Source organism: Pseudomonas sp. 1 (assembly GCF_056626735.1).
In genome coordinates, this window is sequence record NZ_JBWXMQ010000004.1 from 286,387 (window position 1) to 342,611 (window position 56,225).

Sequence of the window (56,225 nt, forward strand, 5' to 3'; positions counted from 1 at the left end):
GCACCTGACATTGCTGAAGCACATTGCCCGGCTCCACATCCCCGTAGTAATGCATGTTCGAACTGATGAAGTGCAGGCAAAACGTGCGCAACACGTTCGGGCCGATGATCACCACGGCGGCGATATCGATCACCTGCATCACCGACAACGTGGTCGCTGACCATTCAATCGGTGAACCCATCAAGTCAGCAATTCCGTTGGCCGCATGAAACCCGAGAAACACATACCACGCGCCCCAATGCACCAGTGCCAACGGCGCGTAGACCTTCAGTGAGCGCTTGATGATGCTGAATTTATGCGCCCAGGTCTTGGCTCGCAGCATGCGGATGAACGCCGACATCACGTTGTCACCCACCATCAGCAACCGCGCAAAACCCCAAGGTTCGCCGTTGGTGATCGCGCGTTCTTCCATGTCGGTTTCAGTGCCGGACACCTTGTGGTGATTGAGGTGCAAATGGCGACGAATCCACGGGTTGATCGTGCTCGGCCGCGCCAGCCACACCAGGCCCATCATCAGGTTGTGCGGCACGCGCTGTTTGCGGAAATACATGCTGTGGATCAGGTCGTGCTCGAGTTCGTGGGTCAGCGAGGCGAAAAACGCGTTGAGCAACAGGCACGCCCACCATGCCATGTGCCCGGTGATGTAGAGCGCCGCCGAACCGATCATCCCGGCCAGGGCAAACGCCAGAATCCCCGCACCGAGGGCGTCCTGATGCTTGAGAATCGGGTAGCGCTCGCGCAGCTCGACGCCCTTGGCCAGCACCACTTCGCGAATATGCGCTGATCGCTGGGCAGCATTGTGTCGCCGGGGACTTGCAGAAGTAAGGTCCATGCTTCCATCCTCTGGTTATTGATGTTCGCATCCTGCCCCGCGCGGGTTCCGAACGCGGTAGCCGAGAACGCCAACCTGTTGACCGGAAGCGCCAATCAGCATGAAGGAACCGACTTCTCTCGCCAGCTGGACCCGTGCCCTGCGCAAGCAACTCGACGCGCTGGGGCTGGACAGCACTGCCCTGTGCCAGCAGGCCGGGCTCGATCCGCAACTGATGGACGACCCGAACGCCCGCTACCCGCTATCCGCGACGACACGCCTGTGGGAAATCGCGGTGCAGGTCAGCGGTGATCCGGCGATCGGTTTGCGGGTTTCGCGGTTCGTCAGCCCTACGACATTTCACGCACTGGGCTACGCGTTGGTGGCCAGCGGCAGCCTGCGGGAAGTGTTCGAGCGGATCGTGCGTTATCACCAGGTGGTCAGCGACGCGCTGGAACTGGAGCTGACCCGCACCGAAGACCGCTATCGGTTTCGCCTGAAAATCCCGGCGGACAACCCGGCGCCCGCCTTCGAGGCCATCGACGCCTTCGCCGCAATCTACGTGCGCACCTGCCGCAATCGCCTCGGCCGCGACTACGCGCCGCTGGCGGTGTACCTGCGCCGCCCGGAACCGATCGATGCGCATCAATGGCACAAGGTGTTCCGCGCACCCGTGCATTTTTCCGCCGAAGAAGACCGCATCGAATTCGCCCTCGCCGACTTCGACAGCCATCTCGACGATGCCAACCCGGAACTGGCCGAGCACAACGAAGCCGTGCTCAAACGCACCCTCGCCCAGCTCAAGCCGCTGACCTGGGAGCGCAAGGTGCGCGACGCCATCGAAGAACAACTGCCCGAAGGCGAACCCAGCGCCGAACGCATCGCCCAGGCCCTGCACCTGAGCCTGCGCAGCCTGCAAAGGCACCTGGCGGACGAGGGTTGTCGCTTCGATACGCTATTGAATGAAAGCCGCGAGAACCTCGCGCTGCTGCACCTGCGCGATCCGCAATGCTCGCTGAGCGAAGTCAGTTATCTATTGGGATTTGCCGACACCAGCAGCTTCAGCCGCGCGTTCAAGCGCTGGACCGGGATGACGCCGGGGCAGTTTCGGGATCAGTTGCGCTGAAGGGAATCGACCAGCCTCTTCGCGGGCAAGCCCGCTTCCACAAGGATTGGGGCGTACAAAAACCCTGTGTCACACCTCGACTACTGTGGGAGCGGGCTTGCCCGCGAAGAGGCCATTCAGATCGCTGCAAATCCAAGCTCAAAAACCGTACCCGTTGCACCACTGCTGACCCGCACCCGCCCTCCATGCAACTGCATGATCGACTGCACGATCGCCAGTCCCAAGCCGCCGGAATCTCCAGGCTGCGCGCGGGACGGGTCGACGCGGTAGAAGCGGTCGAACAGTTTGTCCAGATGCTCCTGCGCGATGACCGGGCCGAGGTTGTGGACTTGCAGCCAGCACATGCCGGGTTCGTCGCGCCGGCGCAGGCTGATGATCGAACCGGCGTCGGCATGGCGCACGGCGTTGGCCAACAGATTGCCCAAGGCGCGTTGCAGCAGTTGCTGATCGGCCAGCAATTCTCCGCTGAACGTGTTTTCGAGGCGGATTCCCCGGTCGTCGGCCAGGGCTTCGAAGTAGTCGCACAACTCATCGCCGATGTCGTGCAGTTCCAGCGTGCGCAGATCGAGCGCTCGCTCGGCTTGCTCGGCGCGGGCGAGAAACATCAGGTTTTCGGCCATGCGCTTGAGCCGCTCGAACTCCTCCATGTTCGACGCCAGCACTTCCTGATATTCGGCGCTGCTGCGCGGGTAATTGAGTGCCTGGCCGTTGCTCGCGAGCAAGGTGTGCAGGGGCGTGCGGATTTCATGGGCGAGGTCGGCGGAAAACTGTGAGAGGCGCTGGAAGCCATCGTCCAGCCGTACCAGCATGCCGTTCAGCGCGTGCACCGGTTCCAGCAATTCCGCTGGCGTGCCAGCGGTGGGAACGCGTTGATCGAGGCTGCGCAGGTCGATGCCGCGCAGCGCTTCACTCAGCTTGCGCAGAGGCCGCAAACCTCGGCGCAGCAGCACCAGGCCCAGCGTGAAGGCGAGCACGGCACCCAGCCCGACCGCCAGATACAAGCGCAGCCGATAGCTGCCGAGCATCTGCTCGCGCTCGCTCAAGACCTTGCCAGCAATCACGGTCAGCGCTTCACCGTTCGGACCTTGAGCCTGACCTGACAACAGCGCCAGCTCGACACCGTCCGCCGCTTGCCAGGTCAGCACATCGCGGCGTTGCGGCGGCTGCTCTCGCGCAATGGCCTGTATGGACGGCAGTTCGCGCTGACGAGGGTTGATCGTGATCACATTCGAGCCGTCCGCGCGTTGCACCAGCAGCAGACTGTCGAGGTTGCCCAGCATGTTCTGGTAAAGCCGTGGCCGCGCCTGCAATGCGTCGAGGCTGTCGCTGTCGGCGAGCAGCGCGCGCACCTGTTCCAGGCGACCGAGCAACGCCATGTCGTCGCGCCAGGCGATTTCCGAGGCCAGCGAGCGATACAGGAACACGCCGATCGCACTGAGTACCAGCGCGCAGACGGCAGCGAACGCCAGGGCCAGGCGCCAGGCGATGGATCTAGCGCGCATCGTCGGGCGCTTCGAGTTGATAGCCGACTCCGCGCACGGTGTGGATCAGTTTGGGCATGTACGGATCATCGACTTTCGAACGCAAGCGACGCACCGCGACTTCGACCATGTTGGTGTCGCTGTCGAAATTCAGGTTCCACACTTGCGAAGCGATCAGCGTGCGCGACAGCACTTCGCCCTGGCGGCTGGCGAGCAGATGCAGCAGGGCGAATTCCTTGTTGGTCAGGGCGATGCGCTGGCCGCCCCGACTGACGCGGCGGCGCAGCACGTCGATTTCCAGATCGGCGATGCTGTACGACTCGGCCTCACGCATTGGCCCGCGTCGTAACAACGTGCGCACCCGCGCCAGCAATTCGGCAAAGGCGAACGGTTTGAGCAAATAGTCATCGGCCCCCAGTTCGAGGCCGCGCACGCGGTCTTCGATCGCATCCTTCGCCGTCAGGAACAGCACCGGCGTGGCGCCGCGCTGACGGATCAGCTGGAGCAATTGCCAGCCGTTGAGGCCTGGCAGCATCACGTCGAGGATGATCAGGTCGTATTCCTGCTGCTCGATGAAGTAGCGCCCGTCGAGGCCATTGAGTGCCACGTCCACGGCGAAACCCGACTCGCCCAGCCCTTTGGCGAGGAAATTCGCGGTTTTGGCTTCATCTTCTACGACCAGCAAACGCATGGCACACCTCGATTGATCAGAGACACAGGCTAGGCTCCTTCGACCGTGTTGCCCATTACAAACTTGTAATCCGACTGACGAGGTTTCGACGGGGACCGGCGGATAAGGTGATGGCCTTCGCTTTTGGAACCTGCCCATGACCGCTAAATACCTGGTTGCCAGCCTGGCAATCGGCCTCGGCACTGCCGCATTCGCTACGCCGGAGCTGCCCCGTCACGCCGATCTCGATCTGAAAACCGCCCGGCTGCTGGCCGACGCGGCACTGGAAAACTGCACCGGCACGGTGTCGGTACTCGACCGTGGCGGCAACCTGTTGGTGACCTTGCGCGGCGACGGTATCGGCCCGCATAACACCGCCGCCAGCCAACGCAAGGCCTACACCGCGCTGTCGACGAAAACCCCGACTCGATTGTTCGCCGAGCGCGCCCGCAGCAATCCGGAAACCGCCAACCTCAACACCCTTGATGAGTTGCTGCTGCTCGGCGGCGGCATTCCGCTATTCGCCGAAAAAGAACTGGTCGGCGCCATGGGCGTGGCCGGTTCCGGGGGCGGCGAGCAGGACGAAACCTGCGCAATCAAGGCTGCCGACATCGTCGGCCTGTCCATCAACCGTAGTTGAACCCAGGAGCATCACCATGACCGCACTGCGCATGACTTTCGCCGCGCTCGGCCTGAGCGCTTTTTCGAGCCTGACACTGGCCGCCGGCAACCCGCTGAGCGTGCACGTGCTCAATCTGGAAAACGGCCTGCCGTCGCCGGGCATCAACGTGACGCTGGAGCGTCACGTCGGCCAGAACTGGCAGCCGCTGGCGCAGGGCACCACCAATGAACAGGGACGGATCGCCGAACTGTTCCCGGCGAACAAACCGTTCGAGGCGGGTGAATATCGGGTGGTGTTCAAGACCGGCGAGTACTTCGAGAAGGCGAAGCACGAGACGTTCTTTCCGGAGATTCCGGTGATTTTTCAAGTGAAGCAGACGGATCAGCACTATCACATCCCACTGCTGCTGAGCCCTTATGGCTTCTCGACCTATCGCGGCTCGTAAGCCACATACAATTCCCCTGTGGGAGCGGGCTTGCCCGCGATGGCGTCGTGTCAATCGACATAGAGGACAACTGACAGCCCCCAATCGCGGGCAAGCCCGCTCCCACAGGGATAGTAGTGAACACTAAAGTGTGGCAAGTGCCCGCAGGCGATCAGTGTCGAGGATTTCGATTTCGCCATAGCTCAAGCCGATAATCCCCTGCCCCTGCAACTCCTTGAGGATCTGGTTGGTGGTCTGGCGTGACAGCGACAGCATCGACGCCAACTGCTCCTGAGGCAGTTGCAGCACGCGGCGCGGCGGATCAAGTTCGCCATAGCCTTCAGCGATCATCAGTAAGCGATGAGCCAGACGCGCCGGGGCCGGCAGCAGGCTCAGCTGTTCGAGGTTGATGAAGGTCAGGCGCAGTTTGTGGCTCATCAACAAAGCGAGATGCCGCCAGTAGACAGGTTGCTCGTCGAGCAATTTCAGCAATGTGGCTTGCGGGATATTCAGCAACAGACACGGGCCGACCGCATAAGCATCATGGGTGCGGGGCTGGCCGTCGAACAGGCAGATTTCGCCGAACCAGTGCGGCGCTTCCACCAGGCTCAGCAACGCCTCCTTGCCCTGCTCGCTGACCGCGCCGATGCGTACCGCGCCATCGAGCACCGCGTACAGCCCGCACGGCGCATCACCGCGCTGGAACAGCCGCTGCCCCGCCGCCAGCCGCCGCTCCTTTGCCGCCGCCAGCAGACTATTCTGAAAGGACGAAGGCAGATGACTGAACCATTGCCCAGTCAACAGGCGCTCGCGCCAGACCTTATCCATGCGTTCTCCTAAAGATTGTCGCCTGCCTGACAGAGCGAGCCGTGAACCCGGGGCATGATTCGATCACCCAACAGGAGGAACAACAATGAAAAGCCTCGTCGATCATTTGAGTCAATACGCCGCTTACCACCGTGACCCGCGCAACATCGCCAGCCACTTTATCGGGATTCCGCTGATCGTAGTGGCGGTGGCCGTGCTGTTGTCGCGGCCGGAATGGTCGGTGGGCGAGTTGTGGATTTCGCCTGCCGTTATCGTGGCGCTGGCCTCAGCATGGTTTTACCTGCGACTGGAAGTGAAACTTGGTGTGTTGATGACCGCACTCATGGGGCTATCGGTCTGGGCCGGGCACGTTCTGGCGCAGCAGAGCACCCTGGTCTGGCTCAGCAGTGGTCTGGCGATGTTTGTGATTGGCTGGGCGATCCAGTTTGTCGGCCATCACTATGAAGGGCGCAAACCTGCGTTTGTGGATGATTTGAGCGGGTTGATTGTCGGGCCGCTGTTTGTGGTGGCTGAACTGGCGTTCATGCTCGGGATGCGGCATGAGCTGAAAGAACAGATCGAAGCGCGGGCGGGTGTGGTGCGGGTCAATCCGAATCGCGCGGCTGTCTGAACACAGGCTGATTCGCTCGTTCCCACGCTCTGCGTGGGAATGCATCCCGTGACGCTCCGCGTCACAGTGGACGCGGAGCGTCCATAGCGGCGTTCCCACGCGGAGAGCGTGGGAACGCGCGAGGTCAAACGTTGGCGACTTTCTGCCAGACCTTCGGCTTGAAGAACAACGTCTCACCTTTCGCCAACCCGGTCAGGCTGTCGTGATCCTTCACCACTTCCGCCTCGATCAGATCGGTTTGCCCCTCAACCTTCAGCGTCACCCGCGTGGTCGCGCCCAGCGGCCGGATATCGCGGACTTCAGCGGCGTGGTGATCCTCCAGCTCATGCCGCGACAGCGACACTTCGTGGGGGCGGAACAGCACGTGATGGTCATCGCCCAGATGCAGACGGTTCGAGTCGCCTAGGAAGTGGTAGACGAAATCGCTGGCCGGGTTTTCGTAGACGTCGCCCGGTGAGCCGATCTGCTCGATCACACCCTTGTTCATCACCACGATTCGGTCGGCCACTTCCATTGCCTCTTCCTGGTCGTGGGTCACGAATACCGAGGTCAGGTTGATGTCTTCGTGCAGGCGCGCCAGCCAGCGGCGCAGCTCTTTACGCACCTTGGCGTCGAGGGCGCCGAACGGCTCGTCGAGCAGCAGCACTTTCGGCTCTACCGCCAGGGCACGGGCCAGGGCGATACGTTGACGCTGACCGCCGGACAGTTGCTCCGGATAACGATCCGACAGCCAGTCCAGTTGCACCATGTTCAGCAGCTCGTGAACCTTGGTCGCAATCTGGCTTTCGCTCGGGCGCTGGTTTTTCGGCTTCATGCGCAGGCCGAACGCGACGTTGTCGAACACGGTCATGTGGCGGAACAGGGCGTAGTGCTGGAACACGAACCCGACGTTGCGATCACGCACGTCGTGGCCGGAAACGTCTTCACCGTGGAACACGATGTTGCCGTTATCCGGGGTTTCCAGACCGGCAATGATGCGCAGCAAGGTGGTCTTGCCGCAGCCGGACGGGCCGAGCAGCGCCACCAGTTCACCGCTTTGGATGTCCAGGCTGATGTTGTCCAGCGCCTTGAACGCATTGAAATTCTTGCTGACGTTACGCACTTCGATCGACATGAATTATTCCTCCGCGGCGCTGGCGCGCAGGCGGTTGATACGGTTTTCGCTCCACTGCTTGAGCAGCAGGATGAAGAGCGCCAGGATCAGCAACAGACTCGCCACGGCGAACGCGGCCACGTGGTTGTATTCGTTGTAGAGGATCTCGACATGCAGCGGCAAGGTGTTGGTCACCCCGCGAATGTGCCCGGAAACCACCGACACCGCGCCGAACTCACCCATGGCCCGCGCAGTACACAACACCACGCCGTAGATCAGGCCCCACTTGATGTTGGGGACGGTCACGTGCCAGAACATCTGCCAGCCGTTGGCGCCGAGCAGACGCGCGGCTTCCTCTTCCTGAGTGCCTTGTTCCTGCATCAGCGGGATCAGCTCGCGGGCCACGAACGGCACGGTGACGAAGATCGTCGCCAGTACGATGCCCGGCAGGGCGAAGACGATCTGGATGTCATGATCCTGCAGCCACGGCCCGAACAGGCCCTGGGCGCCGAACATCAACACGTAGACCAGACCGGCGATCACCGGCGACACCGAGAACGGCAGGTCGATCAGCGTCACCAGCATGCTCTTGCCACGGAACGAGTATTTGCTCACGCACCACGCGGCGCTGACACCGAACACCAGGTTCAACGGGACCGAAATCAGCACCGCGATCACGGTGAGTTTCAGCGCCGACAAGGCATCCGGTTCAAAGATCGCAGTGAAGAAGGCACCGAGGCCGTTCTTCAATCCCTGCGACACCACGATGAACAGCGGCAGCACCAGGAACAGGAAGAAAATCAGCCAGCCGAGGCCGATCAGAATCCGCCGCGAAGTGGCACTGCCACGGCGGGCGGCATTGGCCGAGGAAGCGGCCGCAATAGACGATTGGGACATGGTTCGCGCCTCCTTATGGGGTTTCGATGCGCCGCTGCAGCAAGTTGATCAGCAGCAACAGGACGAAAGAAACCACCAGCATCAACACGCCGATGGAGGTAGCGCCGGTGTAATCGTATTGGTCGAGCTTGACCATGATCAGCAGCGGCAGTATCTCGGTTTTCATCGGCATGTTGCCGGCGATGAAAATCACCGAACCGTATTCGCCAACGCCCCGGGCGAACGCCAGGGCAAAACCGGTCAGCCAGGCTGGCAACAGCGCCGGCAGCAGGATGTGACGGAACACCTGCAGCGGTTTGGCACCGAGGCACGCCGCGGCTTCTTCGACTTCCCGCGGGATGTCCGCCAGCACCGGCTGCACCGTGCGCACCACGAACGGCAGGGTCACGAAGGTCAGCGCCAAGGTAATCCCGAGCGGGGTGTAGGCGATCTTGAAACCGAGGTCTGCAGCGAACTGCCCGACCAGCCCGGTCGGCGTGTACAGCGCCGTCAGCGCGATACCGGCCACCGCGGTCGGCAGGGCGAACGGCAGATCGATCATCGCGTCGATCACCTTGCGTCCCGGGAACGTGTAGCGCACCAGAACCCAGGCCAGCAACGTGCCGATGATGCCGTTGATGATCGCGGCGCACAGCGCAGTGCCGAAGCTCAGCTTCAGTGCGGCCAGAACCCGGGGCGCGGAGATGATCGTCCAGAACTGATCCCAGGTGAGTTGGGCGGCGTGGACGAACATCGCCGCCAGCGGGATTAGCACAATCAGGCTGAGGTACACCAAGGTGTAGCCCAGCGTCAGCCCGAAGCCGGGTATGACGGGGGAGATACGACGCGACATAAAAGTCCTTGGTTAAAAAACGTTCCGCTGAACGCACTAATGTGGGAGCGAGCTTGCTTGCGAAGAGGGAGCATCATTCAACACTTACGTTGTCTGACACACCGCCTTCGCGAGCAAGCTCGCTCCCACATGGGGTGTCCGGCACTAAAGCTCGGTTGCAGCTTATTTCAGATTACTGCGCCTGATAGATCTGGTCGAACACGCCACCGTCGTTGAAGAATTTCGGCTGTGCGGTTTTCCAGCCGCCGAAGTCCTTGTCGATGGTCACCAGTTCCAGTTTCGGGAACTGCTGGGCGTACTTGGCAGCCACGTCCTTGTCACGCGGACGGTAGAAGTTCTTCGCCGCGATTTCCTGACCGGCCGGGCTGTACAGATGCTTGAGATAGGCTTCGGCGATCTGCTCGTTACCCTTCTTCTCGGCGTTCTTGTCGACCACGGCCACCGGAGGTTCGGCGAGGATCGACAGCGAAGGCACGACGATGTCGAACTTGTCCTTGCCGCCATCTTCTTTGAGCGCCAGGAAGGCTTCGTTTTCCCAGGCCAGCAACACATCACCCTGACCGTTGTTGACGAAGGTAATGGTCGAGCCACGGGCGCCGGTGTCCAGAACCGGCACATGCTTGAACAGGGTCTGTACGTATTCCTTGGCTTTCGCTTCGTCGCCGCCGTTGGCTTTCAGGCCGTAGGCCCATGCCGCGAGGAAGTTCCAGCGTGCACCGCCGGAGGTTTTCGGGTTCGGGGTTATCACCGAGACGTCGTTCTTGATCAGATCACCCCAGTCCTTGATGCCTTTCGGGTTGCCCTTGCGCACCAGGAACACGATGGTCGAGGTGTACGGAGTGCTGGCTTCCGGCAGACGCTTCTGCCAGTCGGCCGGCAGGGTCTTGCCGAGCTTGGCGATTTCGTCGATGTCGCCGGCCAGGGCCAGAGTCACGACGTCGGCGCGCAGACCGTCGATCACCGCACGGCCCTGCTTGCCCGAACCGCCATGGGATTGCTGGATTTTCACGGTGTCGCCAGCGTGTTCCGACTGCCAGTACTTCACGAATTCGGCGTTGTAATCCTGATAAAGCTCGCGCGTCGGGTCATACGACACGTTGAGCAGTTCGTAATCCTTGGCAACCGCGGAACCGGCAAACACAGCACTGGCCAGGGCGGCCAAAGCGTAACGGCGAATCGACGACATGGTGAAAGCTCCTGGAATTCCTGGTGGTGGCTTTTTCTTATGAATTTCGAAAATCGGGTTGCCTGTAAAGATCACCGCCTGCGCCCACTCTTGCGTTGATCCCCGGCAAGAGCGGGCGCAGGCTGGAATCTTTTTTCGATTCAGCTCGGCTTGTTGCCCGGTTGCTGCAAGCGGAATTTTTCTTTGCGTTCGATCTGGACCACCTGGGCGTTGTGCACAGTGATTTCCACCGCGCCGAATCGCAGGTCGCGCAGGGCGCTCTGGATTTCGCGAAGGATGGTGGCTTCGTCCTGACCGTCAACGCTACGCAGGGATGCGCTCATGGTGCTGCTCCTTTGGATGGGATATGCCTGGCAGTGGGCGGTACTGCGTTCGGCGTGGGAGCAATATAAGAGAGGCGCAGATATTCTTAAAAAGACTATTTAAGAATGTTTATATAACTGGAAAACATTATGTGATGCAGCAAGGGTTTGCGGCGGATTCGCCCGCCGGCAAACCTGCCGTACGCCGTCATCAACCGATCAAAGGCGCCCGGTTCCAGTCGATTTGCGCTTCCGGGACCGGCCGCCCGAACCAATAGCCTTGCCCCAGATCACAAGCCTGGCCCAACAGGAACGCCGCCTGTTCCGCCTGCTCGATGCCCTCGGCATGCACCTGCATGCCCATGCTGCGGGCCAGGGCAATGATCACGCGGACGATCGCTGCGTCGTCCTCGTCCCACGGCAGGCCGGCGACAAAACCCTGATCGATCTTGAGCTTCTGCACCGGCAGGCGCTTGAGCCGCAGCAACGACGAATAACCGGTGCCGAAGTCATCGATGGCCAGACGAATGCCCAGCTCGCGCAGACGATGCATCTGTTCCAGCGCGACTTCCGGATCGTCCATCACCGCGCTTTCGGTAACTTCCAGTTCCAGGTAGGCCGGATCCAGGCCCGTGTCGTGCAGCACCTGCGCAACCTGCTCGTACAACTCGCGGCGGGCAAACAAGCGTGATGACACGTTTACCGCGACAAACGACAGCACGACTCCCGCCTGCTGCCATTGGCACATCTGCCGGCAGGCCTGCTGCATGACCCAGGCGTCGATTTCCGAGATCAGCCCGGTGCGCTCGGCAATCGGGATGAACTCCGCCGGCGACACCAGGCCCCGTTGCGGATGTTCCCAGCGCACCAAGGCTTCGACGCCGATCAGGCGACTGGTTTTCAGGTCGTGTACCGGTTGGTAATAGACCCGCAGCTCCTGCTGCTCCAGCGCGCGGCGCAGTTCAAAGGCGATTTCGACCCGTTGCTGGGCGTGAGCCGTGAGCTCTTCGGTGTACAGTGCGTAGCCATTGCGGCCACTGCTCTTGGCCTTGAACAGCGCCGCATCGGCGTTGCGCAACAGCTGCTCGGCGCTCAATGCATCGCTGGGAAACAGACTGATGCCGAGGCTGGCGTTGATGAACAGCTCATGGCCATCGAGGCAAAACGGCTCCTTGAGCGCATCGAGAATGCGTTGGGCCAGCGCCGCCGCCTGCGCCGGCTGTGGACAACTTTCCAGCAGGACTGCGAACTCGTCGCCACCCAGCCGCGCCAGGGTGATGCCCGTCCCGAACAACGCCTGCAAACGCACGGCGACCGCCTTGAGCAAACGGTCACCGATGGTGTGGCCGAGGCTGTCGTTGATCAGTTTGAAATGGTCCAGGTCGATCATCAGCAACGCGCAACCGCGCTTGTGGGTCTGCGCCGATGCCAGCGCCTGTTCGGCGCGGTCGCTGAACAGCAGGCGGTTGGGCAGGTCGGTCAGCGGATCGTGATGGGCCAGGTGCTTGAGCTCGTGCTCGGAATCCTTGATGGCGCTGATGTCAGAAAACACCGCGACGTAATGGCTGAGCCGATCGTCCTCGTCGCGGATCACCCGAATGGTTTGCCACTGTGGATAAATCTCGCCGCTCTTGCGCCGGTTCCAGATTTCGCCGCTCCACTCGTCCTTCGTCTGCAAGGTGGCGAACATCGCCTGATAGAACCCCGGAGGATGGTGCCCGGACTTGAACAGGCTGGGCTGCTGGCCAATGACTTCCTCGCGTTGATAGCCGGTGATTTCCATGAAGGCGCGATTGACGTGGACGATCAGCCCCAGTCGGTCCGTGACCAGCACGCCTTCGCGGGTGCAGTCGAATACCGCAGCAGCCTGACGCAGGCGTTCGCGATCCGCCTGGCGTTCACGCAGTCGGGCACCGATGCCCAGGCATTCGAACAGCCGCGCCCGGGCCAGGAAGATCAACCCGGCGCTGAGCGCTACGAACACGTAGCCGTTGATCAGTTGCCAGCGCAGCAGTTCGTCTGAGTTATCGAAGAAACTGTTCAATAAATAGCCAGTGCCTTGCAGCCACACAACCGCAAGGACCAGATAAAGCAGCGCTGCACGCAAGGCATCGCGGTAAGTGGCAGACATTCGGCCGTCCATGTCCCTACAAAATTGTCGGGATTATAAGTCAAGAAACATCCAGCCATCTCTTATCTGAAAGGGCGACTGGTTTTATCTGTGTGCTTGGTGATAATGCAACGGCTGTTTTTTCTTTATCGAGGGCCCTATAGCCTATGTGGTACGAAGGTTTTCTTGGCTTGTCGGCCTGGTCACTGGTCGCCGTCACCCTGGTGATGACCCACGTGACGATCGTTGCCGTCACGGTCTACTTGCACCGCTACTCGGCCCATCGCTCCCTGGAGCTGAATGCCGGCCTGAAGCATTTCTTCCGTTTCTGGCTGTGGCTGACCACCGCGCAGAACACCCGCGAGTGGACCGCCATCCACCGCAAACACCACGCCAAATGCGAAACCGAAGACGACCCGCACAGTCCGGTCGTCAAGGGTCTGTCCACCGTCCTGCGCAAAGGTGCCGAGCTGTACCGCGAAGAAGCGCAGAACCCGGAAACCCTGCGCATATACGGCAAGAACTGCCCCGAAGACTGGATCGAGCGCAACCTCTACAGCCGCTACCGGCTGCTGGGCGTGGCGATCATGGCCGTCGTCGACCTGCTGCTGTTCGGCACCATCGGCATCACCATCTGGGCGATCCAGATGATGTGGATCCCGGTCTGGGCGGCCGGTGTGGTCAACGGTCTGGGCCATGCCGTCGGCTACCGCAACTTCGAATGCCGCGACGCGGCGACCAATCTGGTGCCATGGGGCATCCTGATCGGCGGCGAAGAACTGCACAACAACCATCACACCTATCCCAACTCGGCCAAGCTGTCGGTCAGGAAGTGGGAGTTCGACCTCGGCTGGGCCTGGATCCAGGTCTTCAGTTTCCTGCGTCTGGCCAAGGTGCAACGGGTCGCCCCGATTGCCCACCGCGTCGAAGGCAAGGGCAGCCTGGACATGGACACCGCCATGGCGATCCTCAACAACCGCTTCCAGATCATGGCCCAGTACCGCAAGCTGGTGATCGGGCCGCTGGTGAAGCAGGAGCTGGCCAAGGTCGATCATTCGGTACGCCACCAGTTCCACCGGGCCAAACGCCTGTTGTCGCGGGAAACCAGCCTGCTGGAAGATCGCCACCACGTGCGCATCCAGAACATGTTCGAGCACAGCCAGGCGCTGAAGGTAATCTACGAGAAACGCCTGGCCCTGCAGCAGATCTGGGTCAAGACCAGCGCAAATGGCCACGACATGCTCGCTGCCATCAAGGAATGGGTACACGAGGCGGAGGCCAGTGGCATCCAGTCCCTGCGTGAATTCGCCGACCAGCTGAAAACCTACTCGCTGCGCCCTGCCACCGCCTGATGCCGTTGATCGGTGCGCCCGATTCCCGGGCGCACCCTTCGGAACTTCACCCCCGATCCCCTATCTCAAAGACACTTCGCCACCCCCGGCGGGCTTTCCCGTGGCCGTTGTCGACTTCCCGGCACGCCCTTTGAGATTCGTGTCGATGGTCAACAACAATCAGAAAGACTCATCCCCTCCCCAATGGCCAGAGGCCGCGCAGACCCTGATGGCATTGATGCACGCTCAGGGCGAAGTCGCCCGGCTGAGCGAACGCGAGCAACTGTTCAGCTCGCTGCTGGTCAGCGTCAACGCCGTGCTTTGGGCCTTCAACTGGGAAACCCGTCAGGTGCTGTATGTCAGCCCCGCCTATGAACGGATATTCGGCCGCTCCGCCGCCCTGCTGTTGGCCGACTACAACCAGTGGCGCGACAGCATCTACCCGGACGATCTGGAATACGCCGAACGCAGCCTCGCCGAAGTGCTGCACAAAGGCGCCGTGGAAGACCGCGAATACCGGATCATCGCCGCCGACGGCCAAGTGCGCTGGATCAGCGACAAGTGCTTCATCAACCGTCAGGACGAACCAGGGCAACCGGTGATCATCGTCGGCATCGCCGAAGACATCACTGACAAGAAGCAGATGGAAACCGAGCTGCAACGCCTGGCCACCACCGACGTGCTGACCCAGAGCAGCAATCGCCGGCACTTCTTCGAATGCGCCCACCGCGAGTTCGAAGACGCCCGCCTGCAAGGCGCACCACTGGCGTTTCTGCTGCTGGACATTGATGACTTCAAGGTGATCAACGACACCTACGGCCACCCGGAAGGCGACAACGTATTGCAACGGATCGCCGAATGCGGGCGAGCATCGTTACGCCGGGGCGACCTGTTCGGGCGGATTGGCGGTGAAGAATTTGCTGCGGTGTTCCCGGGCTGTGCGCCAGACATGGCGATGCAGGTGGCCGAACGGCTGCAACGGGAAATTCAGCGGCTGAGTTTCAACCACGGTGATCAGACGTTCGGCATCACCGTCAGCCAGGGCCTGACCAGCCTCACCCCGGATGACGAAAACCTCGACACCCTGTTCGCCCGCGCGGACGCAGCGATGTACGAAGCCAAACGGCAGGGCAAGAACCGGATCATTTCCGCCTGATTCAAGACCTCAGCCCAACACAAGACTACTGTGGGAGCGAGCTTGCTCGCGAAGGCGTCTTGTCAGTCAACATAGCGCTGACTGGCATACCGCTTTCGCGAGCAAGCTCGCTCCCACAGGGATTCGTAGTGCGCGCGGTTATTTACGCATCCGCAGCAGCTCCGGCAAGCCGATCTTGAGCAAGCGCGCCGTGCGGCTCTTCGCCAGCTCCTCAACGCCTTCATGCTCGGTCAGCCGCGCCATCTGCGCCGCCATGTTCATCACCAGCGCCTCGCGGGAGTACACCCCGCCACCGAGCTGGTAAACCGCGGCAATCAGCTCGCGCAACTCCAGCGGCAAGCGCCAGCGGGTGCGTAACGCCGAGCCATACGCTGCGCCGAATTCCGCCAGCGCATCGCCGACTTCCTCCAGTTCATCCAGCTCGCCGCCGGCCTGCTTCCATTCCTGCAGACAACGCAGCAGTGCCAGGTCGCCGAGGCGATGGAGCATCCCGGCGCAATAGCAGCGTTCCTGATCCAGATCGAGCAGCCGCGCCAGCGTGCGGGCGTACTCGGCGGTGTGCAGCGACAGGCCCCAATAGCGCTCGGCGTAATCGGCCAGGCACGGATCGCTCAGTCGGGCGCTGCGCTTGAGTGCAAGGCCAAGGATCAGGTTCATGCTCTGCCCGGTGCCCAGGCGATGCAGCGCCTGCGCCAAGGTCTGCACCGGCGCGCCATGGTGCTGGGCGGCGCTGTTGGCGGCGGCAATCAACACGGCAGTGATCTGCGGATCGGTGCGGATTTCCTCTTCAAGCAGCTTCAGGTCCAGGCCATTGGGATTGAGGCTGCGTTTGACTGCCACCTGCACGTCGGTCATCAGCGGTGCGCCATCGGCCTGTTCGCGGCGACGTTCGAGGAATACCGAGAGGGTCATGCCCGGCGCCAGTGCAGGTACTTCACAGAACACTTCCTCGCCGGCGTTCAGCAGCAGTCCCTGCAAACGCTCGGTCAGGCTTTCCATGTTCAGCGGTTTGGCCAGGTAGGCGGTCGGCGCCATCGGCAGGGCTTCGCGCACGCTGGCGCTGTCGTTGCGGCTGCTCATCAAAATGAACGGCAGCGGCGGATTGCGTTTGCGCTGGCGGACACTGCGCAACACGCTCAAGCCATCGACGCCGGGCAATTCCCAGTCGACGATCGCCAGGTCATACGGGACTTCGCTGAGCAGCGACATCGCCTCCTGGCCATCGGCGCACAGGTCCAGCCGCGCATCGCAGCGCACATTCAGCAGCACTTGTTTGAGCAGATCACGCGACCAGGGATCGGCCTCGGCAATCAGCACCCGGGGTACAGCGGGTAAATCGACGGCAGTCATGCTCGCCCTCCCTTGCAATGCTTGAACCTTAGCCAATGCTGGCGTTTCGGTACAACCTGAAAACCGCGCAAGTGTTTCTCCGGGCATGAAAAAACCCGCCGAAGCGGGTTTTTTGTCGATCCGATCACACGGTGCTACGGATTACAGCTCCGAGAAGCACTCTTCGATGATCGCCAGGCCTTTGTCCAGTTGCTCGTCCGGCGAAGTCAGCGGTACCAGGACGCGCAGAACGTTGCCGTAGGTGCCGCAGGACAGCAGGATCAGGCCCTTTTCACGCGCCTTGGCCACGACAGCCGCGACAGCGGTCGGGTTTGGCTTGTGGCTGTCGCCGTTTTCGAACAGCTCGACTGCGATCATGGCACCCAGGGCACGGACTTCGCCGATCACCGGGTACTTGGCCTGGATGGCCTTCAGGCCGGTGACCAGACGCTCGCCGACAGCCTTGCAGCGGTCCAGCAGTTTTTCTTCTTCGAACACTTCCATCACGGCCAGGGCCGCGGCGCAAGCAATCGGGCTACCGGCGTAGGTGCCGCCCAGGCCGCCTGGAGCGATGGCGTCCATGTATTCGGCCTTGCCGCACACACCGGCCAGCGGGAAGCCGCCAGCGATGGATTTGGCGAAAGTGGTCAGGTCGGCAGCAACGCCCATCTGTTCCATGGCGAAGAAAGTGCCGGTACGGCCAGCGCCGGTCTGCACTTCGTCAGCGATCAGCAGGATGCCGTGCTGGTCGCACAGGGCACGCAGACGCTTCATGAATTCTTTCGGTGCGACGTAGAAACCACCTTCACCCTGCACAGGCTCGATGATGATCGCGGCGATGTCTTTCGGCTCGGCGTCGTTCTTGAAGATGCGCTCGATGGAAGCGATCGAGTCGTCGATGCTCACGCCGTGCAGTTCGTTCGGGTACAGCGCGCGGAAGATGCCGCCTGGCATCAGGCCCATGCCGGCCGAGTAAGGCACGACTTTACCGGTCAGGCCCAGGGTCATCATGGTGCGACCGTGGTAAGCGCCGGTGAAGGCGATCACGCCAGCGCGGCCAGTGGCGGCACGGGCGATCTTCACGGCGTTTTCAACGGCTTCGGAACCGGTGGTCACCAGCAGGGTTTTCTTGGCGAAGTCGCCTGGTACGCGAGCGTTGATTTTCTCGCACAGCTCGACGTACGGCTCGTAGGCCAACACCTGGAAGCAGGTGTGGGTCAGCTTGTTCAGCTGCTCGGTCACGGCGGCGATGATTTTCGGGTGCACGTGGCCGGTGTTCAGTACGGCGATACCACCGGCGAAGTCGATGAATTCACGACCCTCAACGTCGGTCACGGTCGCGTTCTTCGCGGACTCGGCGAAGATCGGGTGAATCTGGCCAACACCACGTGGAACAGCAGCGGTACGGCGGGCCATCAAGTCAGCGTTAGTCTTGCTCATTACAGTCCTCATTCGCCGCTCATCGGGCGGCGTGGTTCAAGGATTAAGCGGGAGGAATCGGCGGTGGCAGCATGCGATGATCGACTGCCACGGCGTTCCCGGCCGCAGAGAAAATTCCGGTTTGAAGCGACGCAAAGGGACAGCGCTCTCGTGCCCTTTGCGTTTACAGCGATCTTCTACCGAGGCTTAGATGCCCAGGCAGAGGTATTTGATTTCCAGGTAATCTTCGATGCCGTACTTGGAGCCTTCACGGCCCAGGCCCGAGGCCTTGATGCCGCCGAACGGCGCGACTTCGTTGGAGATCAGCCCGGTGTTGACGCCGACCATGCCGTACTCCAGGGCTTCAGCCACACGGAACACACGGCCCAGGTCGCGAGCGTAGAAGTACGAGGCCAGACCGAACTCGGTATCGTTCGACATCGCAATCACGTCGGCTTCGTCTTTGAAGCGGAACAGCGGCGCCAGCGGACCGAAGGTTTCTTCCTTGGCGACAGCTGCGTCTTTCGGCACGTTGGTCAGGATGGTCGGCTCGAAGAAGTTGCCTTCCATCGGTTTGCCACCGGCCAGCACAGTTGCGCCTTTGCCCACGGCGTCAGCGATGTGCTCTTGCACCTTGGCCACGGCTTTCTCGTCAATCAGCGGGCCAGTGGTAGTGCCTTCTTCCAGACCGTTGCCGATCTTCAGCTTGGCGACTGCCACTTTCAGCTTCTCGGCGAATGCGTCGTAGACCGAATCCTGAATGTACAGACGGTTGGCGCAAACACAGGTCTGGCCGTTGTTGCGGTACTTGGAAATGATCGCGCCTTCGACGGCCTTATCCAGGTCCGCGTCGTCGAACACGATGAATGGCGCGTTGCCGCCCAGTTCCAGGGAGACTTTCTTGATGTCCTTGGCGCATTCCGACATCAGCTGACGGCCGATTTCGGTCGAGCCGGTGAAGGACAGTTTGCGCACGATCGGGTTGCTGGTCAGCTCGCTGCCGATGTCGCCGGCACTGCCGGACACCACGCTGAACACACCTTTAGGGATGCCGGCGCGCTGGGCCAGTTCAGCCAGGGCGAAGGCGGAGAACGGCGTTTGCGAAGCAGGCTTGAGCACCATGGTGCAACCGGCGGCCAGCGCAGGACCGGCTTTACGGGTGATCATCGCCGCCGGGAAGTTCCACGGGGTGATGGCGGCGGTCACGCCGATCGGCTGCTTGATCACGATCAGGCGCTTGTCCGGCTGGTGGCCCGGAATCACGTCACCGTAGATACGCTTGGCTTCTTCGGCGAACCACTCGATGAACGAAGCGGCGTAAACGATTTCGCCCTTGGCTTCGGCCAGTGGTTTGCCTTGTTCGAGGGTCATCAGGCGAGCGAGGTCGTCCTGGTTCTCGATCATCAGTTCGAACCAGCGACGCAGTTTGCCTGCGCGCTCCTTGGCGGTCAGTGCACGCCAGGCCGGCAGCGCCTTGTCGGCGGCTTCGATGGCACGGCGGGTTTCGGCAGCGCCCATTTTCGGCACGGTGCCCAGAATTTCGCCGGTGGCCGGGTTGTTGACCTTGATCGTCTGACCGTTGTCCGCGTCGACCCATGCGCCATCGATGAAGGCTTGCTGGCGGAACAACTGGGTGTCTTTAAGCTGCATGTCGGCTTTCCTTAACAGCACCGCGCAAGGCGCGGAGCAAAATTATGATTGTAGAAAGGCGCCTCGCAAGGCTGCCGTCAGGGAAATCATTTACCGGGCTGGCACGTGAACAGCGCACGACTCAAAAGACGTGCGACTCAGCACCTGGATAAGGAGCGTTTGAAATCTCAAACGAATCCTAGGTTCAAAGGGGTTGAAGGACAATAGGGCGTTCGAAAAAAAGAACAAAAACGCCGCAATTGCTGAACATTTCAGATCAACGTACAAGTGCCTCTGTTCCCTGCCACCGTCGAACGGCAGGGAACAGAGGATAGCGACTACTTATCCTGAAACGATTTGAGCACCGTCAACAGACTGGTCAGGTTGTCGGCCACCCCCGTCTGCGCGACTTTCTCCGTGGCCGCGGCGCCGGCTGTGGTATCAACGCTGTAAATCTGCATCACGCCCTGATTGGTCGCCGCTTGCGCCAAAGTGTTCTGTTGCTGTTGGGCACTGACGGCGTTCTCGAACAGGATGCCGGTCGAGTGCGCCAGGCTCTGGTAAAGGCTGCCCATCGCCATGGCCGGCGCTTCGGCCACAACCTTGACGCTGGTCTGGGTGACTGCATCGGTAATCTGATCATTCACGGTTGCCATGTTCCGACTCCTTTCAAGGGACAGTGGGTGTTGCAAATATTGCTCAGGCGCCGGACGACCGCTCAGGCTGGCTGGCGCTGAACTGGGCAATGCTCTGATTGATTCGCTCAAGTGCCTGGTCCACTCCGTCGGCGTCCAGCACCCCGCTCGCCGCGGCCACCGCCGCAGCTCCGCCTACCAGCAGATGGGTATTCAACGCGCCGAGCGCACTTTCGGTGGCGGCGTCGAGGTCATCCTTGATGATGCTCTCGGTCATCTTGCGCAGCAGCACACCTTGAGAAGCCAGAGCGAGCTTGGTGACACCATCGAAGTAGCTCGCCGCCGACTGCGCCACCAATCCGCTGGCCTGACGAATCAGCAGCTCCGAACCCAGCGACGCCAGTGCGGGCGCATTGGCCGCCAACTGAGTGTTGAGCAGGTTCACCGCTTCGACGATCTGTCGGTTCAAGGCGTCGGCACCCACGCCCTCAGCCGATTGCTGAAGCAGATGCTCGTTGAGTGATTCGAGCAATGAAGCCGCAGCGGTGGCCGGATCAACGGCCGGCTGTTGCGCATCGTCGGTCTGCGCCTTTTCCCTGGCCATCAGGATCGCCCTCCCACCGCCAGAATCTGCTGCACGGCCGCCGCCACGGTGGCGTTGCCGATAATGTTCAGCGCCTGCTGATGACTGACCGCGTTCTGCAACGCCAGACTGACCGCATGACTGCTGACCTGAGTCAGCGTAGCAATGGCCGTGGCCGGTGCAGAACCGACGACCTGCACGGTCGATTGGGTGACAGAGTCGGTGATTTGAGGATTGACGACGCTCATGCTTTTCTCCCTGAATAAGGCGATCGAGGAACCCGCCGCAGGAAAACAATAGAACAGCTGCGCCAAACTGCCACGAGAGCGTTTTGCAGGACGTTACAGCCTTTTGGAATGCGCCCTGCACCGACACAAACACTGACAATGACCCGGCAAAAACCGGCATGGACGCCCCGAGCCGACCTAGGTATGATGTCGCCCGCTGCACCAGTAGCTCAGCTGGATAGAGTACTGCCCTCCGAAGGCAGGGGTCGTGGGTTCGAATCCCGCCTGGTGCGCCATTGATTTAAACGAGAAAGCCCCGGACTGTGATGGTCCGGGGCTTTTTTGTGCCTGCCGACCGGCGACTCACTCCGTCGTCCAGTCAAACTCGTCATATTCATCATCGTCTTCTTCGTCCTCGATCAACTCATCATCGAGAACGTCTTCTTGCAGATCCTCTTCGGCCTGTTTGGCCAGAAGAAACTCCTTGCGACTCTCCGTCACTGCCCGCCGCAGTTCCTCACCCTTCACCGGGCAGTTGAGCATTTGGGCGATGCGGTCGATTTTTTGGGCCACGGCATCCTCCAGCGCATCGGCAATGACCCGATAGTGCGCGTTTTTGCGGGTCAATGCCAAATGGCGGATCACTGATACGGTCAGTTCTTGCGGATTTTTTCCAGTCGCAGGTCGAGATTCACGTTCGGGTAGCGCTTGTGCAGGTGGTTGAACAGGGTGTCGGCCGCTTGCGACTGGCCGGACTCGCGCAGGCGCAGGACTTCACGCAGCTGCTCGTCGAGACCGTTGACCGGGGCAGCGGCGCGCTTGCCGACCTTGGCTTCGTCCGCCGTGTCGGCGCTGATCGATTCGCTCTGCATCGGTGCAGCCATTTCCGCCATTGGCGCGGGAGCTGGCGCAGAATGCGCGCCGGCGGGCGCCGACAATGATCGGGCCTCCTGGCGGGCCACTGGCGCAGCCGGTTTCGCGGCGGGGGCGAAATCGTATTGAGCCACGGGCTCCGGCGTGCGTTGCACCAGCGACAGCATCAGCGCGATGCCGACCAGACTGGCAAAAGCCACCTGATAGCGCGGTGTCTGGCAGGCCTTGAGCCAGCGTTGCCACAGGCTCTGCCGTGGCATCGGGGTTTCACGGCGGGCGGCGTTGAGGATCAGCGCATCGAGATGCGCCGGCGGCTCGGCGTTGTGCTGTTCGCGCACGTGCTTGAGCACTTGCTCTTCGGGGGTCGGGCGGGCGTCCGTCATGTCAGTACCTCCTCGGCCAGCAGCCGACGCAGTTTTTGCTGGGCGTAGCGCAAGCGGCTCTTGACGGTTTCCAGCGGTGTATCGGTGAGGCTGGCGATTTGCGCCAGATCGAGGTCGCCGTGGGCGCGCAGCAGGAACACTTCGCGCTGGTCGGCGGGCAAGGATTGCAGGGCACTCTCCAGGCGCTGGCTGTCGCGGCTGAGGTTGAGCAGTTGTTCGGGATCGGAGGCGTCGTCGCTGACGGCGTGGGTTTGCTCGTCGTAGCTGTCATGCAACGGTTGCCGGGCGCCGTGTTTGCGCCAGTGATCGATCAGGCGATTGCGGGCAATCTGGAACAACCACGTACGAAAGATCGCCCGGCCTTGTGGCTGACTGGCACTGCGGATCAAGCTCAGCCAGGTCTCCTGGAACACCTCGTCGGCCAGTTCCGGTTTGCCGCTCAAACCGAGCAGAAACCGGTAAAGACTCTGGCGATGGCGGGCGTACAGGATCTCGAACGCCCCGCCGTCACCCTCGCGATAACGGGCCAGCAGCGATTCGTCGCTGCTGGTCTCAAGGCTGTCTGCAGAAGCAAACAGCTGTGTGATGAAGCCTTTGAGGCGGCTCACTATTCAATCCGTCGCTCAGTGGACATTCCGATGGAGGCGGTGGACGTACGCAGGCTCTGCGCCAGTTCCACCAGTTGCACGAACTCGTTGCGCAGACCGAAGCGGTCATCGCCACGGGCACCTCGGGCCAGGGCTTCGGTGTCCTTGAGGCTGAAATCGCCGGTGTAGCGGCCGTCCTTGAGTTGCTGGGAAAACGCGGCGACGGCGGCAGCGAAACGCAGGTCCTCACTGGCCGGCGCAACCTGACTGGCAATCGGCCGCTCGATCAGCAGACTTTTCCCACCCTCAGGCTTTTGATATCGCACACGCAGCATTGCCAATTCTCCTTTCTTCTCGGAAACCACTGCATCGGTTTTTCCGTAGCGCAGCGGTTCCAGCCAGCCCTTCTCGCCTGTCGGGACAATTTCATACAACGCCGTCACCGTATGGCCTGCACCGACTTCGCCGGCATCGACCTTGTCGTTGCTGAAATCCTCACGCTTCAGCGCGCGGTTTTCGTAGCCGAGCAGCCGGTATTCGCTGACCTGCGCCGGGTTGAACTCGACCTGCAACTTGACGTTTTTCGCCACCACGGCGAGGGTCGAACCGAGTTGATCCACCAGCACCTTGCGCGCTTCACGCAGGTTGTCGATGTAGGCGTAGTTGCCGTCACCGGCATCGGCCAGTTGTTCCATCAGGTGCTCATTGTAGTTATCCACACCGAAACCCAGGGTGGTCAGGGAAATTCCGGTCTTGCGTTTATCCACAGCCATTTGTTTCAGGCTGTCGAAGTCGCTGATGCCGACGTTGAAGTCACCGTCGGTGGCCAACAGGATGCGGTTGATGCCTTTGGGGATGAACGCCTGCTGCGCCATCTGATAAGCCAGCTCAATGCCGGAAGCGCCGGCGGTCGAGCCGCCGGCAGTCAATTGCTCGATGGCTGTGCGAATTTTCGCCTTTTCCCGTCCGGAAGTCGGCTCCAGCACCACTCTGGATTCGCCGGCATACACCACCAGCGACACCCGATCCTGCTCGCGCAATTGATCGACCAGCAATTTCAGGGTGCTTTTGACCAGCGGCAAGCCTTCGCGGCGGTCCATCGAGCCGGACACATCCACCAGAAACACCAGGTTCGCTGGCGCCAGTTCCGCCACGGCGCGGTCGGACGCCTTGATGCCGATGCGCAGCAAGCGGGTGTGCGGATTCCACGGTGAAGCAGCCAGTTCGGTGGTCACGCCAAAGGGCGAGCCATCGCTCGGCAGCGCATAGTCGTAGGGAAAGTAATTGACCATCTCTTCCAGCCGCACCGCGCCCTCCGGCGGCAGTCGACCCTGATTGAGCAACCGCCGCACATTGGCGTAGGCGCCGGTGTCGACGTCGGCACTGAAGGTCGAGACCGGGGTTTCGGCGACGCTGTGGATCGGGTTGTCGGCCAGATTGGCGTACTGCTCGCGCTGTTCATCGCGATAGCCCTGTGGATAACTTTCACCGGCCGGCATCGGTGCAAAACGGGCGATCGGCGCCGCCAGGGCACTGCGCTTGGCCATCGCGCTGTCGGCCATGATCGCTTCGGGCTGCGCGGAAGATTTCAGTTCGGTCTGCGCAGGAGGGGGCACAACGGTGGTTTCCGGGCTGGAGGAAACGCCGCAACCGGCAACCACCAGCAACACACTGGCAGCAAGAGGGCGCAGAAGCGTGGAAGGAAGGGACATGGGGGCTGACCTCGGGGAAGAATTGATCCATTCATCCCCTGAGACGGGCAGCCCTTTCAGTACGGGTTAAACCTCGCCGAAAAATTTTCAGCGGTGATAACGCCGCACCACACTGCTGTTGCGCAGCACGTGGCCTTTGATTTTTTCCATCAGCTGGGCACGGGTCAGACCGGCGGGCAAGGCGTCCGGGGCCAGATCGAGGGCGTAGATCTGAATGATGTAGTGGTGCGCGCTGTCGCCAACCGGTGGGCATGGGCCGATGTAGCTGGTGGTGCCTTTGCTGTTGGTGCCACCGAAGCCTTCAAGGGCTGATTTTGCGCCGACGCCGGCCGGAATCTGCCGGGTCGTGGCCTTGATCCCGTAGTGAATCCAGTGATCGACGCCTGCGCCTTTCTGGCCGTCCGGATCGTGCATGACGATCGCGTAGCTCAGGGTTCCGCTGGGGCCTGCGTTCCAGCTCAGGGCCGGTGACTGGTTCTTGCCGCCGCAGCCGGCCGCATCGCTGGCCGCCGCCGAGGTGAACAGACGGTTATCCGACACACCGGGAATGCTGAGGGTGAAACGCTCCTGGGCCTGCGCCGGAAACTGCACGCAAAGGGCGACGGCAACGGCCGCCAGCCAAGGGTTGAGAGAGGTCAATCGGGTCATTCCGGGAGCACCTTGTGCAGTTGGGCCTTCGTCGGCCTGCAAACTATAGCCGTACCGTTCGTGCCGTGGCAGTAGGAAATGGCTGAACCTCGCAATGCGGCCCAAACTCGTAAGAGAAATGCCTGTGAGGAGCAAGACCATGACCCTGCACCGTGTCGCCCGATTCGCCGATGTGCCTGAAGACCGTGGGCTGGAGGTGCAGATCGGCGACTGCAAGATCGTCCTGCTGCGCGCCGCCGGCCAGTTGCGCGCCTTTCAGGGGGAATGCCCGCATGCCGGCGCGCCGCTGGCGGAAGGTGCGTTGTGTCACGGCCGACTGATCTGCCCGTGGCACAAGGCAGCCTTTCGCGCCGAAGACGGCGCCTTGTGCGAACCTCCGGCGCTGGACAGCCTCAAGCGCTATCCGCTGGAACTGCGCGGCGACGAGGTGTGGGTCGATGACCAGCCGTTGGCGGATCCGCACACTCCGCCGCAGGACGATCCACGCACCTTTGTCATTGTCGGCGCCGGTGCCGGCGGAACGGCCTGCGCCGCCGCGCTGCGCGAGAAAGGCTTCGGCGGGCGGATCGTGCTGATCGACTGCGAGCCGGACGCCGGCTACGACCGAACGGTGTTGAGCAAATTCGTGCTGTCCGGGGAAATGCCGGCGCCGGAAACCCCGCCCCTGCGCGATGACGACTTTTACCGCGAGCAACACATCAATCGGGTTTCGGGCGAGGTCAGCGGGCTCGATGCCGATACCCGGACCCTTCACCTGAGCGATGGCCGCACAATGAATTACAGCGCGGCGGTGCTGGCCACCGGCGCAACGCCCAACGCGCTGAAACTGCCCGGCGCCGACCTGCCCCAGGTGTTTGTCCTGCGCTCCAAAGCCCAGGCGCAATCCATCATGGACGCCGCCCAACCCGGCCAGCGTGCCGTCATCATCGGTGACAGCTTCATTGCACTCGAATGCGCCTCGGCCCTGCGCCAGCACGGGCTCGAGGTGACGGTACTCGCGCGGCACGCGATTCCCTTCGCGGCGCAGTTCGGTGAAGCCGTCGGCAAGGCGATCCGTGCGCTGCATGAAGAAAACGGCGTGAAATTCATCACCGATCACGAAGCCAGGGAAATCACCGGAGACGGCAAGGTCGAGGCAGTGTTGCTCGACAATGGCCTGCGCCTGTCGGCGGATCTGGTGTTAGCGGGAATCGGCGTACATCCGGCCACCGAAGCATTCGGCGACCTGCCGCGCGAGGACGATCAATCGCTGTTAGTCGATGGCAGCCTGCGCGTCACCGAAGGTCTGTGGGCCATTGGCGATATCGCCACCTTCCCGCTGAACGGCCAGCCACAACGCATCGAGCACTGGCGCCTGGCCCAGCAGCACGCGAGGATCGCCGCCGCCAATCTGCTCGGTGGCGATGAACATTACCTCGACGTGCCGTATTTCTGGACCTGGCATTTCGGCCGCAACTACGACTATCTCGGTCACGCCGAGGCGTGGGATGCGGTCGAATTTATCGGCGAACCCGAACAGCCGCCGTTTATCGGACTGTTCGGGTGCAAGGGTGTCGTGGTGGCAGCGGTGGCCTGCGAAGAGGAACGGTCGATGGCGCTGCTGGCCGAACGCATGAAGCAACCGCTGTCGATGGAGGAGGCCTGGCGGCTGATTCGCGCCGTCAGGTGATCCGGTTCAACGGCTCGCGGTTGTCATCGTCCTCGGCGTGCAGAAAGATCACCCGAGGGTGCTCCAGTGGCGCCAGCGGCGGCGGCAATTCTTCAGGTTGGACCGGCCACAAATGCGGCACGACATGGCTGACGTCGCCGTCCTGATCGTTGTGGATGGTCATGACGCCCGGCCCGCGCAGTTTCTGAAAGCGGTCGTCGCACAGTTTGAAGCTGCGGCTCAGCGCCTCATCGTCGACCACCGGGGGCGGCAGGCGACGCTGGGCGAAGCTTCGGCTCTTGCGTTGTTGATAACGCGCCCAGCCGATCAGGATCACCGCGTTGACCAACGCCACCCACAGGTAAATCTGCAAAGTGCCGAGGGCTTCGAACGCCGAATGGTCGATGCGCGGCCCGCCTTCGTGGGTCTCGATCAACGGCCACAGGCCGCGCACCAGCAGATACAGCAGGCCGACCCAGGCCAGCACCGTGAAGAACGCATCGACCACCACCAGAAACGGCCGTTGGCGGGTCCGGATGATTTTCATTTGATAACCTCCTCTTCATCGTCCCCGATCGGTTTGATACCCCGGTCGGGACTGACCCAGCGCGCACGCTTCTGGTGTTGACCGAACAATACCTTGGGGAAACTGACCAGCGTGGTCAGCAGGCTGACGAACCAGAACGCGATCGGGTACCACACCACCCAGAACATCGTCTTGCCCAGGCCCGGCTCGTAGCGACGGTCAATGATGATGCTGACCGCGAACTGCACCAGGCAGACAAACGCCAACAGCAAACCGGTAAACGCCGGAGGCATCAGGTGATGCACCGCAATCGCCTCGGGCATGACCACGAACTTGCCGACGGCCCAGAAGATCACCGACAACAGGAAGGTGAACGCCCAACCGGTGGACAGGCAGTATTCGAACAGCAGCGGCCAAAGGTAACGGTGACGGTACTGCCAGATCCCGCGAATGTTCTTGAACAGCACTTCGGCGCCGCCCTGGGCCCAGCGCAGACGCTGTTTCCACAGACCGCGCAGGGTTTCCGGCATCAGGATCCAGCACAGGGCACGGGGCTCGTAGAAGATGCTCCAGTGGTCCAGTTGCAGCTTCCAGCTGATGTCGATGTCTTCGGTGATCATGTCCGGGCTCCAGTAGCCGACCCGGTTCAGCGCGGTACGGCGGAACGCGACGATCACACCCGACACGGTGAAAATCCGCCCGAACACCCGCTGGGTGCGCTTGATCAGCCCGATGATCGACGAGAACTCGCCGACCTGAACCCGCCCGACCAGCGTCGAACGCGTGCGGATTCGTGGGTTGCCGGTCACCGCGCCCAGCCGCGCGTTGTCGAGCATCGGCGCGACGAGATAAGCCGCGGTGTTCGGCGCCAGCAGCGCGTCACCGTCGATGCACACCAGATATTCACTGCGCGCAGCAATGGCGCCCATGCGCAGAGCCACAGCCTTGCCCTGGTTTTCCGCCAGGTGCAGCACCCGCAGCCGAGGGTCTTCCTTGGCCAACGCATCCAGCACTTGTGCGGTGTTGTCCTTGGAGCCGTCGTTGATCGCGATGACTTCGATGTTCGGGTAATGCTGCGCCAGCGCCGCGTGGATGGTATCGGCGGCGTTGTCGCCCTCGTTGTAGCAAGGGATCAGGATCGAAATCAGCGGTTCGCCTGCCAGCGGTGGCGGCAGCGTGTCGTCCTTCCACGGCCAGTGCCGCTCCCAGTGCAGCCAGAAATACAAGCCACCGGAAATCCACAACCCGGACATGAACAGCGGGTAGAAGAACACGAAGTCCATCAGGAATTGCCCGGTGACCAGGAAGATCAGCCCCAGCGGAACGCCGAGAACGATCGCCAGAACAAGCAGGGCCAGCAGTCTATCCAGCATGTCATGGGTTCCATTTGTTGGAGAGCGCAGGCCGCACGGTTTTCAGGTCCGGCAGGTTCTCGAGGAAGTTGTCCGGGTAGTAGCCGAAACTTGTGGCGCCCTGACGCTTGAGGCGACCCATCCAGTCGGCCAGTTGTGCACCGTCGATGTCGGCCTGTTCCTTTTTCGTCCAGTCCCGGGCCTGCAGTTCGAATACCGTGCGATCCAGCGCACCGGGGCGCTGTTTGATCTTCGCCACCAGCTGTTCGAGCCACGGGCCGGATTGCGCATGGGTCTGTTTTTCCATGAGCGGCATGGCCATCGGCGCCGTCCAGTCGTAACTCACAAGGAAGTCGTCGAGGTTCTGCGCGAACCACGCTTCGCTCTCGGGGTTGAGAATCGGCTCGGCGAAGATGTTGCGTGCGGTGAGCACTTGCGGGCCACGAATCGCGCGCACCCTGGCGGTCAGCTCATTGGTGAAGTCGATCAGGTAGCGGCTCTTGAACCGCGTCCAGCGCTGCATCGCCGCCGGATCGTCACGCAGGGCGGCGATCGAGCCCGGCAAGCCGTTGGCGGCATAGGCCTTGAGCGCCTGAGGGCCGGCGTCTTCGAAGTCCGAGAGCACCGCGTCGTCGTGGTAGAGAATGCCGTCGACCGAAGTCAGGCGTGCCACGTCTTCGTAGATCTCGCCGATGATCCGCCGCACCTCGGGATCGAACGGCGACAGGCGTTTATATTGATCCGGGTCGACAGCCGTCGTGCCGGTCTTCGGATCCCAGCGCGTCACCCGTGGCAGCCTCGAATCCAGTTCGAAACTCAGCACCGGCATCCACGCAAAGACCTTCACATGAGCCCGGGTGCGCAATTGCCAGGCGACACGATCGAACAGGTCGGCACGCATCGGCAGATGACGGTTGGGGAAGTACAGCGAATGCACCAGGCCGTCGCCCTTCGGATCGGCGAAGGCTTGCAGGAACACGGTGTTGGCGCCCATGTCCGCCATGCGCTGGATCAGTTTGCCAAGGTTGATTTCCTGCTGCGCCGGATCCGGGTCGTAGACGTTGTCCAGATCCACGTGCACCACGCGCATGGTGAAGTCCGATTGCACCGCGACGATGCTGTTGGCGAAATGCTCGCCGTCAGGATCGGAGGCGACCAGAAAGCGCGGACCGCTCATCAGGTTGTCGAGAGCATCGAGACCGTCATCGAGGGTCAGGGCCATTTCGTAGCCCTGCTCACTGACCACCGTCAGCGTAGTGCCGTCCGCTGTACCGTAGGGCCAGACCCAGACCCTTGGTTTCTTACCGGTGACCTTGCGGATTTTTTCCGAGATGGCCGCCACATCGGTACGCATGCGCGCCTGGAAGTCCGCTTCGGATTCATAGCGTTTGCTCACCGGATCGTAGCGTCGGGTCGCGGCCGCCGGCTGCATGTTGCCCTGCGGGTTGGCGAGGATGCCTTTGTGGCTGGCGTCGGTGTGGGCAGCGATTTCCACCAGCCCCGATTGGGAGATTTCCCGCACCTGAGCCCAGGTCAGGAAGTCCGAGCGCGCACGCGGCGTGCCGGCGAAGTCCACCGGTTGGTTCAGCGGCGTATCGATCCAGGTGCCGACCGGCGCCAGCAGCGCATGCCAGTTATAGGCGCGCAACACCGGCAACACGCGGGTGTAGAAGCTTGAGTAACCGTCGTCGAAGCTGAGCAGGATCGCCTTGGGCGGCAGTTCCGGTCCGCCCTTGCGTGCGGCCATGATCTGATCGACCGTCACCGGTTTGTAGTTGTTCTCCCGCAGCCAGGCGAGCTGTTCGAGCAGGCGCTCGGTGCGCACCGCCACCACCGCCTGATCGGGGTCACGATCTTCGACGTCGTGGTAGGCAATGCCCAGCACGTGGTTTTTCGGCCAGGGCTTTTCACTGGCTGCCACCGGTCGCTCGGACGGCGGCACGAACGCCGGGGCTTGCTGGGCGCAGGCGCTGACCAGCAGCACTCCCAGCAGAAGGATGAAACGCGAAATCAAAGGCATCTTCAAACTCTTCTAGAAGCGGAAAGTGAGGTCGACGAGCAGACGCAGATCGGTTTCCCGGTCACCGTCGTAGGGCCGGTTGATCACACTGAACAAACCGCCCACCTCGAACACGTCGTTCCAGGCGTAGCGCTGGCCGTAACCGAGCAATGCCATGCCGCCGGTGCCGTGATCACGCTGGCTGTAAGTACCCGCACCGGCCTGGAACTGCTGGCTCCAGACGGTTTCGTAACGGTGGTACAGCACGTGATTGACGTTCAGCAGCGGCATGACGCTGAAGTCCGACTTCGGGTTGAAGTACGGCACGTCATCGGACTTGGAGTTGTGGCTGGTGCTCACTTCCAGGCCCGCATCGACTTGCAGGTTCGGCGCGCGGTAGACGCCCTCTTTTCCGGTCAGCAAGGCTTCGACACGGTTGTTGCCGTCGCTGAAGTGCGACGGGCTGACCGCCAGCCGCCATTCGCGACTCTCGTTGGCGCGCCAGCGAATGAAACCGCTGCCGCCGTTGGCCTTGATGTCGCTGTTCAATGCCCGCAGCGGGGTCTCGGCCGACAGATATTCGAGGCTGCCGCCGTATTGCCAGTGATCGTCGATGTCGCGGGCAATCGCCAGGCGCGCGCCCTGCTTGTCACCAAACCCATAGGAATGATTCGACACTTCGGCTTCGAGGGTCATGTCGCGGGTGCGACGCTCCAGGCCGACACGCTGGAAGCGGTGGTGGCCGGTCCCTTCGGTGAAATCGCCTGTGGCGTATCCGGCCCCGGCGAACACCCGCCAGTCTTCATCGATCGGCGGGCTGTAAAGGGTGGTCTGAATACCGAAGTCGCGGCTGCCGCTGACCGCGCCGGCATTGCCACCGCTGCCACCATTGGCCTTGCCGCCGTAAGCTTCGACGCGCAGTTCGGACATGTCATGCACTTCACGCTCGCGGGCCAGACGCTGGACCTGACGGTTGTCGGGGAAGCGCGCCACCACGTCGTCGGTCAGCGCGTCCATTTGCCGCCATTCCTGCAGGTCCATGGCGGTGCGGGCCTGCGCGACTTCAAGACCGATGTCGCGCGGCGCGATGCTCTCGGTTTCCTTGAGCTGGTTTTCCGCACGGCGCGGCCAGTTGCGGGCCAGGTACAGATCGGCCTGGGCCAGGCGCAGGCCGATGTTGCCCGGCGCCTGATCCACCAGGGTCTGCAAGCGCTCTTCGCCGTGAGGCAGGTCGGAGCCGTAGGTGCCGGCCTGCGCCGCCAGTTGCTGGGCGTCCATCCATTCGTCGTTGGGGTTGCCGATCGGCAGGCCCTTGAGTTCGATGCGCGGTTTCTGTGTCCTGGCCTGATCTTCGGCGACCTTGCGTGCCTCTTCGGCGCGGTCGCTTTCCAGCAGCGAGTAATACAGCGCCGTGGTGTCTTCGAGTCGGTCGCCGACATCGGCGTCCGGCGCCGCCAGCACCTGCCGGTAAAGATCGGTGGCGATTTCCGGCTGGCGCTGATCCAGATAGGACGCCGCCACCCAGCGCAGGGCGTAGGTCGGAATCTTCACGCCTTCGGCTTGCAGCTTCTGGTATTCGCTGATGACTTCGGCGGTGCGCGCCCGGGCCTTGAGCGCGCCCATGCGGTCGATGCGCCAGCGGGTCACGTCGTCGTGGGCGCTGGCGTCCGGGGTCCAGGTGGCGAGCAACTGGTCGTAGTCGGCCAGGGCGCGGTCGGCGATCACGTAGCGTTCTTTTTCGCTGCGGGTGGCCAGCTCGGCAAGGCGCACGCGCTCGGCGGCCAGATCGCCTTCCAGACGGCGCAAGGTGACGGGATCGATCAACCCCGGACGCTGCTTCGCCAGACGCAGCGCCGGCTCCGGTAGACGGGCCTTTTGCAGGGCGACCACGTATTCGCGGGCGACCTCCGGTTTGTTGCCGGCGCGAACAAAGGCCTGGTCGTATTCGAACAGCGCGTCGTAGGGCTTTCCGGCGCGATTCAGGGCGTAGCCCAGCGCCAGTCGGCGGGAAGGATCATCGGGTTTGGCGGCGACCAGCGAGCGGGCGCGGATCACCCCTTCATCAGGTTTGCTGGAGTCGGCCTGGGTCAGCGCCAGGCCGAGTTGCAGGTCGGCGTTGTCCGGCTCCAGCATCAGGGCCTTGTTGTAGACCTGGATCGCCTGATCCCAACGCTTGAGGTTGCGATAGGCCCGGGCGGTGGCGGTCAGCGCCTGAACCGGCAATGCCCGGCCAAGGCCCTGGGTCTCGTAGACTTGCACCACTTCAGCGTCGAGCCCGGCCCAGCCGGCGATTTGCAGGTGATCGCTGACCTGGCCGGTGGTGGCCTGGGCCGGCGGCACCTGCCGCAAAACGGTCAGCGCGGGCGTGTAATGCCCGGCCCGGGCGTCGAGCACCATTTGATCGTAGGCCGTATCGGCGAACGCGAGCGCCGGCCAGAGCAACTGGCTGCACAGCGCGACTCGAAACAAAGGGCGTAAACCACGATGTAATACGGGAACATCAATACGCGGCATTCGTCAGCATCCTTACATGGCCAGCCGGGTAGCAGTGCTCCCCCTTGCCCATTTCGTGACGGAGGCCAAGCAAAAAACGCTCAGCCAAGCTTATCCAGGCAGTCTCCCACGCAAGCGTAGACCAAGATTCAGAACACAATAATTATTCAGATTCGTGACGATGAATTTCCCGAAAGGCCGCAAACCCGGACGCCAGACAGCAAAACGCCCGGCGTCTGCGGGTGCAGAGGCCGGGCGTTTCGTTTTAGCGCGGGGCGTCGTTTACTGAGGCTGCTCGATACTGCCGAACTTGCTCATCAAGAAGCCGACAAACTGCTCGACAGTCATCTTCTGGCCGTTGAATTCCACCTGATTGGCGGCGTAATGCAGTTTGGTGACAACGTTGGTGCCGTCCAGGGTTGCCAACTGCGAACCCACGGCCATGCCGGCGAACATGTCGGCGCCAGCGCTGGCCTGGTCAACGATGGCTTTGGCATCGGTCTGACCGTCGATTTGCGCCTGCACGCTGAGCAGATCGACCAGCATCGGCTTGGACACCAGCACATTGACGTCAAGCAGCGCGATCAGCTGTTTGCCCAACTGATCCGGCGGCAAATCCATCGACTGTGGCTTGGCCAGGTCGAGCACCAGACTCGCGCGGCTTTCGCCGTTGGCGGTTTTCAGCGACAGGTCTTCCAGCGCCAGTTGCGGCCCGGCTGCCAGCAGTTTCTGCAGGTCAGCCTTGACCTGGGCGGACTCGGCCTCGGTGAGGTCCAGCTCCGGCGCCGGCAGGCCGGCGGCGGTGGCTTCGGCAGCGGCTTTCTCGTAGGGCTGCAGTTTGGTCTGGTAGATCTGCATCAGCGACATGGCCGACGGAATGTCGAGGTTCTTCAGGCTCATCGCCAGGTTGGCCGAACCGATCTTCTTGTCGTTGAGGGTCACTTCAGCGACCTTGTAGTCGGCACGGCCGGAGGCGTTGCTGCCGTTCTCTTCGGTGCGGTTCTTCATCTCGAAGTTCTTCACGCCCAGCACCGACTGTTTGGCACCGAAGGTGGTCTTGCTGCTGGTCAGCTCCAGGGTGTTCTCGCCGGTGTAGTAGCCGTAAGTGCTCTTGGCGAGGTTGCTGGCCAGGGTCAGGCCATTGAGTTCGATCTGCACCGGCGCCTGATCTTCGGCGACCGTGGTCAGGTGCAGGCTGTCCATGTAGCCGTTGGCCTTGACCTTCTGCGCCTGGGCGCTGGCGGAGATGTCCATGTTCAGGCCGGAAAATTTCAGGCTCGACTTGTCATCCAGCGCGGTTTCCAGCGGCAGCAGTTCGAGGTTGCCGGTGGTGGACTGGTCGTAACCGATGTTGACCACACCCTTGAGCGGCGCGGCGCCCTTGGTGGCGGCAAACCATTTTTCGGTGGTCGGGGTCTTCTCCAGGTCGTAGTGACTGGTGGCCATGACCGGCAGCCATTTCAGCGACACCAGCCGCGAGAACGGCAGCGGGCCGTGTTCGATGTGGTCGACGAACAGCAGCTCGACCGGCGCCTCGCCGAACATTTCACCCTCGCCCTTGAGGCGGTAGTGCGCGGTACTGCTGAAGGTGTTGCGCTCAAGCGATACCAGTTCCAGCGACGCACTGCCGTTGGAACCGGCCATGGCGGTCTGCAACTCGCTGTTGGCGTTGGCGACGGCGTTGTTCAGGACGCCTTCGATTTTGGTGCCGGTGTACCAGGCCCCGCCTACGCTGATGGCGCCAATGGCCACAACAATTCCGAGAAGCACGCCTGCTGATTTATTCATGTATGACCTGATCGATTTCCGTGGCTGAAAGTGTGGTCGTCTTCCCTGAACCCGTGACCGGGCCGTGGCGCGACTCCGCTGAATTTAGCGGTGGAGATTAGCACTGGCAGTGCGACGCGGCCCAACGATTAAAGGTTAAAGAGTGTCGACAAGTCATGGACAAACAAAAAGATCGCCGGGTTCGGCGATCTTTCAGGGGTCAGGAATATTGCACCTCGATCTCATCAAGCTGATGGTCGAAGCTTTTCAGCCGCGCGGTCCAGGTGTACACCAGCACTTCGAAATCCCGGTCGATCACCGCCCCGCCCGGCCCGTCGCTGCGCGGGTCGCAGAAGTCCAGTTGATAACGCTCGCGGGCCATGGCGGTGGCGACGTCCGACAGTTCGCGGGCATTGTTGAGCCAGTGCCAGCCGTCGTCAGCGACTTGCCGGTCGAGGGCCAGACATTGTTTTTTCAGGGCTTCGAGGCTTTTTTCCAGCGGCGTGCCGGTGAGTTCGCCCATGACTTCGGCGAAGGTGCGCCCCGGTTGCCAGTAACTGCCCCAGAAGTAGCGGTCGAACACGGTTTCGACTTTGCGCAGCGCGACTTTGGTGTCCCAGATCAGCAGCAGCGTCTTGCTTTGCTCAAGCTGGCGTTTCTTGAGGCGCTGGCTCTGCACCAGGGCCGACGCCACGACCACGATCGCCATGACCGCGATCAGCGCCACGGTGCTGTCGAGGAAGACCATTGCCTTGTCGATCTGGTGGGCCAGCATGATGCCGTAGAAATAGGTGGCCGAGAGCAGCACCAGGGCTACCAGGGCGCACCAGAAGCCGAGAGCGTAAGGGTTTTTCATTATTGGTTTCCCCTAGACCTGCGCTAGCGATGTGCACTGAAAAGGCGCCTGGTTCGGGGCGCCCTTTCAATACTTCAAAGCATAGCAACGGCCTCAGGGTTTGCTGGCGCTCGAGGCTTGCGTTCGTCCGCTTTCCCAACCGCCGCCCAGGGCGAGGAACAAATCGATCTGGCTCATGGCAACCTGAGTGTTGGCGGCGGCCAGTTGCGCAGTGACGTCGGTGTAGGTGCGGGTGGCTTGCAGGTCGGCGAGGAACGACTCGCGGCCCGCCTGGAAGAAGCGGTGCGTCTGGTCGGCCGCCAGTTTCGCCGACTGCTCGGCATCGGCCAGCGCATCACGGCGTTGCAGCAGCGCGGTGTACTGGGCCAGACCGGTCTGGGTTTCGCGGATGGCGTTGAGCACCACGCCGTCGAAATGTGCCAGCGCGCCCTGGGTCGTGGCTTCGGCTTCGCGGATCCGGGCCCGGGCGCCGTTGGTCGGCACCTTCCAGCTCAACGACGGGCCGAAGCCCCAGCGGTTGGTGGAGGGTTTGCCAAGGTTGTCCAGAATGCCGACGGTGCCGATCGTCGCGCCGAAACTGATGTCCGGGTACAACTCGCCGGTGGCGATACCGATCCCGGCCGTCGCGGCCGCCAGACGTCGCTCGGCCTGACGGATGTCCGGCCGGCGCTTGAGCAGCGCCGCGCCATCGCCGACGGGCACCAGTTGAGCGATTTTCGGCAGTTCGGCGCAGGTTGCGGTGCCGGCCGGTAGTTGATCGACAGGTTTGGCCAGCAGCATCGACAGACGGAACAATCCGGCCTGACGCGCCGCCTCATAACGCGGCATGTCGGCGCGCAAGGATTTGAATTGGGTCTGCGAGCGGGTGACCTGGGTCTCGTCACCGCGTCCGGCGTCGCGCAGACGTTGAATCAGGGTGGTGCTCTGGGATTGCAGGTCGAGGGAATGCTGGGCGATTTCCCGTTCTTCGTTCGCCGCGCAGACCTGGGTGTAGGCCCGCACCACGTCGGCGACCAGGGTGATGCGTGCGGTGTCGGCAGCGGCCTGGGTCGCGTCGGCGTTGGCCTTTGCCGCTTCGATCCCGCGTTGCAACGTGCCCCACAGGTCGAACTGGTAGGACGCGCTGATACCGATATCGCCAATGTTGGCCACCGGCACTTTCTCCGGCAGCAGGAACGCCTCGCCGGATTCCTGCAAGCGTTGCGCGCCCATCTTCACGCCGCCGCTCCAGCCACCGGCCGCCTCGGCTTCATCGACCTGCGCACGGGCCCGCGACAGATTCGCCGCCGCCACCCGCAGATCGGTGTTGGACGCCATGGCCTGCTGCACCAGTTGATCCAGGCGCGGATCCTGATACAGGCGCCACCAGTCCGCCGGCACCGGGGCCGACACCACCGGTTTGCCGGCCACCGCCAGATCGCCCTGGAAATCCTTGCGCTGGATCGCCGCGTCTTCGGGCACGTGATAGTCCGGCCCGACCATCGAGCAGGCCGACAGCATCATGCCCAAACCGGCGATCATCAGAGCCCTGCTCATTTCGCGGGCTCCTGCGGTTGATCGTCGATGATCGACACGGTGGCAGTACGTCCGGCGATCATGCGGAAGTCATTCGGCACGTCGTCGAAAGCAATGCGCACCGGTATCCGTTGCGCCAGTCGCACCCAGCTGAACGCCGGATTGACGTTGGGCAGCAAGTTGCTGCCGCTCGAACGGTCGCGGTCTTCGATACCGGCAACGATGCTTTCGACATGCCCGCGCAAGCGGGCGCGGTCACCGATCACGCGGATATCCACCGACTGGCCGATGTGGATGCCGTCGAGTTTGGTTTCTTCGAAATAGCCGTCGATGTGGAACGAATTGCTGTCGACCACCGACAACACCGGACGCCCGGCGGTGACGAACTCCTGCGAGCGCGGCGCACGGTCGTTGACGTAGCCGTCCACCGGACTGCGGATCACCGAGCGGTCGAGATTGAGCTGAGCGCTGTCCACCGCCACCAGCGCTTCGGCCAGGGCCGATTGCGCGCGGGCCACTTTCGACTGGCTTTCTTCCAGCTGTTCGGCCGGCACCAGATTGCCCAGACCGCGGTTACGTTTGGCTTCCCGTTGTGCCTGAGCCAGGGTTTCTTCGCGATCAGCGACCGCTGCCTTGGCCTGGCGCAACGCCAGTTTGAAACGGTCCTGGTCGATGCTGAACAGCACCTGGCCGCGTTTCACCAACTGGTTGTCCTTCACTTCGACCTGCTGGATCAGCCCGGACACGTCCGGGGCGATCTGCACGATGTCGGCGCGAATGTGGCCGTCGCGGGTCCAGGGCGCAAACATGTAATACATCACCATGCGCCAGACCACGACGACGGCGAAAGTCACGATCAGCAGCGTCAGGACGACGCGACCGAGGGTCAGAAACGGTTTTTTCATGTCATCAGGTATCGACTGAGTGAATCCACGCCGTACAGCATCACGGCGTAGAGAGCCACGTTGAACAATGCCCGGTGCCAGACCAGACGGTAGAAATGCAGGCGTGTGAGCACGCCGTGTACCAAAACAAACAGCACATAAGTGATACCCATCAACACCAGCAGGGTCGGCAGGAAAATGCCGCTGATGTCCAGATCACCGATCATAGGGGCGCTCCTTCGGGCAGCGGTTCTTCGGGCTCTGCGTTGGAGACGAATTCCACGCCGGGCAACAGCGCCAGGCGCAAACCGCTCAAGGCGTGCAACAGGTTCAGTCGGGTTTCTTCATCACCTTGACCGTGGAGCGCGCGGCGGGTGCGATCCATGGTCATCAATAAGGCACTCGGCGCCGGCAGGCGTTCGCCGGCCTTGAGACAGGCCCGGAAATACTCGCCAACCTCGGCCACCACTTGCTTGAGCAACGCGTTCGGCGCGCCCGTCACTCGCGGCGTATAGGCAAGCAGGTCGAGCAGGTTCAGCCCGACGCGCACTTCGCGCATGGCGATGCCGGTGTCCTGGCCGGTCAGCGCCAGACGCGGCAGGTGCTGCATCAGGCGGTCGAGCAACTGCACGCCCAGTTGCCGGTGTTCGGCGAGGTTGGCCGGCTCGGTCATGCTGACGATGTCTTTCCAGCTGAAACGGGTCAGGCGCTTGGCCGCCAGTTCGGCGCCGAACGGCCGGGCGATCAGCGTCCAGATGAACGCGAACAGCAGCCCCATCGGGCCCGCGAGGTTGGAGTTGACGAAGGCAAAGAAGTCCGCGTCGTACGCACCGGAAATGCTGATGAACGACGAGGTGTTGACCAGCGTCAGCAGCATGCCGAGGTAGAAACGCGGCTGCACCGTCAGGGTACCGACACAGATGAACGGCACCGCGAACGCCAGCACCAGCATCGGAAAGTCATGCAGGTTCGGCAACACCAGAAACAGGTACAGGCTGGCAAACAGCACCGACATTCCGGTCCAGAAAAAGAATCGGTAAATCTGCGGCGCCGGGTCATCCATCGAGGCGAAGAAGCTGCACGACACCGCCGCCAGAATCACCGCGCTGCCGCCGTCGGTCCAGCCCAGCAGGATCCACAACACCGAGGCAACGATGATCGCCAGAATGGTCGAGGCCACCGAATACAGCATCAGCCCACGGTCGAGAAAAGGCGTCAGGCGACCAAGGCGCCAGTGACGATAAACTGCGCGCCAACTGTCCTGGCGCTCACACAGGATCGCGTCCTGCAGGCTGCGGCAGTCCTGCCACAGATCGATGAATTCGCCGAGGCGATACAACGCGTTGGAAAACAGCAACTGCTTGCGATCCTCCAAGGCTTCGGCACTCGGCTGCAGCGCTTCGAGCTGATTTCGCAGGGCTTGCCAGCGCTCCAGATTGGCGTCTTTGTGGCCGAGCCATTCGCGGGTCGCGGTGAGCAGCGGCGCGAATTTCTGCACCAGTTCCGGCGTGCGCCGTTCGAGGGCGTACAGCGAATCTTCGAGGGCATCGATCACCGGCAGCAGGTGGATCATCCGCCCGCGCAACTCCTTGGTGTTGCGTACGGTTTGCGGCCGCGCACCTTCGTGCGGCAACTGGCCGATCATCAATTCCAGGCTGTTGAAACTGCCGACCATGGCCATGCGCAGGGCGGAAACTTCTTCGGGCTGCACGTCGCGGCTGAGGAATTTGAGGCTGTAGGTTGTGGCGTCGGCGAACCATTTGCCCACGGCATCGTTGAACACCGGTGCCAGGCGCCGTGGCCAGAACATCGCGCCGACCACCGCCGCCACGGCGATGCCGAGAAAGATTTCTTCAGTCCGCGACTCGGCCACGTCCCACACCGCCAGCGGGTTGTCGACCACCGGCAGGGCGATCAGCGGCAAGGTGTAGCCGGCGAGCATCAGCGCGTAGTTGTTGGCGGTGCGCAGGTGCAGGGACAGGAACAACAAAATCCCCGTCCACAAGGCAATGACCACCACCAGCACATACGGGCTCTGGACGAACATCGGCACGAACAGCACTGCTGCCGCCGCACCGAGAAACGTACCGATTGCGCGATACAGCGCCTTGGAACTGGTCGGGCCGAGGAACGGGCTGGAAACGATGTACACCGTGGCCATCGCCCAATAGGGACGCGGCATCTGCATGAGCAAGGCGATGTACAGCGCGGTCATCGAGGCCGCGAACGTGCGGATCCCGTAGAACCAGTCCCGCGCGGGGGGCATGCCGGAAAAGAACCCGTTCACGGATTGATCACCGTTGGCGGAGTGGCCGCCTCAAAAGCTCTCAGTACCCGAAGCGTAGCTTCCAGATCGCGCTGGTCGATGCCTTCGAGCACTTCATGACGCAGCCGCACCAGTTGCGCCTCCACCGCTTGCACCAGCTCACGGCCGGCGTCGGTCAGGCTCAGGCATTTGGCGCGACGGTCATGGGCATCTTCGGTGCGGCAGACAAAACCGGCGTGACACAACTGATCGAGCAGGCGCACCAGCGACGGCGACTCCATCCCCGCCGCCTGCGCCACCTGCACCTGGCGCACACCCTCGCCCAAGCGCCCGATCATCAACAACGGGACGGCGCAGGCTTCGGAAATTCCATAGTTGACCAGCGTGGTCTGGCAGATCTTCCGCCAATGCCTGGCGGCCACCACCATGGCACTGCTGATGTTCATCTGAAGAGCGTCGAGGTTATTCGGCACGAGGGAATGCACACACTGTTAGTTTGCTAACTATCAATATCGCATTGGTGGGGAAATTCAGTCAAGTTTTGAAACAAATTGGGTTACGTGCTTCAGCTCAGCGCCTTTTCGCGTTTTCGTAGACGTCGCTTCGCTCGCGCTTACCCACGGCGACTACCGAAACGACCACCCGCTCTTCGATCACTTGGTAAACCAGTCGATAACCGGACGCTTTGAGTTTGATCTTGTAACAATCAGGCATGCCGTGGAGGGAGTCAGCTGGAATACGGGGACGCTCAAGACGCTCAGCCAGCTTCTTTTTAAATTGATCACGCAGCGTATGACCCAGTTTGTTCCACTCTTTGTGAGCGGAAGGCAGAAATTCGAGCTTATAGGTCATCCAGGCTTACCGGTATGGGAGTCTCGTGACTGCGAGAACGAACGATTTCTGCCAACTCGAGATCATCGAGCCGCTCCATCATGGCTTCGTAAACGTCAGCCGGCACCATGTAGCCCATGACCCGGTTGTGATTCAGGACAGCAACTGCTCCTCCGTGCGCGCCGTTAAGCACTGCGGAGGGGTTTTTCTTCAATTCAGAAACACTGACAGCCATATCGGCCAGAACACTTTGCATAATAAAAGACCTCAATTGAGGTCGTAATTCTGGTCTAAGGAAGCATTACTGGCAACCGGACGAGTTGATTGAGCTTACGAACGGTAAGCTGATAATTACCCCCGCCCCTTCCTCAACATCACATCCAACTGATCCACCACCTCCGCCCAATCCGCATCATCGAGAATCTCGTCCCGCAGGAAATCCGCCTGGCTCTTGGTCCAGAAAAACGCGTCGCACAGGTGCAGTTCGGGTTTGAGCGGGGAATGGGTGGCGATGAACTGGTCGATGCTGACCGGGTCGTTGTCCAGGCCGAGCTGTTTGAACAGGGATGGGAGGCTGTGCGTCGGGTTTTCCATTGTTCTGCTCCTTCGAAGACCAGGTGGATGTAATAGATTCGCGAGCAAGCTCGCTCCCTCAGGTTTAGCGCAGAACCTGTGGGAGCGAGCTTGCTCGCGATTGGCGTCGGCACCGACGCTAAAAAAGCTACTGACTCAGTTCCCGCACCTGCGCATGCGGCACCATTTTCAGGAATTCGGGCATGCTCATGTGCAGCAGGTTGTTGTGGTTTCCGGCTTCCAGGTAGATGTCTTTTTGCCGGGTCAGCAGCGGGTCGATGACCATGTCCAGGCCATAGGAGTCGCCCAGTGGCGGTACGGCACCGCGCTCACAGTCGTCGAAGATGTGCGCCAGATTGCTTTCGCGGGTGATTTGCCATTCGCCGCTGCTGCGCACTTTGCTCAAGTCCAGGTGGCGGCTGGCGGGCAGCACCGCCATCAGGTAGTGCCCGTGACGGTCGTCCAGGATCACCGATTTGGCCACCCGTTCTGCGGCAATCCCGGAGACCCGCGCCGTTTCCAGGCTGCTGGACGAGTGCGGGTGGGTGACGATGTCATATTCGCATTGCGCCCGGTTGAGGCTGCTCTGCACTTTCTTGGCCATACGCATGATGCACCTCGGTGCCCACCGACGCTGCGCGACGGACGGTAATGAAACGCTGTGGCTGTCCTTGAAAGTCTAGTCCGGTGAACTGCAAACACCGGGAAATCCGCCCACTGGCGAGGCAGGCAAACTGGTTAAAAATCATCCACCCGCAGCGTCAACTAGACTGTAAGTACAAACCCTGACTCTCACGGAGGGTCACGTGAACATCCGTTGCTGTGCGCTTGCCCTGTTGCTGCTGAGTGGATCGGTGGTTGCGGCAGATAACCCGTTAACCGCCGCCAGCCCGGTCGGTCTGTGGCTGATCACCCTGGGCATCGCGTTTCTGATCGCCGAAGCCGTGCTGCCCAACTACGGGGTGATCGGTCTGGGTGGCATCGTGATGTTTGTGATCGGTGCATTGATCCTGAGCAACGCCGAACTGCCGGTGCCGATGATGATCGGCCTCGGTCTGGTCAGCGCCCTGCTGCTGATCGCGCTGCTGGTCCGCGCCCTGAAAACCCGACCGCGTCATCCGGTCAGCGGCGATGCCGGCCTGCTCGGCAGTGTCACGGCGGTGACGGTGGTGCAACCGCAAGACAGCCGCAATGGCTGGGTGCAATTACAGGGAGAACGCTGGCAGGTGCTGAGCGCCACGCCGCTGCACACCGGGCAAGCGGTGCGCGTGGTCGGGCGCAAGGGCCTGTTGCTGCAAGTGGCCGCGACTGACGCGGCACCGCTCGGAGAGTGATCATGGGTCTGCAAATCGGTTTTGTCGCGCTGCTGCTGTTGCTGATCGCCCTGGCCGGCTCGACGTTCCGCATCCTGCGCGAATACGAACGCGGCGTGGTGTTCCAGCTCGGACGCTTCTGGCAGGTCAAGGGGCCGGGGCTGATCCTGCTGATTCCGGTGGTGCAGCAAATGGTCCGGGTCGATCTGCGCACCATCGTCCTCGATGTGCCGCCGCAGGACGTGATTACCCGCGACAACGTGTCGGTGAAGGTCAACGCGGTGCTGTACTTCCGCGTGCTCGATCCGCAGAAAGCGATCATCCAGGTCGAGGATTTCCTCATGGCCACCAGCCAACTGGCCCAGACCACTCTGCGCGCGGTGCTCGGCAAACATGAACTGGATGAACTGCTGGCCGAGCGCGAACGCCTGAACATCGACATCCAGCAAGTGCTCGACGCCCAGACCGACACCTGGGGGATCAAGGTCGCCAACGTCGAGATCAAGCACGTCGACCTCAACGAGTCGATGGTGCGCGCCATCGCCAGGCAGGCCGAAGCCGAGCGGGAACGGCGCGCCAAGGTGATCCACGCCGAAGGCGAATTGCAGGCCTCGGAAAAACTCATGCAGGCCGCCGAAATGCTCGGCCGCCAGCCCGGCGCCATGCAGTTGCGCTACATGCAGACCTTGAGTTCGATTGCCGGCGACAAGAGCTCGACCATCGTCTTTCCGTTGCCGATCGAACTGCTCAAGGGGATGGCGGATCTGTCGGCGAAATCGTGAGCGCGCGCAAGCGTTCCAGCGCGGCATAGGGCGCACGGGCGCAATGTTCGACCCGCGCCTGCAACAACGCCGATGCTTCACGGCGCTTGTGTTGGCCATCGACGACAAAGGGTTGTGACGGCTGCTTCGCGTGCTGCGCCGTCGCCGCCAGCGCCTGTTCACACTGCGCGGCACTCAGCCCGAAAAACCTCGCCAGCCGTCCGCTCATCGCCTCGGGCAATTCGCTGTAATTCAGCACCAGCCCGGCAGACTCACGGCAATGCACCCAACCGGCCTCCAGCAAGCGCCCAAGCCGCCGGGCGATGAAATCCTCGTGCCCCTCGAACGGCAAATCATCGTCCAGCACACAATCGCCGAGCGCTCCCGGCACCATGTGCAGGCCGGGACGGCGCAGGTGCGACACGGCGATTTCCAGCGGATCACGATAGACAAACAGCCACGGCGTATCGGGAAAACACTCGCGCAGAAGAGGCCATTCGCCGATGTTCCAGGCGTCGAGTTTGATCACCAGCCGCTGCTCCTGGCCGCCCCGCCGCTGACCGTACGCCGAGAGCAATCCGGCGATGGCCGCGCGGCGTTCTTCGTCCGGCAGATCACTGCGCAGCAAGGCATCAAGGGGCGGCGGCTCCGAGACCACGATGTGATCGTCGAGCCGGGCAAGCATCTGACTGATCAGCGTCGAACCGCACCGCGAGGCGTGCAGGATCAAGGCGCTCGGCGGCAGACCCGGACTGAGCGCTTGCCAGTCCATAAGCGCCGACAAGGGTGTTTGCCGGCGGAACGCCTGATTGAACGGCAGACGCAACGCGTCTTCGACAGCTTCACGAAAGAACGGCTGATGCAGCGGGGTGTCGCCGAACCAGCACCAGTCGACCTGCCATTGCCCGGCGGTTTTCCAGACGCGAATCGGCAACCAGCCGTCGAAATTCACAGGCGCCATTGCTCGTTCCATGACCGACGACCGTTACGCATCGCGGCCAGCAGTTCTTCACGGGAAAAGTGCAGGCCGCGTTCAGCGGCCAACGCCAGCGTCCGGACAGTAAAGGCTTCGGGGTCGTGCACTGCCTGCAACGTCGCGGACAACATCGGATCCGTGACCAGCAACCGTTGAAAACGCTGCAACGCCGTCTCCACGCCATCAGGCAGCGGAGTACTCGGCAACCCGTCAACGATCATCTGCGCAAGCCATGGCGCGGGGTGGCAATCGAGCACCAGATGAACCCGTGCCGTGCAGTCGCGATTGTCGACCCGATGCGGTCGGGCGAGATCGAGAAACCAGCATTCCCCCGCCGTCATCGGCATCCGCTGACCGTCGAGCCAGAAATCCACGGCGGGCGGGCTGAGCAGCGGAATGTGCAGGCGCAAATCGGCGTCCGCACCCTCAAGATCGTAGTCGCGATGCTCATGGATCTGCCCGCCCGGCCCCAGTCGTAAAAGCCGCGCGCTGACGATCTCCAGCGGCAGATCCCGCAGGGCCAGTTGCCAGCGACCATCATTCAGCCAGGGGGCGCGTTGTACGGGCTCGGCACTGCCGGGGGACAGTTCGGTCAGCGCATCGGCGGCGGAAATCAGCGCCACGCCGCTCCAGTCGCCGGCGAAATAAGCGGTGTTGAAATGGCCGCGCCAGGCAGCGTCGTCAATCGCCGCCAGTGCCTGCAACAGCAACGGCAGGTCCACCGTCACCGGCAACCGCGAGAACGCCGGTCGGCTCATACCTTGGGCAACACCGCTGTTTCGCCGAGCCAGGTCAGCAACCGGTCCAGACAGGCGTCGACCGTCAGCGTGCCGGTGTCGAGCACCAGCGAAGCCTGGGCCGGCGCCTCGTAAGGCGCCGACACACCCGTGAACCCGGCCAGCTCGCCGCGTCGGGCCCGGGCGTAATGCCCTTTCGGATCGCGCTGCTCGCACACCGACAGCGCAGCGCTGCACCAGACCTCGCGATAGTCCTCACCCAAACGGCGGGCAAACACTTCGCGCAGTTCCGCCAGCGGGGCGATCATCGCCAGAATCACGATCTGCCCGTTCTCCACCAGCAACGCCGCCAGCTCACTGGCGCGGCGAATGTTTTCCAGGCGATCGGCATCGGTAAAACCCAGGTCGCGGTTGAGCCCGACGCGCAAGCCGTCGCCATCGAGCACCACGCTTTGCAGACCACGACTGAACAACTCGGCGTGTAACGCCTGGGCAAGGGTCGATTTGCCCGCCGCCGGCAAGCCGGTCAGCAGCATCGCCGTGCCGCGATGGCCGTTGCGGGCCTCGCGTTGGGTACGGCTGATGCTGGCGGTCGGCGCCAGCACGTCACTGCGCGGAGGCATGGGCCACCGGCAGCGAAATATCCCCCGAGGCCCACGCCGCTTCGCGGTTGGCCAGCGCCGTGGCGATCGACTGGACTTCGGTCGATTGCACCTGATCCGGCAGCGGGTCGAGACCAGCGCTGGCGAAAATCTGGCCGTAGGCATTGCGCAGATCGGCGTAGGACAGGTCACGACGCAAATCGGCCTGCAAGGTATTGAGCTCGCCCTGAATCAGGTCCAGCTCACCAATGCCGTCGGCCTGACGACGGTTACGCAACTGACCGACGATTTGCCCGTCGATGTCCGACAGTTGCTGGTTGGTCTTGAACTGGCGCAGCGCCTCCTGATAGTTGGCGTTGGCCACGTAGAGCTGCGCCAGCACTGCAATCGACATCGCCTGACGCCGTGCGGTGGCGACTTCTTCACCGGCCTTGGCCACGTCGATGGCCGCCGGGGCGGAGATCACGTTGAACAGGTTCCAGGTGACCTTCACGCCGTAGTCGGCCCAGCCCTGTTCGACCAGGAACGAGTTGCTGTCGTAATGCCCGCCGGCGGAAAACTCCAGGCCCGGCAGCAGTCGCAGCATGGCCTTGCGGGTTTCGGCGGCGCTGATCCGGGTCTGGTAATCCTGCTCGCGCAGTTCCGGACGACTGGTCAGGGCTTCCTGCTCGAGTTTGGTCAGGTCGACCTTGAGTTCCGGGATCTGATAACCGTCATCGGTGGCCAAAGTCAGGTTGGTGCCCAGCGGCAGGTTGATCAGGGTCGCCAGTTCGGTTTTCGCCAGCGACAGCGCGCGGCGTTGTTCTTCCAGTTGTCGGGTCGCCTCGATCAGCGAACGCTGGTAGCCGAGCGACTGCACCGGATCGCCGATGCGTTGCTCGCTCATGCTTTCGCTGTTGCGGCGGGCGGTGTCGACCCGCGCCATCAGGCTGTCGATCTGTTTGAGCAGACGTTCGGCGGCCATCGCCCGCCAATAGGCCGAGCGCACGTCCTGGACGATGGTGTTGATCACCTTGCGCCGGCGCTCCTGAACAATCAGCCGCTGGTCGCCTTGCTGCTTGGCGCTGATATAACTGACGCCGAAATCGAGGACGTTCCAGACCATGGTCAGGTCGGCGACTTCGCGGTCGCGGTCCTGAGAGGTCGACGGTTCCAGGGACTGGGTGCCGGTACGCACACTCTGGCTGCTGGAGGCGCTGACGTTGTTGCGCCCGACGTAACCGGCGTCCAGCGCCATGCGCGGCAGCATGTCGAAACTGGCGAGGTCGAGCTGCCGCTTGGCCAGCGCTTCCTCCATGATTTTCAAGCGGCCTTCGAGGTTGTACTTCACCGCACGAGCCATGGCCTGGTGCAGGGTCAGCGGACCGCTCAGCGGTTCCTGGCCCTTGTACATGCTTTGCAGGTCGGCCCGGGCCCGTTGTTCACTGACACTGCGTTCGATCGGTTCACTGGTTACTGCACATCCGCTGATCGCCAGCGCCAGCAGGCTGGCGCCGAACAACTTCTGACTTTTCTTCATCCCTGGATCGCCCCTAGGTCCCGCACATATGTGAATTGTTGTGTGTTGTCAGGCCGGCATTTCGCTGATGCCGACCTGTTGCAGCGCCGCTGCCAGGTTGTCGACCCGGTGCTGCTCGCTGTCCTTGATCTGTTGCAGTTGCTGGCCCAGGGTCGGCGCGCCGAATACGCCGCGCAGGCCCTGGGAAAGATCGCCGCCCTTGATCGACTGGCTGCCGAAGGCGTTCAGCGAATCGCGCTCGGCGCTGCTGTCCTGATTGAACAGGCTCGACAGCGTGCTGCTGCCGAACACCCCGCCATCGCCGCCGCCGAATCCGAGGAAGCCATGGCCGGAACCGTCACCGCCTTTGTCACTGCTGGTGAAGACCTGAGCAATGAAGCTTGGGCTCAGCGCACCGCGGTTGATGAAGATATCCCCCAGCGGACGGATGCCGTTGCCGATCACCCGTTGCTCGAACAACGGCGCGAAAGTCAGCGGTGAACCGAGGTCGCCGGTGGGCGGCGTGAAAACGATCGGTTGCAGCGGAACGTTCGGCGGTGGCGGCGGCACGACCGGATCGCTGCTGCGGAACTCCGGATCCGGCGTCACCACGATCAGCGGAGAAGTGGGTGTCACAGGAGGCACCGTGTTGATCACGTAATTGCCGGAACTGCTGACGCCACTGCCGCTGTTGCCGGAAAGGTCGCTGACCCCCGCCGTGTTGAGGCTGATCGCGTTATTGGTGCTGTTGACGTTGGCGTTTGGCGTCAGGGTCGCGGTCCAGGTCTTGCCGCCGTCGCTGCTGCTCAGGTTGGACAAGGTGCCGTTGGCCACGCTGAGGTCCGACAGGTCGAAACCGCTCACCGCTTCGTTGAAGGTGATGGTCACTTGCGAGGTCTGGCCGACGCCCAGGTTTGGATTGGCGATCACCACCGTGGCGGTCGGCCGTTCGCTGTCGAGGGCGTAGTTGTTCGATACCGCCACCGTGCTGCCGGCGTTGCCTGCAAGGTCGGTGACATTGCTGGTGTCCAGCGCGATGAAGTTGCTTGGGTCGGTGACATTCGCAGTCGGCGTGAAGGTCGCGGTCCAGGTCTTGCCGCCGTCGCTGCTGCTCAGATTGCTCAGATCCCCGTTGGTCACGCTCAGGTCGGACAGGTCGAAATTGCTCACTGCCTCGCTGAAGGTGAAGGTCACCGTGGTGGTCTGGCCGATGCCCAAATGTGGGTTGGCGACCACAATGCTCACCGTCGGCCGGGTGGCGTCGAGGATGTAGTTGTTGGAAATGGCGATGCTCGCGCCGAGGTTGCCGGCCAGGTCCTGGACGCCGCCGGTGTCGATCAGGATCAGGTTGGTCGGGTCATTCACGTTGGCTGTCGGCGTGAAGGTCGCGGTCCAGGTCACGCCGCCGTCGCTGCTGGCCAGGTTCGACAACGAACCGTTGGCGACACTGATGTCGCCCAGATCGAACCCGATCACCGCTTCGCTGAAGGTGATGGTGACGGTGGTGGTTTCACCGATACCGAGGCGGTTGTCGGCAACCACAATGGTGGCGGTTGGCAGCGCGGTGTCGATGGCAAAGTTGTTGGAGTCCGTGCTGCCGATACCGCTGTTGCCTGAGACGTTGGTCACGCCGGCATTGTTCAGGCTGATCAGGTTGGTGGCGTCAGTGACATTGGCCGTCGGGGTGAATGTCGCGGTCCAGGTGATACCGCCGTCGCTGCTGCTGACGTTGCTCAATGTGCCGTTGGCGATGGTCAGGTCGCTGTTGTCGAAGCCGCTCACCGCTTCGTTGAAGGTGATGGTCACCAGCGAGGTTTCCCCGGCCTTGAGCGAAGTGTCGGCCACGACGATGGTGGCGGTCGGCACCTGGGTCTGCACCTGATAGTTGGCCGAACTGGTGGTGCCGGTGCCGGAGTTGCCGGCCAGGTCGGCGATGCCGGTATTGTTCAGGACAATCAGGTTGGTGAGATCGGTCACACCGATGTTCGGCGTGAAGGTGGCCGTCCAGGTGATACCGCCGTCGCTCGACGAAACATTGCTCAGGGTGCCGTTGGCGACACTCAGATCGGCGTTGTCGAAACCGGTCACGGCCTCGCTGAAGGTGAAGGTCACCAGCGCTGTTTCACCGGGGCGCAAATCGCTGTCGCTCATCACAATCGTGGCTGTCGGGCGCTGACTGTCGACCGCGTAGTTGTTGGAGTCGGTCGTGCCGCTGCCGGCGTTGCCCGCCAGGTCGGTGATGCCGGTGTTGTCCAGGGTGATCAGGTTGGTGGTGTCGGTGATCCCCGCCGCTGGCGTGAAGGTCGCCGTCCAGGTGATACCGCCGTCACTGCTGCTGACTGCACTCAATGTACCGTTGGCGATGGTCAGGTCGGCGTTGGTGAAACCGGTCACCGCTTCGCTGAAGGTGATGGTCACCAGCGAGGTCTGGCCGACGCCAAGTGCGGTATCGGCAACCACGATGGTTGCGGTCGGGCGCTGGGTATCGATGGCGTAGTTGTTGGAATTCGTGGTGCCGACACCGGCGTTGCCGGACAGGTTCTGGACACCGCTGTTGTCCAGGGTGATCACATTGGTGGTGTCGGTGATGTTGCTGGTCGGCGTGAAGGTCGCGGTCCAGGTAATGCCGCCGTCGCTGCTGCTGACCGCACTCAACGTGCCGTTGGCGATCGTCAGGTCGGCATTGGTGAAACCGGTCACCGCTTCGCTGAAGGTGATGGTCACCAGCGACGTTTCGCCGATCTTCAGACTGGAGTCGGACACGATGATGGTCGCGGTCGGCACCAGGGTGTCGATGGTGTAGTTGTTGGAATTGGTCGTGCCACTGCCGGCATTGCCGGCCAGATCGGCGATGCCGGTATTGGCCAGCGTGATGACGTTGGTCGCGTCGTTGACGCCCAGGTTCGGCGTGAAGGTCGCCGTCCAGGTGATGCCGCCATCGCTGCTGCTCACCGCCGTCAGCGTGCCGTTGGCAATCGTCAGGTCGGCGTTGGTGAAACCGCTGACCGCTTCGCTGAAGGTGATGGTCACCAGCGAGGTTTCGCCGGCAGTGAGGTTGCTGTCGGCGACCACGATGGTCGCGGTTGGCCGCACCGTATCAATCGCATAATTGTTGGAATCGGTGGTGCCGCTGCCGGCGTTGCCCGCCAGGTCGGCAACGCCGGTGTTGTCCAGGGTGATCAGGTTGGTGGTGTCGTTGATACTGGCGCTCGGCGTGAACGTCGCCGTCCAGGTGATGCCGCCATCGCTGCTGCTGACCGCACTCAGCGTGCCGTTGGCGACAGTCAGGTCGGCGTTGGTGAAACCGCTGACCGCTTCGCTGAAGGTGATGGTCACCAGCGAGGTTTCACCGATCCGCAGGTTGTTGTCGGCCACCACGATGGTCGCGGTCGGGCGCAAGGTATCGATGGCGTAGTTGTTGGAGTCGGTGGTCCCGCTGCCGATGTTGCCGTTCAGGTCTGCAATGCCGGTATTGTTCAGCGTGATCAGGTTGGTCGCGTCGGTGATGCTGGCGGTCGGTGTGAACGTCGCCGTCCAGGTGATGCCGCCATCGCTGCTGCTGACCGCCGTCAATGTGCCGTTGGCAATGGTCAGGTCGGCGTTGGTGAAACCGGTCACCGCTTCGCTGAAAGTGATGGTCACCACCGAGGTTTCGCCGATCCGCAGGCTGCTGTCGGCCACCACGATGGTTGCGGTCGGGCGCGCAGTGTCGATGGCGTAGTTGTTGGAGTTGGTAGTGCCGCTACCGGCGTTGCCGGCCAGATCGACGACCCCGGTGTTGTCCAGGGTGATCAGGTTGGTGGTGTCGGTGATGTTGGTGGTCGGCGTGAGCGTGGCGGTCCAGGTGATGCCGCCATCACTGCTGCTCAGGCCGGTCAGCGTACCGTTGGCCACCGTCAGGTCGGCGGTGGTGAAACCGCTGACCGCTTCACTGAAGGTGATGGTCACCTGCGAGGTTTCGCCCGCCGCCAGATTGCTGTCGGCGACGACAATGGTCGCGGTCGGGCGCGCCGTATCGATCACGTAGTTGGTCGAATCGGTGGTGCCGCTGCCGGCGTTGCCGGCCAGATCGGCAATACCGGTGTTATCCAGAGTGATGACGTTGGTGGTGTCGGTGATACTGGCGCTCGGCGTGAACGTCGCCGTCCAGGTGATGCCGCCGTCGCTGCTGCTCACGGCGCTCAGCGTACCGTTGGCGATGGTCAGGTCGGCGTTGGTGAAACCGGTCACCGCTTCGCTGAAGGTAAAAGTCACCGTCGAGGTATCGCCGATCTTCAACGCCGTATCGGACATCGCGATGGTCACGGTCGGCCGTACGGTATCGATCGCATAGTTGGTGGAGTTGGTTGTGCCGACGCCCGCCACGCCGTCGCTGATTGCGGTCACTCCGGTGTTGTCGAGGGTGATCAGGTTGGTGGCGTCGGTGATGTTGTTGGTCGGGGTGAAGGTCGCCGTCCAGGTCAGGCCGCCGTCGCTGCTGCTGACCGCTGTCAGTGTGCCGTTGGCAATGGTCAAGTCGGCGTTGGTGAAACCGGTGACCGCCCGACTGAAAGTGATGGTCACCAGCGAGGTTTCGCCGATTTTCAGCGCTGTGTCCGACATCACGATGGTCGCGGTCGGCGGTTCCACATAAGCGGTGTTGAGGGTGCCGCCATTGTTGTAGATCGCCGCAAAAGCCAACGGCACCGAGCCCGTGACGCCGCCCCCCAGCTCCAGGCCACCGGAGCCGCTGCCCGCCGCGTTGCCGCTGATGGCACTGAAGTTGGAGGCGGTAATCAGTACCGTGCCGCCCTGGTTCCAGATCGCACCGACCCCGCGTCCGCCGTCGCCGCCGTTCTGGTTGTTGCTGCCCTGGCCACTGCCACCACCGCCACCGCCGCCCGCACCGATGTTATTGCTGATGACCGACGTGCCGACGATTTTCAGGGTCCCGGTAGAAGCGTTGTAAATGCCGCCGGCGGCGTTACCGCCCGCGCCGCCGACCTTGTCCCAGCCCGAGCCGCCACCGCCGCCACCGATGGATATCGTGCCGTTGCTGGCCGTGCCGCCGTTGCCGCCGTTGCTGTAATACGACACGCCGACACCGCCGGCACCACCGGTGGTGGAACCACCGCGCCCGCCCATGTGCGTTGCGTCATAGCCGCCGCCGTAGCCACCGACGCCACCGCTGCCGGCCTGGCCGCCCAGCGTACCGATGCCCGGACCGGCCGTACCGCCATGGCCGCCACCCTGGCCGCCAAGACCACCGCCACCGCCGCCACCGCCGCCGTAGTTGGCGCCGGTGACACCCCCGCCACCGCCACCACCCGCAGCTGCGTTACCGGTAACCGAAACATTGTTCAGCGTGAGAATGCCGGCGTTGAAGATCCCGCCGCCCATGGCGCCGGTGGCGCTATTGCCACCATTACCGCCGTTGCCGGACACCAGGCCCCGAGTGATCACCAGACCATCCAGGGTCACCGTGCTGCCGGAGGTGATTTCCACTACCCGCGTCCGGTATTGGCCATCGAGCGTGACGTCGGCAACCCCGTCGTTGTTCAGGTCGCCATCGACGGTGATGTTCTTGTTGATCAGCAATTCGGACGTGAGCTGCACCGTCATGCCGGAGCTGAAGGTCACGATGTCGCCGTTCTGCGCCGAGGCGATGGCCGCGCGCAGCGAGCCGACCCCGGTGTTGGCATTGTTGGTGGCGGTCCAGGTGGCGAGGCCCCACTGGTATTCGCTCATCGCCTGGGTCGACAGCACGTTGGCGCTTTCGATAGAGCCGGTGGCGATCTCCAGGTCCCAGTCGCCGCCCACGCCGGTGCGGTTGCTGGAGGCGGCCACGTCGCGCCCGGTCAGTTGCGCCAGCGAGTCGACGAAACTCAGCCCACGGTCACCCTCGGCGGTGTAGCAGCCGTAGATCAGGATGTCGCCGCCCACGTTCATGTCCTTGCCGATCTCCGCCAGGATCGCGCTGCGCTGGGCGACGTTGTCGGCCGACAAATAACTGTTGCCCAGCCACAGGTCGCCGGCATTGCCGTGGGCAATGATCTGCACCGAGCTCACGCCATGATGCTGATCGAGATAATCGGCGATCTGCTGCAAGCCGTCCTTGCCCGCATCGAGCTTGACCACTTGCGTGCCGGGCGCCACGCCCTTGAGCAGGCTGTCGGCATCCTTGACCCGGGAATCGACGAACACCACGCTCTGCCCCGGCACCGCAACCGGGCTGGCAGCAGGCGTGGCATCGGCCTGGCCGTGGGTGTCCTTGCTGGCGCTCGGGTGGTCGGCGGCCGGCGCTTTCGCGGCATCGGCGGTGGCATGGCTGTCAGCCTGGGCGGCGGTGTCGGCCACGGTGGCCGCAACGGCGCCGTCGAACAGCATGCGCGGTTCCAGCGACATGATCATGGGCGCCGCCAGCGTCCGTTGGCCCTCGGTAACCCGCGACTTTTGCTTGCTCCACCACATGTTGCTCACCCGGACTCGAACACAGTTGTTGATGCATCAATGAAAAACGCCGCGATCAACTGATCGCGGCGTCGGACTTCATACGAATCACATTGGCAGCGCTGGCCGAGCCATCGAGCCAGAAGGACAGATCGGCGTATTGCTTGAACAGGTCCGGCGGCAGAATCGTGCGCCGCGACTGCAAGGCAACCTTGGGTTTGACCTTGTGCAGGCCGGCCACGCCCAGGGCCTGGTCGAACTCCGGCGCGTCATAGGCCAGATGCTCGAAATCGTGCTCGAACCAGGGTTCGCCGATGAAATCGTAGACCAACCGCAGTACGCGCTCCGGGGCCTGGGTCAGCAGGTCGTAATCGACGATCAGCAGCGAATCGGCGTGCTCGCCGTAATAGGCTTCCTTGAGCGCAGCCCAGGCAAAACCCACCAGACGGTTGCGCTGAGCCAGGGTTTCGCAGCGGCTGTAGACGGTGTTGCGCTCGACCGCATCGCCGAACAGCTTGGTGTTTTCGAAAGGATTGGCGCGATACAGCCGCTCCAGGCTGTCCATCACCCAGGCGACGTTGCGCACACAGGCGATGACCTTGGCTTTGGGAAACAGATCATTGATCGCCGGCAGGCGCGAGCTCCACTGGCGGTTGGTGTCGAAGACCACCGGTTTGTCGGCCTTGTCGGCGTAATAGGAATCGAACAGGCCGCGCAACAGGCGGCGGCGCATGTCGGTGTCGATCACCGCGCCGAATTCGCTGCCGGCGCTGCATTGTTCAAGGACGCCGGAAAACAGTGCGCCGACCGGGCTGGTCATGCCGGCATGGAAGCGCGGATTCTGCAGAAGGATCGCAGAAAGGAGGGTCGAACCTGAGCGCGGCAAGCCGGAGATAAAGTGGAACTGCTGCAATCCCTTCACCTTATTTGTAAGTCCTTTTGTCTGACGAGCGTAATCCAACAATACCCTTTCGACTACTAGTGTTTTGATATCAAAACAGAGCAAAACAGACTTAAAAATTCATTTTTTATCGCGAATAAAATGGTGAAGCGTTTAAGTCAGTTTTCTTCCGGTCCATTGGGCAGAGGTAACGAAAAAAGTCGCGCTTTCGCGCCACCCGCCTGGACCTGATCCCGCAACTGCCAGGTCGCAGGCAAGGGCAGGAATGGATCCGGCATCTCCGCATCCAGGTCACCGATCAACCAGACCCGGGCACTGCCCTGTGGCAATTCGCTCAGTCGATCCAGGTAAACGCCATCGGATACCAGCGTGCCGAAACCGTAGTGGTTCGGACGCGTGGAGCGGCCCTCGGCGGTGGGCGGCGTAAACAGCCGGACTTGAGCGTCAGTGCGGTTGTAATAGACGTAACTGAGGTACCAGAGCATGTCGCTGATGACGATCCGGTCGCCGCTGGCGAAGTGGCGATTGACGTAATCGACCATGACGTCGAACTGGTCGTTGCGGTCGACCGTGGCGTTGGCGTTCACCCCGATCATCTCGACCCCGACCAGCGACAGCAGCACCGCGACCGCCAGCACGCGCACGCTGGTGTAGAGGCGGTCGATGGCCAGCGCTGCCAGCATCGGCAGCCCCAGCGCGTAGGCGGTCAGATAACGCTCGACGAACACCGGCGTGACGAAAGACACGGCGAACACCAGCAACAACGGCACGCCGGTGTAGAGCGCCAGCAGGAC

The 56,225-nt window shown here is 62.3% G+C and carries 52 protein-coding genes and 1 tRNA gene (2 of these 53 only partly in view); 10 read left to right on the forward strand and 43 right to left on the reverse strand.

Going from position 1 to position 56,225, the window contains the following annotated elements:
* On the reverse strand, window positions 1-832 hold the 5' portion of the coding sequence (locus AC1MDC_RS08670) for a fatty acid desaturase (RefSeq protein WP_480392841.1). The gene continues 245 nt to the left of window position 1, outside the view; 832 of the gene's 1,077 nt are visible here — the first part of the coding sequence; it begins with the start codon at window positions 830-832; its stop codon lies beyond the left edge, outside the window.
* Window positions 833-932: 100 nt separating this feature from the next.
* Here AC1MDC_RS08670 and AC1MDC_RS08675 point away from each other — a divergent pair, with 100 nt between their 5' ends.
* A complete protein-coding gene (locus AC1MDC_RS08675; RefSeq protein ID WP_480392842.1) occupies window positions 933-1,937 on the forward strand; it encodes an AraC family transcriptional regulator in 1,005 nt (334 codons plus the stop codon).
* A gap of 116 nt (window positions 1,938-2,053) precedes the next feature.
* Here the strand turns inward: AC1MDC_RS08675 and AC1MDC_RS08680 are convergent, their stop codons facing one another.
* Window positions 2,054-3,439 carry a heavy metal sensor histidine kinase gene (locus AC1MDC_RS08680; RefSeq protein WP_227234083.1) on the reverse strand — a complete coding sequence of 462 codons (1,386 nt, stop codon included), beginning with the start codon at window positions 3,437-3,439 and terminating at the stop codon, window positions 2,054-2,056.
* Window positions 3,429-4,109 carry a heavy metal response regulator transcription factor gene (locus tag AC1MDC_RS08685; RefSeq protein ID WP_085697973.1) on the reverse strand — a complete coding sequence of 227 codons (681 nt, stop codon included), beginning with the start codon at window positions 4,107-4,109 and terminating at the stop codon, window positions 3,429-3,431. The genes AC1MDC_RS08680 and AC1MDC_RS08685 overlap by 11 nt, the downstream gene beginning before the upstream one ends.
* Before the next feature lie 136 nt (window positions 4,110-4,245).
* On the opposite strand from AC1MDC_RS08685, the gene AC1MDC_RS08690 reads away from it, so the two are divergent.
* Window positions 4,246-4,728: a GlcG/HbpS family heme-binding protein gene (locus AC1MDC_RS08690; RefSeq protein WP_480392843.1), complete on the forward strand. Its 483-nt coding sequence runs from the start codon at window positions 4,246-4,248 to the stop codon at window positions 4,726-4,728.
* A 16-nt stretch (window positions 4,729-4,744) separates the two neighbouring features.
* The gene (gene uraH, locus AC1MDC_RS08695; protein WP_480392844.1) at window positions 4,745-5,155 is read left to right on the forward strand and encodes a hydroxyisourate hydrolase; all 411 of its coding nucleotides are present in this window, start codon (window positions 4,745-4,747) and stop codon (window positions 5,153-5,155) included.
* 123 nt (window positions 5,156-5,278) lie between these two features.
* Here uraH and AC1MDC_RS08700 read toward each other — a convergent pair whose 3' ends face one another.
* Window positions 5,279-5,962, reverse strand: a complete 684-nt coding sequence (locus AC1MDC_RS08700) for a Crp/Fnr family transcriptional regulator (RefSeq protein ID WP_480392845.1) — start codon at window positions 5,960-5,962, stop codon at window positions 5,279-5,281.
* An 85-nt stretch (window positions 5,963-6,047) separates the two neighbouring features.
* Here AC1MDC_RS08700 and AC1MDC_RS08705 point away from each other — a divergent pair, with 85 nt between their 5' ends.
* A complete protein-coding gene (locus AC1MDC_RS08705; protein WP_085697969.1) occupies window positions 6,048-6,572 on the forward strand; it encodes an Mpo1 family 2-hydroxy fatty acid dioxygenase in 525 nt (174 codons plus the stop codon).
* A 124-nt stretch (window positions 6,573-6,696) separates the two neighbouring features.
* On the opposite strand, the gene AC1MDC_RS08710 is transcribed toward AC1MDC_RS08705, so the two are convergent.
* From AC1MDC_RS08710 to dibA, 6 genes are all read right to left on the reverse strand, one after another.
* Window positions 6,697-7,686: a sulfate/molybdate ABC transporter ATP-binding protein gene (locus tag AC1MDC_RS08710; protein ID WP_480392846.1), complete on the reverse strand. Its 990-nt coding sequence runs from the start codon at window positions 7,684-7,686 to the stop codon at window positions 6,697-6,699.
* Between the two features lie 3 nt (window positions 7,687-7,689).
* Window positions 7,690-8,562: a sulfate ABC transporter permease subunit CysW gene (gene cysW, locus AC1MDC_RS08715; protein WP_007952817.1), complete on the reverse strand. Its 873-nt coding sequence runs from the start codon at window positions 8,560-8,562 to the stop codon at window positions 7,690-7,692.
* 13 nt (window positions 8,563-8,575) lie between these two features.
* Window positions 8,576-9,394 carry a sulfate ABC transporter permease subunit CysT gene (cysT, locus tag AC1MDC_RS08720; protein ID WP_007952818.1) on the reverse strand — a complete coding sequence of 273 codons (819 nt, stop codon included), beginning with the start codon at window positions 9,392-9,394 and terminating at the stop codon, window positions 8,576-8,578.
* A gap of 172 nt (window positions 9,395-9,566) precedes the next feature.
* Entirely contained in the window at window positions 9,567-10,580 is a 1,014-nt protein-coding gene (locus AC1MDC_RS08725) for a sulfate ABC transporter substrate-binding protein (protein WP_085702780.1), read from the reverse strand.
* Between the two features lie 140 nt (window positions 10,581-10,720).
* A complete protein-coding gene (oscA, locus tag AC1MDC_RS08730; protein WP_022643503.1) occupies window positions 10,721-10,903 on the reverse strand; it encodes a sulfur starvation response protein OscA in 183 nt (60 codons plus the stop codon).
* A gap of 190 nt (window positions 10,904-11,093) precedes the next feature.
* Window positions 11,094-13,013 (reverse strand): phosphodiesterase DibA, encoded by a 1,920-nt coding sequence (dibA, locus tag AC1MDC_RS08735; RefSeq protein WP_480392847.1) that lies wholly within the window; start codon window positions 13,011-13,013, stop codon window positions 11,094-11,096.
* Between the two features lie 146 nt (window positions 13,014-13,159).
* Here dibA and desA point away from each other — a divergent pair, with 146 nt between their 5' ends.
* Entirely contained in the window at window positions 13,160-14,344 is a 1,185-nt protein-coding gene (desA, locus tag AC1MDC_RS08740) for a delta-9 fatty acid desaturase DesA (RefSeq protein WP_085697965.1), read from the forward strand.
* Window positions 14,345-14,489: 145 nt separating this feature from the next.
* Window positions 14,490-15,479 (forward strand): GGDEF domain-containing protein, encoded by a 990-nt coding sequence (locus AC1MDC_RS08745; protein WP_480392870.1) that lies wholly within the window; start codon window positions 14,490-14,492, stop codon window positions 15,477-15,479.
* 138 nt (window positions 15,480-15,617) lie between these two features.
* Here the strand turns inward: AC1MDC_RS08745 and AC1MDC_RS08750 are convergent, their stop codons facing one another.
* From AC1MDC_RS08750 to AC1MDC_RS08775, 6 genes are all read right to left on the reverse strand, one after another.
* Window positions 15,618-16,829: a response regulator gene (locus AC1MDC_RS08750; RefSeq protein ID WP_085697963.1), complete on the reverse strand. Its 1,212-nt coding sequence runs from the start codon at window positions 16,827-16,829 to the stop codon at window positions 15,618-15,620.
* Window positions 16,830-16,970: 141 nt separating this feature from the next.
* Complete coding sequence (gene gabT / locus AC1MDC_RS08755) at window positions 16,971-18,248, reverse strand: 4-aminobutyrate--2-oxoglutarate transaminase (protein WP_085697962.1); 1,278 nt, start codon at window positions 18,246-18,248, stop codon at window positions 16,971-16,973.
* A 186-nt stretch (window positions 18,249-18,434) separates the two neighbouring features.
* A complete protein-coding gene (gene gabD, locus AC1MDC_RS08760) occupies window positions 18,435-19,877 on the reverse strand; it encodes an NADP-dependent succinate-semialdehyde dehydrogenase (protein WP_085697961.1) in 1,443 nt (480 codons plus the stop codon).
* Between the two features lie 317 nt (window positions 19,878-20,194).
* Window positions 20,195-20,512, reverse strand: coding sequence for a RebB family R body protein (locus AC1MDC_RS08765; RefSeq protein WP_085684285.1), 318 nt, complete (start codon window positions 20,510-20,512; stop codon window positions 20,195-20,197).
* A 43-nt stretch (window positions 20,513-20,555) separates the two neighbouring features.
* Window positions 20,556-21,095, reverse strand: a complete 540-nt coding sequence (locus AC1MDC_RS08770; protein WP_085702786.1) for a hypothetical protein — start codon at window positions 21,093-21,095, stop codon at window positions 20,556-20,558.
* A complete protein-coding gene (locus AC1MDC_RS08775) occupies window positions 21,095-21,322 on the reverse strand; it encodes a RebB family R body protein (RefSeq protein ID WP_085684289.1) in 228 nt (75 codons plus the stop codon). The genes AC1MDC_RS08770 and AC1MDC_RS08775 overlap by 1 nt, the downstream gene beginning before the upstream one ends.
* Window positions 21,323-21,520: 198 nt before the next feature.
* On the opposite strand from AC1MDC_RS08775, the gene AC1MDC_RS08780 reads away from it, so the two are divergent.
* Window positions 21,521-21,597: transfer RNA gene (locus tag AC1MDC_RS08780), tRNA-Arg, on the forward strand.
* 67 nt (window positions 21,598-21,664) lie between these two features.
* Here AC1MDC_RS08780 and AC1MDC_RS08785 read toward each other — a convergent pair.
* The 5 genes from AC1MDC_RS08785 to AC1MDC_RS08805 all read right to left on the reverse strand — a co-directional run bounded on the left by AC1MDC_RS08785 (window position 21,665) and on the right by AC1MDC_RS08805 (window position 25,504).
* Window positions 21,665-21,946, reverse strand: coding sequence for a hypothetical protein (locus AC1MDC_RS08785; RefSeq protein WP_419150026.1), 282 nt, complete (start codon window positions 21,944-21,946; stop codon window positions 21,665-21,667).
* Window positions 21,947-21,954: 8 nt separating this feature from the next.
* Window positions 21,955-22,557: a hypothetical protein gene (locus tag AC1MDC_RS08790; protein WP_480392848.1), complete on the reverse strand. Its 603-nt coding sequence runs from the start codon at window positions 22,555-22,557 to the stop codon at window positions 21,955-21,957.
* On the reverse strand, window positions 22,554-23,135 hold the full coding sequence (locus tag AC1MDC_RS08795; RefSeq protein ID WP_480392871.1) for an RNA polymerase sigma factor: 582 nt from the start codon (window positions 23,133-23,135) through the stop codon (window positions 22,554-22,556). The genes AC1MDC_RS08790 and AC1MDC_RS08795 overlap by 4 nt, the downstream gene beginning before the upstream one ends.
* A gap of 29 nt (window positions 23,136-23,164) precedes the next feature.
* Window positions 23,165-24,856, reverse strand: coding sequence for a vWA domain-containing protein (locus tag AC1MDC_RS08800; protein WP_480392849.1), 1,692 nt, complete (start codon window positions 24,854-24,856; stop codon window positions 23,165-23,167).
* Window positions 24,857-24,943: 87 nt separating this feature from the next.
* Complete coding sequence (locus AC1MDC_RS08805) at window positions 24,944-25,504, reverse strand: YbhB/YbcL family Raf kinase inhibitor-like protein (protein ID WP_085697955.1); 561 nt, start codon at window positions 25,502-25,504, stop codon at window positions 24,944-24,946.
* Between the two features lie 139 nt (window positions 25,505-25,643).
* Between AC1MDC_RS08805 and AC1MDC_RS08810 the strand changes: the two genes are divergently transcribed.
* The gene (locus tag AC1MDC_RS08810; protein WP_480392850.1) at window positions 25,644-27,173 is read left to right on the forward strand and encodes an FAD-dependent oxidoreductase; all 1,530 of its coding nucleotides are present in this window, start codon (window positions 25,644-25,646) and stop codon (window positions 27,171-27,173) included.
* On the opposite strand, the gene pgaD is transcribed toward AC1MDC_RS08810, so the two are convergent.
* The 15 genes from pgaD to AC1MDC_RS08885 form a co-directional block, all read right to left on the reverse strand.
* The gene (gene pgaD, locus AC1MDC_RS08815) at window positions 27,166-27,699 is read right to left on the reverse strand and encodes a poly-beta-1,6-N-acetyl-D-glucosamine biosynthesis protein PgaD (protein ID WP_227234073.1); all 534 of its coding nucleotides are present in this window, start codon (window positions 27,697-27,699) and stop codon (window positions 27,166-27,168) included. The two genes, AC1MDC_RS08810 and pgaD, sit on opposite strands and share 8 nt — an antisense overlap.
* Window positions 27,696-29,051 carry a poly-beta-1,6-N-acetyl-D-glucosamine synthase gene (gene pgaC, locus AC1MDC_RS08820; protein ID WP_085697952.1) on the reverse strand — a complete coding sequence of 452 codons (1,356 nt, stop codon included), beginning with the start codon at window positions 29,049-29,051 and terminating at the stop codon, window positions 27,696-27,698. The genes pgaD and pgaC overlap by 4 nt, the downstream gene beginning before the upstream one ends.
* A gap of 1 nt (window position 29,052) precedes the next feature.
* On the reverse strand, window positions 29,053-31,050 hold the full coding sequence (gene pgaB / locus AC1MDC_RS08825) for a poly-beta-1,6-N-acetyl-D-glucosamine N-deacetylase PgaB (RefSeq protein WP_480392851.1): 1,998 nt from the start codon (window positions 31,048-31,050) through the stop codon (window positions 29,053-29,055).
* A 12-nt stretch (window positions 31,051-31,062) separates the two neighbouring features.
* Window positions 31,063-33,543: a poly-beta-1,6 N-acetyl-D-glucosamine export porin PgaA gene (pgaA, locus tag AC1MDC_RS08830; RefSeq protein ID WP_480392852.1), complete on the reverse strand. Its 2,481-nt coding sequence runs from the start codon at window positions 33,541-33,543 to the stop codon at window positions 31,063-31,065.
* Window positions 33,544-33,804: 261 nt separating this feature from the next.
* Window positions 33,805-35,310, reverse strand: a complete 1,506-nt coding sequence (locus tag AC1MDC_RS08835) for a YdgA family protein (protein WP_480392853.1) — start codon at window positions 35,308-35,310, stop codon at window positions 33,805-33,807.
* A 199-nt stretch (window positions 35,311-35,509) separates the two neighbouring features.
* Window positions 35,510-36,145, reverse strand: coding sequence for a hypothetical protein (locus tag AC1MDC_RS08840; RefSeq protein WP_007957651.1), 636 nt, complete (start codon window positions 36,143-36,145; stop codon window positions 35,510-35,512).
* Between the two features lie 93 nt (window positions 36,146-36,238).
* Window positions 36,239-37,681, reverse strand: a complete 1,443-nt coding sequence (locus tag AC1MDC_RS08845; RefSeq protein ID WP_085697948.1) for an efflux transporter outer membrane subunit — start codon at window positions 37,679-37,681, stop codon at window positions 36,239-36,241.
* The gene (locus AC1MDC_RS08850) at window positions 37,678-38,565 is read right to left on the reverse strand and encodes an efflux RND transporter periplasmic adaptor subunit (protein ID WP_085697947.1); all 888 of its coding nucleotides are present in this window, start codon (window positions 38,563-38,565) and stop codon (window positions 37,678-37,680) included. Before AC1MDC_RS08850 ends, AC1MDC_RS08845 begins: the two co-directional genes overlap by 4 nt.
* Window positions 38,562-38,771, reverse strand: a complete 210-nt coding sequence (locus AC1MDC_RS08855; RefSeq protein WP_007957657.1) for a DUF1656 domain-containing protein — start codon at window positions 38,769-38,771, stop codon at window positions 38,562-38,564. The genes AC1MDC_RS08850 and AC1MDC_RS08855 overlap by 4 nt, the downstream gene beginning before the upstream one ends.
* Window positions 38,768-40,831 (reverse strand): FUSC family protein, encoded by a 2,064-nt coding sequence (locus AC1MDC_RS08860; RefSeq protein WP_480392854.1) that lies wholly within the window; start codon window positions 40,829-40,831, stop codon window positions 38,768-38,770. The genes AC1MDC_RS08855 and AC1MDC_RS08860 overlap by 4 nt, the downstream gene beginning before the upstream one ends.
* Complete coding sequence (locus AC1MDC_RS08865) at window positions 40,828-41,256, reverse strand: MarR family winged helix-turn-helix transcriptional regulator (RefSeq protein ID WP_085697945.1); 429 nt, start codon at window positions 41,254-41,256, stop codon at window positions 40,828-40,830. Before AC1MDC_RS08865 ends, AC1MDC_RS08860 begins: the two co-directional genes overlap by 4 nt.
* Window positions 41,257-41,380: 124 nt before the next feature.
* Window positions 41,381-41,662, reverse strand: a complete 282-nt coding sequence (locus AC1MDC_RS08870; protein WP_039773012.1) for a type II toxin-antitoxin system RelE family toxin — start codon at window positions 41,660-41,662, stop codon at window positions 41,381-41,383.
* Window positions 41,652-41,897: a type II toxin-antitoxin system Phd/YefM family antitoxin gene (locus AC1MDC_RS08875; RefSeq protein ID WP_039773014.1), complete on the reverse strand. Its 246-nt coding sequence runs from the start codon at window positions 41,895-41,897 to the stop codon at window positions 41,652-41,654. The genes AC1MDC_RS08870 and AC1MDC_RS08875 overlap by 11 nt, the downstream gene beginning before the upstream one ends.
* Window positions 41,898-41,992: 95 nt before the next feature.
* Window positions 41,993-42,235 carry a DUF2789 domain-containing protein gene (locus tag AC1MDC_RS08880; RefSeq protein WP_085608554.1) on the reverse strand — a complete coding sequence of 81 codons (243 nt, stop codon included), beginning with the start codon at window positions 42,233-42,235 and terminating at the stop codon, window positions 41,993-41,995.
* A 127-nt stretch (window positions 42,236-42,362) separates the two neighbouring features.
* Entirely contained in the window at window positions 42,363-42,824 is a 462-nt protein-coding gene (locus tag AC1MDC_RS08885) for an aminoacyl-tRNA deacylase (protein ID WP_007957669.1), read from the reverse strand.
* A gap of 196 nt (window positions 42,825-43,020) precedes the next feature.
* On the opposite strand from AC1MDC_RS08885, the gene AC1MDC_RS08890 reads away from it, so the two are divergent.
* Both AC1MDC_RS08890 and AC1MDC_RS08895 read left to right on the forward strand, forming a co-directional pair.
* Entirely contained in the window at window positions 43,021-43,548 is a 528-nt protein-coding gene (locus AC1MDC_RS08890; RefSeq protein ID WP_480392855.1) for an NfeD family protein, read from the forward strand.
* Between the two features lie 2 nt (window positions 43,549-43,550).
* On the forward strand, window positions 43,551-44,309 hold the full coding sequence (locus AC1MDC_RS08895; RefSeq protein ID WP_085684328.1) for a slipin family protein: 759 nt from the start codon (window positions 43,551-43,553) through the stop codon (window positions 44,307-44,309).
* Here AC1MDC_RS08895 and AC1MDC_RS08900 read toward each other — a convergent pair.
* The 7 genes from AC1MDC_RS08900 to AC1MDC_RS08930 form a co-directional block, all read right to left on the reverse strand.
* A complete protein-coding gene (locus AC1MDC_RS08900) occupies window positions 44,275-45,249 on the reverse strand; it encodes a sulfotransferase family protein (RefSeq protein WP_480392856.1) in 975 nt (324 codons plus the stop codon). The two genes, AC1MDC_RS08895 and AC1MDC_RS08900, sit on opposite strands and share 35 nt — an antisense overlap.
* Complete coding sequence (locus AC1MDC_RS08905; protein ID WP_480392857.1) at window positions 45,237-46,022, reverse strand: aspartyl/asparaginyl beta-hydroxylase domain-containing protein; 786 nt, start codon at window positions 46,020-46,022, stop codon at window positions 45,237-45,239. The genes AC1MDC_RS08900 and AC1MDC_RS08905 overlap by 13 nt, the downstream gene beginning before the upstream one ends.
* Complete coding sequence (gene cysC / locus AC1MDC_RS08910) at window positions 46,019-46,624, reverse strand: adenylyl-sulfate kinase (RefSeq protein ID WP_480392858.1); 606 nt, start codon at window positions 46,622-46,624, stop codon at window positions 46,019-46,021. Before cysC ends, AC1MDC_RS08905 begins: the two co-directional genes overlap by 4 nt.
* Window positions 46,608-48,122: a TolC family protein gene (locus AC1MDC_RS08915; RefSeq protein WP_085697938.1), complete on the reverse strand. Its 1,515-nt coding sequence runs from the start codon at window positions 48,120-48,122 to the stop codon at window positions 46,608-46,610. Before AC1MDC_RS08915 ends, cysC begins: the two co-directional genes overlap by 17 nt.
* 48 nt (window positions 48,123-48,170) lie before the next feature.
* Entirely contained in the window at window positions 48,171-54,551 is a 6,381-nt protein-coding gene (locus tag AC1MDC_RS08920; protein WP_480392859.1) for an Ig-like domain-containing protein, read from the reverse strand.
* 55 nt (window positions 54,552-54,606) lie between these two features.
* Window positions 54,607-55,452, reverse strand: coding sequence for a sulfotransferase family protein (locus AC1MDC_RS08925; protein WP_085702802.1), 846 nt, complete (start codon window positions 55,450-55,452; stop codon window positions 54,607-54,609).
* A 137-nt stretch (window positions 55,453-55,589) separates the two neighbouring features.
* Window positions 55,590-56,225, reverse strand: the final stretch of a protein-coding gene (locus AC1MDC_RS08930; RefSeq protein ID WP_480392860.1) for a glycosyltransferase family 39 protein. Its footprint extends 960 nt past the window's final position; 636 of the gene's 1,596 nt are visible here — the last part of the coding sequence; its start codon lies beyond the right edge, outside the window — the gene reads right to left on this strand; it ends in the stop codon at window positions 55,590-55,592.

Excerpts from the sequence above, each read along its gene's own strand:
- AC1MDC_RS08675 (WP_480392842.1), top strand. The coding sequence starts at position 933 with ATGAAGGAACCGACTTCTCTCGCCAGCTGGACCCGTGCCCTGCGCAAG.
- AC1MDC_RS08680 (WP_227234083.1), bottom strand. The coding sequence starts at position 3,439 with ATGCGCGCTAGATCCATCGCCTGGCGCCTGGCCCTGGCGTTCGCTGCC.
- AC1MDC_RS08685 (WP_085697973.1), bottom strand. The coding sequence starts at position 4,109 with ATGCGTTTGCTGGTCGTAGAAGATGAAGCCAAAACCGCGAATTTCCTC.
- AC1MDC_RS08690 (WP_480392843.1), top strand. The coding sequence starts at position 4,246 with ATGACCGCTAAATACCTGGTTGCCAGCCTGGCAATCGGCCTCGGCACT.
- uraH (WP_480392844.1), top strand. The coding sequence starts at position 4,745 with ATGACCGCACTGCGCATGACTTTCGCCGCGCTCGGCCTGAGCGCTTTT.
- AC1MDC_RS08700 (WP_480392845.1), bottom strand. The coding sequence starts at position 5,962 with ATGGATAAGGTCTGGCGCGAGCGCCTGTTGACTGGGCAATGGTTCAGT.
- AC1MDC_RS08705 (WP_085697969.1), top strand. The coding sequence starts at position 6,048 with ATGAAAAGCCTCGTCGATCATTTGAGTCAATACGCCGCTTACCACCGT.
- AC1MDC_RS08710 (WP_480392846.1), bottom strand. The coding sequence starts at position 7,686 with ATGTCGATCGAAGTGCGTAACGTCAGCAAGAATTTCAATGCGTTCAAG.
- cysW (WP_007952817.1), bottom strand. The coding sequence starts at position 8,562 with ATGTCCCAATCGTCTATTGCGGCCGCTTCCTCGGCCAATGCCGCCCGC.
- cysT (WP_007952818.1), bottom strand. The coding sequence starts at position 9,394 with ATGTCGCGTCGTATCTCCCCCGTCATACCCGGCTTCGGGCTGACGCTG.
- AC1MDC_RS08725 (WP_085702780.1), bottom strand. The coding sequence starts at position 10,580 with ATGTCGTCGATTCGCCGTTACGCTTTGGCCGCCCTGGCCAGTGCTGTG.
- oscA (WP_022643503.1), bottom strand. The coding sequence starts at position 10,903 with ATGAGCGCATCCCTGCGTAGCGTTGACGGTCAGGACGAAGCCACCATC.
- dibA (WP_480392847.1), bottom strand. The coding sequence starts at position 13,013 with ATGTCTGCCACTTACCGCGATGCCTTGCGTGCAGCGCTGCTTTATCTG.
- desA (WP_085697965.1), top strand. The coding sequence starts at position 13,160 with ATGTGGTACGAAGGTTTTCTTGGCTTGTCGGCCTGGTCACTGGTCGCC.
- AC1MDC_RS08745 (WP_480392870.1), top strand. The coding sequence starts at position 14,490 with ATGGTCAACAACAATCAGAAAGACTCATCCCCTCCCCAATGGCCAGAG.
- AC1MDC_RS08750 (WP_085697963.1), bottom strand. The coding sequence starts at position 16,829 with ATGACTGCCGTCGATTTACCCGCTGTACCCCGGGTGCTGATTGCCGAG.
- gabT (WP_085697962.1), bottom strand. The coding sequence starts at position 18,248 with ATGAGCAAGACTAACGCTGACTTGATGGCCCGCCGTACCGCTGCTGTT.
- gabD (WP_085697961.1), bottom strand. The coding sequence starts at position 19,877 with ATGCAGCTTAAAGACACCCAGTTGTTCCGCCAGCAAGCCTTCATCGAT.
- AC1MDC_RS08765 (WP_085684285.1), bottom strand. The coding sequence starts at position 20,512 with ATGGCAACCGTGAATGATCAGATTACCGATGCAGTCACCCAGACCAGC.
- AC1MDC_RS08770 (WP_085702786.1), bottom strand. The coding sequence starts at position 21,095 with ATGGCCAGGGAAAAGGCGCAGACCGACGATGCGCAACAGCCGGCCGTT.
- AC1MDC_RS08775 (WP_085684289.1), bottom strand. The coding sequence starts at position 21,322 with ATGAGCGTCGTCAATCCTCAAATCACCGACTCTGTCACCCAATCGACC.
- AC1MDC_RS08790 (WP_480392848.1), bottom strand. The coding sequence starts at position 22,557 with ATGACGGACGCCCGCCCGACCCCCGAAGAGCAAGTGCTCAAGCACGTG.
- AC1MDC_RS08800 (WP_480392849.1), bottom strand. The coding sequence starts at position 24,856 with ATGTCCCTTCCTTCCACGCTTCTGCGCCCTCTTGCTGCCAGTGTGTTG.
- AC1MDC_RS08805 (WP_085697955.1), bottom strand. The coding sequence starts at position 25,504 with ATGACCCGATTGACCTCTCTCAACCCTTGGCTGGCGGCCGTTGCCGTC.
- AC1MDC_RS08810 (WP_480392850.1), top strand. The coding sequence starts at position 25,644 with ATGACCCTGCACCGTGTCGCCCGATTCGCCGATGTGCCTGAAGACCGT.
- pgaD (WP_227234073.1), bottom strand. The coding sequence starts at position 27,699 with ATGAAAATCATCCGGACCCGCCAACGGCCGTTTCTGGTGGTGGTCGAT.
- pgaC (WP_085697952.1), bottom strand. The coding sequence starts at position 29,051 with ATGCTGGATAGACTGCTGGCCCTGCTTGTTCTGGCGATCGTTCTCGGC.
- pgaB (WP_480392851.1), bottom strand. The coding sequence starts at position 31,050 with ATGCCTTTGATTTCGCGTTTCATCCTTCTGCTGGGAGTGCTGCTGGTC.
- pgaA (WP_480392852.1), bottom strand. The coding sequence starts at position 33,543 with ATGCCGCGTATTGATGTTCCCGTATTACATCGTGGTTTACGCCCTTTG.
- AC1MDC_RS08835 (WP_480392853.1), bottom strand. The coding sequence starts at position 35,310 with ATGAATAAATCAGCAGGCGTGCTTCTCGGAATTGTTGTGGCCATTGGC.
- AC1MDC_RS08840 (WP_007957651.1), bottom strand. The coding sequence starts at position 36,145 with ATGAAAAACCCTTACGCTCTCGGCTTCTGGTGCGCCCTGGTAGCCCTG.
- AC1MDC_RS08845 (WP_085697948.1), bottom strand. The coding sequence starts at position 37,681 with ATGAGCAGGGCTCTGATGATCGCCGGTTTGGGCATGATGCTGTCGGCC.
- AC1MDC_RS08850 (WP_085697947.1), bottom strand. The coding sequence starts at position 38,565 with ATGAAAAAACCGTTTCTGACCCTCGGTCGCGTCGTCCTGACGCTGCTG.
- AC1MDC_RS08855 (WP_007957657.1), bottom strand. The coding sequence starts at position 38,771 with ATGATCGGTGATCTGGACATCAGCGGCATTTTCCTGCCGACCCTGCTG.
- AC1MDC_RS08865 (WP_085697945.1), bottom strand. The coding sequence starts at position 41,256 with ATGAACATCAGCAGTGCCATGGTGGTGGCCGCCAGGCATTGGCGGAAG.
- AC1MDC_RS08870 (WP_039773012.1), bottom strand. The coding sequence starts at position 41,662 with ATGACCTATAAGCTCGAATTTCTGCCTTCCGCTCACAAAGAGTGGAAC.
- AC1MDC_RS08875 (WP_039773014.1), bottom strand. The coding sequence starts at position 41,897 with ATGCAAAGTGTTCTGGCCGATATGGCTGTCAGTGTTTCTGAATTGAAG.
- AC1MDC_RS08880 (WP_085608554.1), bottom strand. The coding sequence starts at position 42,235 with ATGGAAAACCCGACGCACAGCCTCCCATCCCTGTTCAAACAGCTCGGC.
- AC1MDC_RS08885 (WP_007957669.1), bottom strand. The coding sequence starts at position 42,824 with ATGCGTATGGCCAAGAAAGTGCAGAGCAGCCTCAACCGGGCGCAATGC.
- AC1MDC_RS08895 (WP_085684328.1), top strand. The coding sequence starts at position 43,551 with ATGGGTCTGCAAATCGGTTTTGTCGCGCTGCTGCTGTTGCTGATCGCC.
- AC1MDC_RS08900 (WP_480392856.1), bottom strand. The coding sequence starts at position 45,249 with ATGGCGCCTGTGAATTTCGACGGCTGGTTGCCGATTCGCGTCTGGAAA.
- AC1MDC_RS08905 (WP_480392857.1), bottom strand. The coding sequence starts at position 46,022 with ATGAGCCGACCGGCGTTCTCGCGGTTGCCGGTGACGGTGGACCTGCCG.
- cysC (WP_480392858.1), bottom strand. The coding sequence starts at position 46,624 with ATGCCTCCGCGCAGTGACGTGCTGGCGCCGACCGCCAGCATCAGCCGT.
- AC1MDC_RS08915 (WP_085697938.1), bottom strand. The coding sequence starts at position 48,122 with ATGAAGAAAAGTCAGAAGTTGTTCGGCGCCAGCCTGCTGGCGCTGGCG.
- AC1MDC_RS08920 (WP_480392859.1), bottom strand. The coding sequence starts at position 54,551 with ATGTGGTGGAGCAAGCAAAAGTCGCGGGTTACCGAGGGCCAACGGACG.